General features: G+C 68.6%; 54 protein-coding genes and 1 pseudogene (2 of these 55 only partly in view). 36 read left to right on the top strand and 19 right to left on the bottom strand.

Annotated features, from left to right (window positions below):
* Both P0W64_RS01730 and P0W64_RS01735 read right to left on the bottom strand, forming a co-directional pair.
* Positions 1-335, bottom strand: partial view of a GMC family oxidoreductase N-terminal domain-containing protein gene (locus P0W64_RS01730; RefSeq protein ID WP_275478331.1) — the 5' end (the start) only. 1,243 nt of this gene lie to the left of the window's left edge; 335 of the gene's 1,578 nt are visible here — the first part of the coding sequence; it begins with the start codon at positions 333-335; the stop codon falls past the left edge of the window.
* Positions 336-428: 93 nt separating this feature from the next.
* Complete coding sequence (locus P0W64_RS01735) at positions 429-1,478, bottom strand: hypothetical protein (protein ID WP_275478332.1); 1,050 nt, start codon at positions 1,476-1,478, stop codon at positions 429-431.
* A gap of 127 nt (positions 1,479-1,605) precedes the next feature.
* Here P0W64_RS01735 and P0W64_RS01740 point away from each other — a divergent pair, with 127 nt between their 5' ends.
* The 7 genes from P0W64_RS01740 (at position 1,606) to P0W64_RS01770 (ending at position 7,819) form a co-directional block, all read left to right on the top strand.
* A complete protein-coding gene (locus tag P0W64_RS01740) occupies positions 1,606-1,956 on the top strand; it encodes an MFS transporter (protein ID WP_275478333.1) in 351 nt (116 codons plus the stop codon).
* A complete protein-coding gene (locus P0W64_RS01745; protein ID WP_275478334.1) occupies positions 1,953-2,642 on the top strand; it encodes a hypothetical protein in 690 nt (229 codons plus the stop codon). The genes P0W64_RS01740 and P0W64_RS01745 overlap by 4 nt, the downstream gene beginning before the upstream one ends.
* Positions 2,643-2,675: 33 nt before the next feature.
* Positions 2,676-3,806: an XRE family transcriptional regulator gene (locus P0W64_RS01750; RefSeq protein WP_275478335.1), complete on the top strand. Its 1,131-nt coding sequence runs from the start codon at positions 2,676-2,678 to the stop codon at positions 3,804-3,806.
* Positions 3,807-4,080: 274 nt separating this feature from the next.
* Positions 4,081-4,392, top strand: a complete 312-nt coding sequence (locus P0W64_RS01755) for a hypothetical protein (RefSeq protein ID WP_275478336.1) — start codon at positions 4,081-4,083, stop codon at positions 4,390-4,392.
* A 303-nt stretch (positions 4,393-4,695) separates the two neighbouring features.
* On the top strand, positions 4,696-5,397 hold the full coding sequence (locus P0W64_RS01760) for a hypothetical protein (RefSeq protein ID WP_275478337.1): 702 nt from the start codon (positions 4,696-4,698) through the stop codon (positions 5,395-5,397).
* A gap of 215 nt (positions 5,398-5,612) precedes the next feature.
* Positions 5,613-6,068, top strand: a complete 456-nt coding sequence (locus P0W64_RS01765) for a hypothetical protein (RefSeq protein WP_275478338.1) — start codon at positions 5,613-5,615, stop codon at positions 6,066-6,068.
* 104 nt (positions 6,069-6,172) lie between these two features.
* On the top strand, positions 6,173-7,819 hold the full coding sequence (locus P0W64_RS01770; protein ID WP_275478524.1) for a fatty acid--CoA ligase: 1,647 nt from the start codon (positions 6,173-6,175) through the stop codon (positions 7,817-7,819).
* 12 nt (positions 7,820-7,831) lie between these two features.
* Here P0W64_RS01770 and P0W64_RS01775 read toward each other — a convergent pair whose 3' ends face one another.
* Positions 7,832-8,800 carry an iron-siderophore ABC transporter substrate-binding protein gene (locus P0W64_RS01775; RefSeq protein WP_275478339.1) on the bottom strand — a complete coding sequence of 323 codons (969 nt, stop codon included), beginning with the start codon at positions 8,798-8,800 and terminating at the stop codon, positions 7,832-7,834.
* Positions 8,801-8,919: 119 nt separating this feature from the next.
* On the opposite strand from P0W64_RS01775, the gene uvrC reads away from it, so the two are divergent.
* The gene (gene uvrC / locus P0W64_RS01780; protein WP_275478340.1) at positions 8,920-10,989 is read left to right on the top strand and encodes an excinuclease ABC subunit UvrC; all 2,070 of its coding nucleotides are present in this window, start codon (positions 8,920-8,922) and stop codon (positions 10,987-10,989) included.
* A 52-nt stretch (positions 10,990-11,041) separates the two neighbouring features.
* Here uvrC and P0W64_RS01785 read toward each other — a convergent pair whose 3' ends face one another.
* Both P0W64_RS01785 and P0W64_RS01790 read right to left on the bottom strand, forming a co-directional pair.
* Positions 11,042-11,509, bottom strand: coding sequence for a M15 family metallopeptidase (locus P0W64_RS01785; protein ID WP_275478341.1), 468 nt, complete (start codon positions 11,507-11,509; stop codon positions 11,042-11,044).
* Positions 11,510-11,559: 50 nt separating this feature from the next.
* Positions 11,560-12,135 (bottom strand): hypothetical protein, encoded by a 576-nt coding sequence (locus tag P0W64_RS01790; protein WP_275478342.1) that lies wholly within the window; start codon positions 12,133-12,135, stop codon positions 11,560-11,562.
* Positions 12,136-12,375: 240 nt separating this feature from the next.
* Between P0W64_RS01790 and rapZ the strand changes: the two genes are divergently transcribed.
* The 8 genes from rapZ (at position 12,376) to ppc (ending at position 21,543) form a co-directional block, all read left to right on the top strand.
* Entirely contained in the window at positions 12,376-13,233 is an 858-nt protein-coding gene (gene rapZ / locus P0W64_RS01795; protein WP_275478525.1) for an RNase adapter RapZ, read from the top strand.
* Positions 13,230-14,180: a uridine diphosphate-N-acetylglucosamine-binding protein YvcK gene (gene yvcK, locus P0W64_RS01800; RefSeq protein WP_275478343.1), complete on the top strand. Its 951-nt coding sequence runs from the start codon at positions 13,230-13,232 to the stop codon at positions 14,178-14,180. The genes rapZ and yvcK overlap by 4 nt, the downstream gene beginning before the upstream one ends.
* A gap of 70 nt (positions 14,181-14,250) precedes the next feature.
* Positions 14,251-15,228: a DNA-binding protein WhiA gene (gene whiA, locus P0W64_RS01805; RefSeq protein WP_275478526.1), complete on the top strand. Its 978-nt coding sequence runs from the start codon at positions 14,251-14,253 to the stop codon at positions 15,226-15,228.
* Positions 15,229-15,332: 104 nt separating this feature from the next.
* A complete protein-coding gene (gene gap / locus P0W64_RS01810) occupies positions 15,333-16,352 on the top strand; it encodes a type I glyceraldehyde-3-phosphate dehydrogenase (RefSeq protein ID WP_275478344.1) in 1,020 nt (339 codons plus the stop codon).
* Between the two features lies 1 nt (position 16,353).
* Positions 16,354-17,592, top strand: a complete 1,239-nt coding sequence (locus P0W64_RS01815) for a phosphoglycerate kinase (RefSeq protein ID WP_275478345.1) — start codon at positions 16,354-16,356, stop codon at positions 17,590-17,592.
* Positions 17,593-17,601: 9 nt separating this feature from the next.
* The gene (gene tpiA / locus P0W64_RS01820) at positions 17,602-18,384 is read left to right on the top strand and encodes a triose-phosphate isomerase (RefSeq protein ID WP_275478346.1); all 783 of its coding nucleotides are present in this window, start codon (positions 17,602-17,604) and stop codon (positions 18,382-18,384) included.
* Positions 18,385-18,429: 45 nt separating this feature from the next.
* Positions 18,430-18,663, top strand: coding sequence for a preprotein translocase subunit SecG (secG, locus tag P0W64_RS01825; RefSeq protein WP_275478527.1), 234 nt, complete (start codon positions 18,430-18,432; stop codon positions 18,661-18,663).
* Between the two features lie 120 nt (positions 18,664-18,783).
* Positions 18,784-21,543: a phosphoenolpyruvate carboxylase gene (gene ppc / locus P0W64_RS01830; RefSeq protein ID WP_275478347.1), complete on the top strand. Its 2,760-nt coding sequence runs from the start codon at positions 18,784-18,786 to the stop codon at positions 21,541-21,543.
* A 22-nt stretch (positions 21,544-21,565) separates the two neighbouring features.
* Here ppc and P0W64_RS01835 read toward each other — a convergent pair whose 3' ends face one another.
* The gene (locus P0W64_RS01835) at positions 21,566-23,308 is read right to left on the bottom strand and encodes a serine/threonine-protein kinase (protein ID WP_275478348.1); all 1,743 of its coding nucleotides are present in this window, start codon (positions 23,306-23,308) and stop codon (positions 21,566-21,568) included.
* A 113-nt stretch (positions 23,309-23,421) separates the two neighbouring features.
* Here P0W64_RS01835 and P0W64_RS01840 point away from each other — a divergent pair, with 113 nt between their 5' ends.
* Both P0W64_RS01840 and P0W64_RS01845 read left to right on the top strand, forming a co-directional pair.
* Entirely contained in the window at positions 23,422-23,862 is a 441-nt protein-coding gene (locus P0W64_RS01840) for a limonene-1,2-epoxide hydrolase family protein (RefSeq protein ID WP_275478349.1), read from the top strand.
* A complete protein-coding gene (locus tag P0W64_RS01845) occupies positions 23,859-24,401 on the top strand; it encodes a hypothetical protein (protein ID WP_275478350.1) in 543 nt (180 codons plus the stop codon). The genes P0W64_RS01840 and P0W64_RS01845 overlap by 4 nt, the downstream gene beginning before the upstream one ends.
* A 78-nt stretch (positions 24,402-24,479) precedes the next feature.
* Here P0W64_RS01845 and P0W64_RS01850 read toward each other — a convergent pair whose 3' ends face one another.
* Positions 24,480-25,625: an acyl-CoA dehydrogenase family protein gene (locus tag P0W64_RS01850; RefSeq protein WP_275478351.1), complete on the bottom strand. Its 1,146-nt coding sequence runs from the start codon at positions 25,623-25,625 to the stop codon at positions 24,480-24,482.
* A gap of 311 nt (positions 25,626-25,936) precedes the next feature.
* Between P0W64_RS01850 and P0W64_RS01855 the strand changes: the two genes are divergently transcribed.
* Genes P0W64_RS01855 through P0W64_RS01865 form a run of 3 tightly spaced genes read left to right on the top strand, consistent with a single transcriptional unit; the run spans position 25,937 to position 27,953 of the window.
* Complete coding sequence (locus P0W64_RS01855; RefSeq protein WP_275478352.1) at positions 25,937-26,251, top strand: hypothetical protein; 315 nt, start codon at positions 25,937-25,939, stop codon at positions 26,249-26,251.
* The gene (locus P0W64_RS01860; RefSeq protein WP_275478353.1) at positions 26,248-27,219 is read left to right on the top strand and encodes a hypothetical protein; all 972 of its coding nucleotides are present in this window, start codon (positions 26,248-26,250) and stop codon (positions 27,217-27,219) included. The genes P0W64_RS01855 and P0W64_RS01860 overlap by 4 nt, the downstream gene beginning before the upstream one ends.
* Before the next feature lie 14 nt (positions 27,220-27,233).
* A complete protein-coding gene (locus P0W64_RS01865; RefSeq protein ID WP_275478354.1) occupies positions 27,234-27,953 on the top strand; it encodes a VOC family protein in 720 nt (239 codons plus the stop codon).
* A 64-nt stretch (positions 27,954-28,017) separates the two neighbouring features.
* Here the strand turns inward: P0W64_RS01865 and pgl are convergent, their stop codons facing one another.
* From pgl to tkt, 5 genes are read right to left on the bottom strand one after another with little or no spacing between them, the layout of a single operon-like run.
* Positions 28,018-28,755 carry a 6-phosphogluconolactonase gene (gene pgl, locus P0W64_RS01870; RefSeq protein WP_275478528.1) on the bottom strand — a complete coding sequence of 246 codons (738 nt, stop codon included), beginning with the start codon at positions 28,753-28,755 and terminating at the stop codon, positions 28,018-28,020.
* Positions 28,749-29,672, bottom strand: a complete 924-nt coding sequence (opcA, locus tag P0W64_RS01875; RefSeq protein ID WP_275478529.1) for a glucose-6-phosphate dehydrogenase assembly protein OpcA — start codon at positions 29,670-29,672, stop codon at positions 28,749-28,751. The genes pgl and opcA overlap by 7 nt, the downstream gene beginning before the upstream one ends.
* The gene (gene zwf, locus P0W64_RS01880) at positions 29,669-31,222 is read right to left on the bottom strand and encodes a glucose-6-phosphate dehydrogenase (protein WP_275478355.1); all 1,554 of its coding nucleotides are present in this window, start codon (positions 31,220-31,222) and stop codon (positions 29,669-29,671) included. Before zwf ends, opcA begins: the two co-directional genes overlap by 4 nt.
* Positions 31,222-32,373, bottom strand: a complete 1,152-nt coding sequence (gene tal / locus P0W64_RS01885) for a transaldolase (protein ID WP_275478356.1) — start codon at positions 32,371-32,373, stop codon at positions 31,222-31,224. Before tal ends, zwf begins: the two co-directional genes overlap by 1 nt.
* A 60-nt stretch (positions 32,374-32,433) precedes the next feature.
* A complete protein-coding gene (gene tkt, locus P0W64_RS01890; protein WP_275478357.1) occupies positions 32,434-34,530 on the bottom strand; it encodes a transketolase in 2,097 nt (698 codons plus the stop codon).
* 215 nt (positions 34,531-34,745) lie between these two features.
* Between tkt and P0W64_RS01895 the strand changes: the two genes are divergently transcribed.
* The 3 genes from P0W64_RS01895 to P0W64_RS01905 all read left to right on the top strand — a co-directional run bounded on the left by P0W64_RS01895 (position 34,746) and on the right by P0W64_RS01905 (position 37,716).
* Entirely contained in the window at positions 34,746-35,729 is a 984-nt protein-coding gene (locus P0W64_RS01895) for a heme o synthase (protein ID WP_275478358.1), read from the top strand.
* 84 nt (positions 35,730-35,813) lie between these two features.
* Complete coding sequence (locus P0W64_RS01900; protein ID WP_275478359.1) at positions 35,814-37,058, top strand: sensor histidine kinase; 1,245 nt, start codon at positions 35,814-35,816, stop codon at positions 37,056-37,058.
* A 4-nt stretch (positions 37,059-37,062) separates the two neighbouring features.
* Positions 37,063-37,716, top strand: coding sequence for a response regulator transcription factor (locus P0W64_RS01905; protein ID WP_275478360.1), 654 nt, complete (start codon positions 37,063-37,065; stop codon positions 37,714-37,716).
* An 18-nt stretch (positions 37,717-37,734) separates the two neighbouring features.
* Here P0W64_RS01905 and P0W64_RS01910 read toward each other — a convergent pair whose 3' ends face one another.
* A complete protein-coding gene (locus P0W64_RS01910; protein WP_275478361.1) occupies positions 37,735-38,700 on the bottom strand; it encodes a quinone oxidoreductase in 966 nt (321 codons plus the stop codon).
* A 54-nt stretch (positions 38,701-38,754) separates the two neighbouring features.
* Here P0W64_RS01910 and P0W64_RS01915 point away from each other — a divergent pair, with 54 nt between their 5' ends.
* Positions 38,755-39,084 (top strand): hypothetical protein, encoded by a 330-nt coding sequence (locus P0W64_RS01915; protein ID WP_275478362.1) that lies wholly within the window; start codon positions 38,755-38,757, stop codon positions 39,082-39,084.
* On the opposite strand, the gene P0W64_RS01920 is transcribed toward P0W64_RS01915, so the two are convergent.
* The 5 genes from P0W64_RS01920 to P0W64_RS01940 form a co-directional block, all read right to left on the bottom strand.
* The gene (locus P0W64_RS01920; protein ID WP_275478363.1) at positions 39,023-40,030 is read right to left on the bottom strand and encodes a COX15/CtaA family protein; all 1,008 of its coding nucleotides are present in this window, start codon (positions 40,028-40,030) and stop codon (positions 39,023-39,025) included. The genes P0W64_RS01915 and P0W64_RS01920 overlap by 62 nt on opposite strands.
* 46 nt (positions 40,031-40,076) lie before the next feature.
* On the bottom strand, positions 40,077-40,865 hold the full coding sequence (locus P0W64_RS01925; protein WP_275478364.1) for an ABC transporter permease: 789 nt from the start codon (positions 40,863-40,865) through the stop codon (positions 40,077-40,079).
* A gap of 2 nt (positions 40,866-40,867) precedes the next feature.
* Complete coding sequence (locus P0W64_RS01930) at positions 40,868-41,806, bottom strand: ABC transporter ATP-binding protein (protein WP_275478365.1); 939 nt, start codon at positions 41,804-41,806, stop codon at positions 40,868-40,870.
* 6 nt (positions 41,807-41,812) lie between these two features.
* Entirely contained in the window at positions 41,813-43,534 is a 1,722-nt protein-coding gene (gene mptB / locus P0W64_RS01935; RefSeq protein WP_275478530.1) for a polyprenol phosphomannose-dependent alpha 1,6 mannosyltransferase MptB, read from the bottom strand.
* A gap of 153 nt (positions 43,535-43,687) precedes the next feature.
* Positions 43,688-44,362 (bottom strand): nucleoside/nucleotide kinase family protein, encoded by a 675-nt coding sequence (locus tag P0W64_RS01940; protein ID WP_275478366.1) that lies wholly within the window; start codon positions 44,360-44,362, stop codon positions 43,688-43,690.
* Between the two features lie 107 nt (positions 44,363-44,469).
* Here P0W64_RS01940 and P0W64_RS01945 point away from each other — a divergent pair, with 107 nt between their 5' ends.
* From P0W64_RS01945 to P0W64_RS01975, 7 genes are read left to right on the top strand one after another with little or no spacing between them, the layout of a single operon-like run.
* Complete coding sequence (locus P0W64_RS01945) at positions 44,470-45,165, top strand: helix-turn-helix domain-containing protein (protein WP_275478367.1); 696 nt, start codon at positions 44,470-44,472, stop codon at positions 45,163-45,165.
* Complete coding sequence (gene sufB / locus P0W64_RS01950) at positions 45,162-46,634, top strand: Fe-S cluster assembly protein SufB (RefSeq protein ID WP_275478368.1); 1,473 nt, start codon at positions 45,162-45,164, stop codon at positions 46,632-46,634. Before P0W64_RS01945 ends, sufB begins: the two co-directional genes overlap by 4 nt.
* Before the next feature lie 57 nt (positions 46,635-46,691).
* The gene (gene sufD / locus P0W64_RS01955) at positions 46,692-47,858 is read left to right on the top strand and encodes a Fe-S cluster assembly protein SufD (RefSeq protein WP_275478531.1); all 1,167 of its coding nucleotides are present in this window, start codon (positions 46,692-46,694) and stop codon (positions 47,856-47,858) included.
* 35 nt (positions 47,859-47,893) lie between these two features.
* Complete coding sequence (sufC, locus tag P0W64_RS01960) at positions 47,894-48,664, top strand: Fe-S cluster assembly ATPase SufC (RefSeq protein ID WP_275478369.1); 771 nt, start codon at positions 47,894-47,896, stop codon at positions 48,662-48,664.
* A 28-nt stretch (positions 48,665-48,692) separates the two neighbouring features.
* The gene (locus tag P0W64_RS01965; protein ID WP_275478370.1) at positions 48,693-50,003 is read left to right on the top strand and encodes a cysteine desulfurase; all 1,311 of its coding nucleotides are present in this window, start codon (positions 48,693-48,695) and stop codon (positions 50,001-50,003) included.
* Complete coding sequence (gene sufU, locus P0W64_RS01970) at positions 50,003-50,485, top strand: Fe-S cluster assembly sulfur transfer protein SufU (protein WP_275478371.1); 483 nt, start codon at positions 50,003-50,005, stop codon at positions 50,483-50,485. The genes P0W64_RS01965 and sufU overlap by 1 nt, the downstream gene beginning before the upstream one ends.
* A complete protein-coding gene (locus tag P0W64_RS01975) occupies positions 50,482-50,823 on the top strand; it encodes a metal-sulfur cluster assembly factor (protein ID WP_275478372.1) in 342 nt (113 codons plus the stop codon). The genes sufU and P0W64_RS01975 overlap by 4 nt, the downstream gene beginning before the upstream one ends.
* Positions 50,824-51,882: 1,059 nt before the next feature.
* On the opposite strand, the gene P0W64_RS01980 is transcribed toward P0W64_RS01975, so the two are convergent.
* Positions 51,883-52,290 carry a hypothetical protein gene (locus P0W64_RS01980; RefSeq protein WP_275478373.1) on the bottom strand — a complete coding sequence of 136 codons (408 nt, stop codon included), beginning with the start codon at positions 52,288-52,290 and terminating at the stop codon, positions 51,883-51,885.
* A gap of 202 nt (positions 52,291-52,492) precedes the next feature.
* On the opposite strand from P0W64_RS01980, the pseudogene P0W64_RS01985 reads away from it, so the two are divergent.
* The 4 genes and pseudogenes from P0W64_RS01985 to P0W64_RS02000 all read left to right on the top strand — a co-directional run.
* Positions 52,493-52,621, top strand: a pseudogene (locus P0W64_RS01985) (helix-turn-helix domain-containing protein); the annotation flags it as partial.
* Entirely contained in the window at positions 52,564-53,424 is an 861-nt protein-coding gene (locus tag P0W64_RS01990) for an IS481 family transposase (protein ID WP_275478532.1), read from the top strand. The pseudogene P0W64_RS01985 and the gene P0W64_RS01990, both read left to right, overlap by 58 nt.
* A gap of 444 nt (positions 53,425-53,868) precedes the next feature.
* Complete coding sequence (locus P0W64_RS01995) at positions 53,869-54,081, top strand: hypothetical protein (protein WP_275478374.1); 213 nt, start codon at positions 53,869-53,871, stop codon at positions 54,079-54,081.
* A 430-nt stretch (positions 54,082-54,511) separates the two neighbouring features.
* On the top strand, positions 54,512-57,099 hold the 5' portion of the coding sequence (locus P0W64_RS02000) for a type ISP restriction/modification enzyme (protein WP_275478375.1). The gene runs 2,197 nt beyond the window's last position; the window shows 2,588 of its 4,785 coding nt (coding positions 1-2,588); the start codon lies at positions 54,512-54,514; its stop codon lies off the right edge, out of view.

The raw sequence follows: 57,099 nt of genomic DNA on the forward strand, positions 1-57,099 counted from the left end.
GCGCCCTGTGCAGCCCAGTCGTCGTAGTCGGCGTGGTTGCCGCGGATGTAGATCATCGCATTCATCGAGGAGCAGCCGCCGAGTGCTTTCATCCGCGGCCAGTAGGCGGTGCGGTCGTCGAGGTGCTTCTGCGGTGTCGTGGTGTAGTTCCAGTCCCATTTCGTCTTGAACAGCGAGGCGAAGGCGAGCGGGATCTCGATCTCCTCCGCGTCGGTCTCGCCTCCCGCCTCCAGGAGCAGCACCGATGTTCCGGGATCCTCGGACAGGCGTGCGGCCATCACCGCTCCCGCGCTCCCGGCACCCACCACGATGTAGTCGAACTCCTCGGCTGGCATCCCTCTCCCTACTCACATGAGACGTACACGGTGCACGTATCTCTGTGATGAAAGTTACCCGCGGCTCCGGGCAGGGGGAAGAGGTCTGGCGCGCTACAGGAGGTAGCGGCTGCGGTGGACCTGCTCGCGGAGGTAGTGGAACTGCGCGTCGAGGTTCGCCGAGAGATCGCGGAGTTGTGTGGCGTGGTCGCGAACGCGCACGGCGTCGGCGCGTCCGCCGGTGGCGTCGACGTGGAGTTGGCGCAGCAGATCGTCGTTGCCGTGGCCCGATGCGCGGTTGAGCAGTTCCAGATCGTGAAGCATGCGCTCGAGCGGCCGGAGCTCGCCGAGGTACTCGGCCAGGGCGGTGACGTGGTCGCGGAGAGCGTGTTCCGCCGCCCGGGCGGCCTCGGAGTACTCCTCGAACTGCTGGTGCAGCGCCGCCGAGTATATCGAATCTCCCTGCGGCACACCGGCTTCCGTGCGGATCCGCCACACACGGTATGCGCGCTGTGAGATGTCGGTGAGCGTCGCATCGAGATCGATGCGTACGGCGTGTCGATCGAGTACCGGGTCGTTCCACGCCGGGGAACGACGGATCTCCTCCGTGATGAGGACGGCGAGACCCAGTAGCCGGGTCTCGACCCGGGTGGAACCGTGCTCGGCGTGCGGGTTGTGTGCGGGGACGTGCTCGGCGCCCCACGGCCAGGGATTCGCTTCCAGGAGGGCCTCCTCCTGGCGTCGGTAGCGTTCTTTCTTCGACGTCCGCTGCTTGTACTTGAGTGCGCCGAGCCCCGCGGCGATCAGGACCCAGAAGGCCAGCGCCGCAACGGCGCTGCTCACCACCGCCCCTGCTATCAGGGCGACGAAGCCGCCGCCCAGAAGGACCCAAGCGAGATAGCTCCACGTCGGCCGGTCGAGCTGACGCGCCCGCAACGCCTGCGCAGCCGGATTGTTACTGGCGGTGAAGCGCAGGTATGCGTCCTGCACCGCGAGATCGGCGACGTTCCCGAGGTAGTTCCGCGCGTCGCGGGCGGCCACGAGCGCGCGATCCCGTGCGAACGGGTCCGACTCGGCCTTCGTGGTCACGCGCGTTGCGATGTCCTCCGGCACCGATGCGCTCATCGCATACCCTCCCAGTGTCTTGCGCGCTCCGCCGCGCATGCATTCGAAGGTACCTGCATGCGGCAAGTGCCCCGCTTGTGTCCGGGTTGGACGAGTGGTTCGGCCGTCGCAGCCTCGTCCGCGCTGCGCTGGTTTGGGGCCCGCAGCCCGCGTAAGGAGTCCGTCGATGCAGTCCGCGTCCCGCACCGTCCGGCCCGCCGCGCCGGCCACGGCGCTGTCGCTGCCGTTCGCGACAGGCTGGGCAGCCAACCACTTCACCGCGTTGCTGCCGGCACTACGCGCCACTCAGCACCTGTCGACCGCGGTGCTGGACGGGGCCTTCGGCGTATATGCATTGGGCCTGCTGCCCGGCCTGCTCGGAGGCGGTGGGCTGTCGGACCGGATCGGCCGCCGCCCGGTCGTGCTGACGGGAACCGTGACTGCGGCTACGGGCAACCTCGTGATGCTGTTCGCGCACGGGCGGCGGGCGTCTTCGCGGGTCGCACCGTCGTCGGCGCAGGCGTGGGGCTCGCGGTGAGTGCGGGCACGGCGTGGGCGGCGGACCTCGGAGGCAAGCGGGGCACGACGCTGTCCGGCGCGATCCTCACCGGCGGGTTCGCCGTGGGCCCCGTCGCCTCGGGCCTGCTCGCGCAGTTCCTCCCCGCGGCGGCCGGCCTGACGGTTCCGTTCGCGGTCACCGTCGCCGCGTCACTCGCGGTCGCCGCGTCAGCAGCACGCGGGGGAGAGATCGTGCCGGTCATAGAACCGCAGCCGGAGCCCGGTCACGACGTCGAGGGCCGCCCGGGCCTCGTGATCGGCCGGACCGGCGAGGCGCGCAGGGGATTCGGCGTCGCGCTCGCCGCATCCGTACCGATGGCCCTGTGGGTCTTCGCGAGCGTGACGGTCCACGGTGGCCGGTGCATGCGTGGCGACACGCGCGTGGCATCTCGCCGCGACGGACCATTTGGACCGCTGAGGCTCGCGCGAAGTGCGGAAACCCGTTGGGTTCGAGATGGTTTCGTCTCAGACGAGCGACGGCCCCTGCTCCGAAACGAACAAAAACGTCATTTTGCTAATTCTTTACTAACTCTTGTGCTAAAGAACACGCTGCTTGTAGCATCAGCAATCGACTTCGGGTCTGCCGCCGCTGAGGCGTCACGCCGAGAGGGGCGACCAGCGACTGGTCGGCACTCGGGTGATCCGGTGTCACCGGTATCGAAGTAGGGCTCGCCGAGCCGATATGCAGCAGGAGGTCACGTGTCGGCTTCCTTGTCGTCGACGGTGCTCGAAACGTCTCGTCCGCTCGGGGAGCGGGTCAGATTGGCGCGCGCCCGGTGTGGGCTCACCCGTGCGGAACTCGGTGCTCGCGTCGGTGTCTCTGCGCGCACCGTGGCCGCCTACGAGACCGGGGACGTCCCATGGGGCGCGGGCCCGGTCCTGGCGGACGCTCTGGACGTTCCCGAGCAGTACCTGGCCCGTCCCTCCGTACCCCACGTGGATCCCGACCGTCTGTGTTTCCGGGCCGGTCACCGCGTCACCCGCCGACAGCGCGGTATCGCCGCATCGTGTGCGGCCACTGCGATCGAGATCGACCGCTGGATCGACGCGCGCTTCGACGGGCCCGACCTGGACCTGCCTTCGTACTCGGGCGAAGGGCCGGAGCTCGCCGCATTGCTGCTGCGTGATCACTGGCAGCTCGGCGCCGCACCGCTGCCGAATCTGGTTCAGCTCGCTGAGGCACGCGGTGTCCGCGTCTTCAGCCTCCCGACGTCGGCGGAAGCCGCTCGCGCCTTCTCGCTGTGGACCGACGAGATCCCGCTGGTGTTCGTGTCGCGGCGCCAGACGCCCGAGGAGACCCGGTTCGACCTCGCACACGAGCTGGGGCATCTCGTCTTGCACGACGCCTGCGTCGACGGGCACGCGATGCTCGAGCGCGAGGCGGATCGTTTCGCCCGCGAGTTCTTGGTGCCGCGGGACGCGGTCGAGTACGAATTCGATCCTCGGCCGTCGGTCGACTCTGTCGTTTCCACCGCTGCGCGATTAGGTGTGGCGCCGGAGCTGCTGGCATCCGTCGCATTCGAGGCGGGACGGATGGGCGAACGCGACTATCTGGACCTGCGGCGCGGGCTCACGGCCCGCGGGCGGGGTGGTGATGGCCGCGTGACACGCCATGAGACGTCGTGGACCTTCGCACACGTGCTCTCCGGTCGGCAGGGGTTCGGCACCGATGCCGCCGCCATCGCCGCCGATCTCGCGGTGCCCGTGGCGGACGTCCATGCACTGACATTCGGTGTCGAGCTGCGCGCCGTGCGGAACGGCGAGCCCGTGGTCGGATGCGCGCCGTATCGCCGGGCGCCGCTCGCGTTGGTGCCGAACACGGTGCGCTGAAGTCCATGCTTCCGCCTTTCGGCGGACCGGTCTCACCTTCTCGGGAGTTCGCCGCGTGCGAGGTCTCGGAAACGGTCTGCGCCGGGACTCGTTGCCGCCGCTGAAGATTCGCGTGGGCAACAGGTGAGGACGGGCTGTTCCCTCCTGTGTTGCGGCGGTAGCCTTGGACGATCGGCCGGGCAGCAGCGAGGGGGAGCGGACGATGATGTCGTATTCGGGAGGGCGATACGCACCGGTCGTTCCGGGTTCGGGGAAGGCGTCTGCCGGTACTCGCGTGAAGCAGACCCTGTGGGTGCTGTGCGGCGTGTTCAGCTGCGGGTTCCTCGGCTTCGTGGGATACGTGATAGTCGCGCTGCAGACCAAGGTGGACCGGTGGTGGGCTGCCGCATCGTTCTTCGCGGTGGTCGCGGTCGCGACGCTCGTCGCCGTGCTCGTAACTCCGAGCAACGAGCGGGGCGAGATCACCGACACCGCGCCCGGCACGGTCTCGCTCATCCTGATGCTCGTTCTGTGGTTCGGTGGCGGACTCGCGACCGTCGTCAGCGTTCCGCTGATCTGGAAGGACTACGACGCGGCGGGGGTGTGAGTGGTGAGTGGCTGCCGAAGCGCGCGATGAGTGTGGATCGGGTAGCACTGCCGCCGCCCCAGGAGAGGTCGCGGCAAGTGCGCCAGGTCCGCAGCGTCTTCGGCGTCGATCGGCATCCGCACCCTGGCGCGTACGGAAACGAGTAGTCGACTACGCGGGTGTAGGGGCGCTCACCCACCTAGCGTCGATACCGGCGGTGCAGCCCGGGGAGCTACCTCGAAGGGGACGAGGAGCAAGCCGGACTGCCGCCGCTCTGACCTGCCGTGCAGACCACGCGGCCCCGACCCGAGAAGGATTCGAGCCATGACCGGCGGACGCAGCGTGGTGGTCGCGGCAGACCCCGCAGATATCGCAGCGGCTGCTCTGGTCGAGGTGCTCCATCGACGGGGCCGGGTGCCGGTGCTGCGGCTCGGACCTGCGCAGCTCGCGGCGGCGACGGTGCTGCCGTCACCCGCGAGCGGGCGTGTAGGGGGACGTACGCGGACCCTGTCGGACGATGCCCTGGTGCTGCCCGACGGGGTCCGCGTCGACCGTGCGTCCTGTCTGGTCCTCTGGCGTCTCGAACCTCTGCCGCGCGGCCGCCACGACGAACTGCTGTTGTGGCTCAACGCCTTAGGGGAGTCGGCGGTCAACGCTCCTGACCCCGCTTTCCCGGCGGGCAGGCACGCGCGCCTGCTGCACCTCGCTCCCGCGGGCGAGGATGCGGCACCGTCGTACTGCGTCTACGGCACCGCCGTCGACGACTCGGTGACAGCCGAACCGGTCGAGCTCCGCCCGCCGGCGCTGGTGTTGGACGGGCACACCGTCGGGGGCCCGGCGTGGGCCGGGGTCCTCGCGTCCGCGCTCGGGCTGCACGTGGCCGAGGTGCGATATGGGACGGTGCGCGGTGACACCGTCGTCGTAGGCGTGTCGGCTGTGCCGGGGCTGACGGGTGCAGGTCAACTCGGGGCGCTCGCCGGGTATCTCGAACGCCGGGCAGCCGAAGGGGTGGCGAGCGCTGCCTAGCGAGTCCGGCTGTCGGCCGGCTGGTGGACCGCAGATGCGAAGGCAGGCCTCGGCGGCCGTGAAGGCGTGATTACAACCAGGGTGAAGTCGTCTCAGGCTGGTCTCAGAGAGTGTCGGGCAGATTCCCAGTCGTGCCCATGTCGTCCTAGACCCGTGTCGTCGAAGACTCGCAGGGCCGAACCGACCGAACACCCGACAGGAAAGCGAGTACGACCATGACCTTCGCACCCCGCCGCCTCATCGCCGCCGCAGGAATCGCCGCTGCGCTCGCCGTGCCCGCCGCCGCGGTCGCGAACGCTGCGCCCGCCGCCCCGAGCAGCCCGGCCGCGTCCACCACCCAGGCGAAGCCTGCTGCCAAGCCCCAGGCGAAGCCTGCCGCCAAGCCCGCCCAGAAGCAGGCCAAGGTGACGCTCACGGACGTCAAGACAACGCTGAAGTCCATCGAGACCGCGAAGAAGCCTGCCGACCTGGCCAAGTCGCTCGCCGCCGACGTCACGACCCTGACCAAGGGCGAGAGCACCGTCTCCAAGAAGGCGAGCAAGCAGTACACCGCCTTCGTGAAGGAGCTGCAGACCGCGTCCACGAAGAAGTCACTGACCGGCAAGGACGCGGCGAAGACCCTGACGAAGATCCAGGCCGACGCCAAGAAGCTGGGCTCCGGGCTCGAGTGACCCGTTGCGGGCGGGTTCTTCTCGGCTCGTGCGAGCCTGGCGGAACCCGCCCGTCACCGTCGGGCTTGCGGTAGCAAGGACGCATGCCCGACCGCATCCTCCCCATGCACTCCACCATGCAGGACGAGCAGCTGTCGCTCGCCACCCTGCTCGAGTACGGCACCGGCTGGCACGGCGACGCCACCGTCTCCACGTGGACCGACGCCGGTACCCGCCGCATCACGTTCGCCGAACTGGGCCGCGAGGCCGCTCGGCTCGCGAACGGTCTGCGGTCCCTGGGTATCAAGCCCGGCGACCGCGTGGGCACCTTCTCGTGGAACAACATCGAACACATGACGGCGTACGCCGCCATTCCCGCTATGGGCGCGGTGCTACACACCGTCAACATCCGGCTCTTCGCGGAACAGGTCGCGTTCATCGCCGATCACGCGGCAGACCGGGTCATGCTCGTCGACGGCAGCCTGTTATCGCAGCTGAGCGCGGCGCTTCCGGGCATCCGCACGCTCCGTCACGTCGTCGTCGTGAACGGCGACGCCTCGGCCCTCGAAGCGCCGATCGGCGTCGAGGTGCACGACTACCGCGAGTTGCTCGACGCGCAGTCGGACTCCTACCCGTGGCCCGACATCGACGAGCGCGCAGCGGCGGCGATCTGCTACACGTCGGGAACGACGGGCGACCCGAAGGGCGTCGTCTACTCTCATCGCTCCATCTGGCTGCATTCGCAGCAGGTCACCGCCAGCTACGGCATGGACGTCTCACCTGAGGACACGGTCCTACCGATCGTGCCCATGTTCCACGCGATGTCGTGGGGGATCCCGTACGGCGCGCTGATGGCCGGGTCGTCGGTGGTGATGCCGGATCGGTTCCTGCAGCCGAATCATCTTGTGCGCCTTCTCGCCGAGGAGCGGCCGACCTTCGCCGCAGCTGTGCCCGCGGTGTGGATCGGTGTGCTGCAACAGCTCGACGCACACCCACAGGACATCACCCACCTGCGGCACGTGGTGGTCGGTGGATCGGCGGTGCCGCCGTCTCTGTCGCGCGCGTTCTCCGAACGGCACGGTGTCGAGATAGTCCAGGCGTGGGGCATGACCGAGATCTCGCCGTTGGCGTCGCTCGCGTGGGCGCCCCGGGACACATCCGGCGACGAGGCCTGGAACTACCGCTATACGCAGGGCCGCTTCCTGCCGGGCATCCGGGCACGCCTCGTCGACGACGAGGGCCGACTGGTACCTCCCGACGGGGAGTCGTTGGGAGAGGTGGAGATCCGCAGCCCGTGGACGACCGCGTCGTACTACTCGCCGGGGTCGACTCCGGTCGGCGACGACAAGTTCGACGACGGCTGGCTACGCACCGGTGATATCGGCAAGGTGACGCCCAACGGGTACCTCACGCTCGTAGACCGTTCCAAGGACGTGATCAAGTCCGGCGGCGAGTGGATCTCGTCGGTGGACCTCGAGAACGAGGTCATGGCGCACCCGGACGTGCTCGAGGCCGCGGCGATAGGCATACCCGACGAGAAGTGGGACGAGCGTCCCCTCCTCGCCGTCGTACTCCGTGAGGGTGCGACGGTGACACCCGATCAGCTCCGCGGGCATCTCGCGGCGAAGTTCGCGAAATGGCAGCTGCCGGAACGCTGGTCGTTCATCAGCGAGGTCCCCAAGACCAGCGTCGGGAAGTTCGATAAGAAGGTGCTGCGAGCCCGCTACGCCGATGGCGAGTTGGACGTCGTCGCGTCGGTGCGCGGCGACTGACCGGCGAGCGGGTCACCTCACGATCCGCTCCAGATCGTCGAGGATCTGCCGCGCGCCGGTCACGCCGATCCCGGTGATCCACAGACGGTAGTCCACCTGGTGGACGCCGTTGGTCCTGGCGGCGGGGAACTGCGACAGCGTCGGTCCGGGGATTCCGAAGTCGCCCTTGGGAAGCGTGTTGGGGATGAACACGAGCTCCGAATCCACGGTCGCGGCCTGCTCGAACGAGATCTCCGCCATGTCGTTGGAGTTCCACGCCCGCTGCGGGATCCGCAGGCCGCTGTCGGTGAGTACGGACCCGGAGAACGACTTCGGGCCGTGCAGGCGCAATGTGCTCGTCATGACGCGCAGGATGTCGGCCGTATGCGTGCCACCCCGTGCGCGGAGCGCCGCGGTGCGGCCGCGGTACTCGGCGAGCAGCCTGTCCGCCTCGGCCGTGCGGCCCATCGCGTCGGCGTAGAGCTGCACCGAGCCCTGCCAGTCGACCGCCGGAGACGCGGCGAACACCGTAGGCGCGATCTGCGACAGTTTCTCGTACAGGGCGCCGTGACGGAGCTCGTTGGAAAGGATGAGGTCCGGCTTCAGCGCCGCGATCTTCTCGAGGTCCGGTTCGGCGATCTTGCCCACGACCTCGGTGTTCTCGAGACCCGCGGCGAGGTACTCGGGAAGCGACGACGCCGACCCCGCCTCTGCCGCACCGACCGGGTGGACGCCCAGGCTCACGACGGTGTCGATCGCGAGGCTGTCGAGTGCGATCACGCGCTTCGCCTCTGCGGGGACCCGCACGGCTCCGTGTACGTCGGTGACGGTGCGCTGCGCCGGCTGCTCGGTCTCGGTCGACGACGAGCCGCACGCCGTCATCACGGCGGCCAGCGCGAGAGCGCCGACCGTGGCGCCGAACCGACGGCGCGTGCGGGTGGTAGTCGGGGTCGTGGACGTCGTCCGCAACGGGCTCGGCGGGACGGCGAAGGTCGTGGGCATTCGGTCTCCTATGGGTAGGTTTGCCTAAAGTTTCTAGCACGCGCCGGATTGTGACCTGCGTCGTTGCGACGTTCGGTGCGTCGGAGAAAGGTGTCGGTGCCCGGGCCTACGCTGGATACGTGGCAGACCCGTCGACCTACCGGCCCGCGACCGGCACCATCCCCACCGAGCCGGGGGTCTATAAATTCCGGGACCCGCACGGACGGGTCGTGTACGTCGGCAAGGCGAAATCGTTGCGCAGCCGGCTCAACTCGTACTTCGCGGATGTGTACTCGCTGCATCCGCGCACCTATCAGATGGTGCACACCGCAGCGTCGGTCGAGTGGACGGTGGTCGGGACCGAGGTCGAGGCGCTGCAGCTCGAGTACAACTGGATCAAAGAGTTCGATCCGCAGTTCAACGTGCGTTATCGCGACGACAAGACGTACCCGATGCTCGCGGTCACTCTGAACGAGGAGTTCCCTCGGCTCTACGTCTACCGCGGACCGCGGCGCAAGGGTGTGCGCTACTTCGGGCCGTACTCTCATGCGTGGGCGATCCGCGAGACCCTCGACCTGCTGCTGCGTGTCTTCCCGGCGCGAACGTGTTCTGCGGGGGTGTTCAAGCGGCACAGTCAGATCGGGCGGCCGTGCCTGCTCGGGTACATCGACAAGTGCTCGGCACCGTGCGTGGGCAAGGTGACTGCGGACGAGCACCGCGTGATCGTCGAGGACTTCTGCGACTTCCTCGCCGGCAAGACCGAGGTACTGATCAAACACCTCGAGACAGACATGCTGGAGGCTTCGGAGGAACTCGACTTCGAGCGGGCGGCCCGCCTACGGGACGATGTGGCGGCGCTGCGGAAAGCTGTCGAGAAGCAGGCTGTGGTGCTCGGCGACGGCACGGACGCCGACCTCGTCGCTTTCGCCTCGGACGAGCTCGAGGCAGCCGTGCAGATATTCCATGTGCGCGGCGGGCGCGTGCGCGGCCAGCGCGGGTGGGTCGTCGAGAAGGCAGGCACCGAGACGCTGGACGCAGCTGAGGACAGCTCGTCCGAGACCGCCGAGATGGTGGGTCAGTTCCTCACCCAGTTCTACGGCGGCGAGGTGGACCAGGCGGCCACCTCGCCGGACGGTGGCACCCCCGTTCCACGTGAGGTGCTCGTGCCCGAGCTGCCGGAGGATGCCGACGAACTTCAGAAGTGGCTCAGTGCGTTACGCGGATCGCATGTCTCGCTGCGGGTTCCGCAGCGCGGAGACAAGAAGGCCCTGGCCGAGACCGTTGCGCGTAACGCCGACGAGGCGCTGCACCAACACAAGCTCAAGCGCTCGGGCGACCTCACGGCGAGATCCGCAGCGCTGCAGGGACTTCAGGATGCGCTCGAACTCGACTCGGCGCCGCTGCGGATCGAGTGCGTCGACATCAGCCATGTACAGGGCACCGACGTGGTCGCGTCGCTCGTCGTGTTCGAGGACGGGCTGCCACGCAAGTCCGACTACCGCCACTACGCGATCAAGGAGGCTGCGGGCGACGGCCGCAGCGATGACGTCGCGTCCATCGCCGAAGTGACCCGGCGCAGGTTCCTGCGCCACCGGGCCGACGCTGCCGGGATGGCAGGGGAGGCCGCTGAGGAGGCGCCCGGCGCGGCCGCGCCGGCAGGGGCACCCGGTGTCGCGCCGGACGGCAGGCCCGCCGACGCAGACGGGGGAGACCTCGCTCCCGATGCGGGTGTCGACCCCACCACGGGGCGCCCGCGTAGGTTCGCGTACCCGCCGAACCTCTTCGTAGTCGACGGCGGCGCGCCCCAGGCCGCGGCGGCGCAGGCGGTGCTGGACGAACTCGGCGTCACCGATGTCGCGGTCGTCGGTCTCGCGAAGCGCCTCGAGGAGGTGTGGGTGCCCGGCGACGAGGATCCGGTGATCCTGCCGCGTAGCTCGGACGCGCTCTTCCTGCTTCAGCGGGTGCGCGACGAGGCACACCGGTTCGCCATCACCTTCCATCGAAGCAAACGCGGCAAGCGCATGACGGCGAGCGCGCTCGACGAGATCCCGGGGCTCGGCCCGACGCGAAAGAACGCGCTCGTCAAGCACTTCGGCTCAGTCGCGAAGTTGCGCGATGCAACGGTCGACGAGATCACCGCGGTGCCAGGGATCGGCCGCGCGACCGCGGAGACCATCGCGGCGGCGCTTGCCCCCGTCGAAGCGAGCTGACGGATCCCGTTGTGGTCGTTCACCCGCGGGAAACGCGGCACCCGACCGGGGCTCAGCGGTCCGAGGCGTCCGTGAGTGGCGCCGGGCACGTGCCGCCGGGAGCGGTCAACACCTCGAAATGCCACCACTCATTGGCGTAGGCGCGGCACAGGCCGTAGCGGGATCCGTTAGCGCGCAACCAGTTCGCGCCCGTGGCAGGGCCGACGTCGATGGCCTTGCCGGTCACGTGCGTCGACTCGGAGGGTGGCAGCACCCACCTGCGCGCGGCCGCGGGGCTGCCGTACTGGGCGATGCCCTGCTCCCACAGTCGTTCCTGCTCGGACCAGGAGCGCTTGCCGGAGGTGATCCACGTGGTCACGCCGTCTCGGGCCGCAGCCGCATGGGCTTCGCTGTATGCCTCGGCGAGCGCTGGTGTGAGGCCTCCAGTCCCTGGGGCGTAGGCGTGCGCTGAGGGCGCAGCGCCCAGACCACCGATCAGCAGAGCGGCGGACGAGGCGAGAACACGGCGGGGAATACTCATGGCATTGCCACCGTAGCTCCGACCGGCGCTCGGCGGTACGCATGCGGTGCTCAGCGATACACGCGCAGCGGTATCTCGCGCGGTTCCGGCCCATTCGGCACGACCGCGCCCTCGAAGCGGAATCCGAGGCGCGACGCGAGGGCTTCCTCGACGATGTACTCCAGGTCGAGGAAGTCCGGATCGACCTGGTCCTCGCCGTGTTCGGCCCGCTCGAACGTCAGCGGTTCGCCCACGTCCTCCTGTACCTCCCCGTCGGCGCCCGCGATCGCGCGGACCAGGTTGCCGCCGTCCCAGTGTCCATAGATTCCCAGTGCGGATACAGAGTGCAGGGCGAACTGGTCGACCGTGCCGCCCCGTGCAGCCGCGATCAGCCCCGGTGGGATCTTGGTCGGCTCGGTGACGAAGCCCTCGTAGGCGACGATCGCCACGTCGTGGAACACTCCGGCCGCGATGTGCCCGTCGCGCGGATCGGCGTCGGTGAAGAGGTCGCCCGGACGCCTGAACCGTCGCCGTCCGAACAGGTCGTCCACCAGAGCGTCCGTCGCCGCGATGTCGATTCGAGGGCGGCGCAGCACGTCCGCCGGAGCCGAGTGTGCGAGGACGACGAACCATGCCTTCATTCCCATGGCCGGGAAGCTAGGGCGCGTTACTTGCCTCCGGGTGAACGAACGCCTGGCATGCACGAGCTGCACTACCGGACGAACCGCCCGGACCCGAGTGCGGTCCCGGACTACTGTGGAGCGCAGTGCGCCGGGAGAGAGGGAGTGCAAGTGGTCGGAGGCCGCGGGACACACGGCGAGGAGATGCAGAGTCGCGAGACGCACGGCGAGGAGCGGACCGTCGGCGCGAACAGCAGCGACGGCCCGATGGACGTACTGCTGGTGACCGGCCTGTCGGGTGCCGGGCGCGGTACGGCCGCGAAGGTACTCGAGGATCTGGGCTGGTACGTCGCGGACAACCTGCCGCCCGCCCTGATCCGCAACATGGTGGATATGGGGCTCTCGGACGAGTCCCGCATCCCCCGCCTGGTCATCGTTACGGATGTGCGCTCCAAGACGTTCACCGGCGATTTCGCCAGCATCCGCCGAGAGCTGGCCGAGAAGGACATCGAGCCGCGCGTCCTGTTCCTCGACGCCTCCGACCAGACCCTGATCCGTCGCTTCGAGGCGGTCCGGCGCCGTCACCCACTCCAAGGCGACGGCACGCTCGCCGAGGGGATAGCCGCCGAACGCCGGATCCTGCAGCCGATCCGGTCCACCGCGGACCTGGTCGTCGACACCACTGCCCTCTCGGTCTCGAAGCTGCGCGGAACCATCGAGAGCGCGTTCTCGAGCGCACGCTCCGGCATCGTCACGGTGACTGTGCAGTCCTTCGGCTTCAAGAACGGCATCCTGCTCGATGCCGACATGGTGCTCGACGTGCGTTTCCTGCCGAACCCGTACTGGGTCCCGGAGCTCCGCCCGCACAACGGCCGGGATCGCGAGGTCGCGGACTACGTGCTGGGCCAGCCGGGCGCGAGCGACTTCCTCGACACCTATATCGATCTGCTCGATCCCGTCATCGCGGGCTATCGCCGCGAGGGCAAGCTGTATCTGACGGTCGGGATCGGCTGCACGGGCGGCAAGCACCGCAGCGTCGCGATGACCGAGGAACTAGCGCGGCGCCTATCGTCCCGCGCAGATCTGCAGGTTCGCGCGACCCACCGGGACCTGGGGCTCGAATGACGGGCCGGGACTTCGCCGTCGCCTCACTCGGCGGCGGTCACGGGTTGTTCGCGACACTGCAGGCCGTCCGCACGCTGACGCGAGACATCACGGCGATCGTCACGGTCGCCGACGACGGCGGCTCCTCCGGCCGGTTACGCACCGAGCTGGGCATCATCCCGCCCGGCGACCTGCGAATGGCGCTCGCGGCGCTGCTGCCGGACACCGAGCAGGGCCGGTTCTGGGCGGGCGTTCTGCAGCACCGGTTCGGGGGCGGAGGTGCGATGGCCGGGCACCCCGTCGGCAATCTGGTGCTGGCCGGCCTGTGCGAGGTGCTGGGGGATCCGGTGAGCGCCCTAGACGAGTTCGGCCGGAGGTTCGAGGTCCAGGGCCGGGTGCTGCCGATGGTGTCCGGGCCGCTGCGCATCGAGGCGGATGTTGCCGGACTGGAGGACGACCCGCGGCTGACCAGGGTGATTCGCGGCCAGGTAGCGGTGGCGGCGACGCCGGGCAAGGTGCGTCGGGTGCGGCTGGAACCGCCGGAACCGGGCGCCACGGAAGAAGCCGTGCATGCCATCCGGAATGCCGACGTGGTGACCGTCGGGCCCGGATCGTGGTTCAGCTCGGTGATACCGCACGTCCTCGTCCCGGCTCAACTCGAGGCTCTGCGGACGACGAATGCCCGCCGGATCCTGATCCTGAATCTGGCGCCGGAACCGGGTGAGACCAGCGGATTCTCGGCAGAGCGACATCTTCATGTTCTCGCGGCGCATGCGGAGGGACTACAGTTCGACGACATCCTGATCGACGCGGACACTGCGCCGTCGGGGGCGGACCGGGCGCACCTGGTGCGTGCGGCGTCGGTGTTCGGCGCGAAGGCGCACTTCGTACCCGTATCACTGCCTGGAACGCACCGGCACGACGTCGCGGCGCTCGCGTCCGCGATCAGGCGGTGTCACGTACAGTGAATCAAGTACAGTGAATCGCTTGCAGGACTATTCTGAACGATAGTGAAACGGAGGACACCCCGTCGTGGCATTGACTGCCGAGGTGAAGGACGAACTGAGCCGGCTGGCGATCACCCAGGTCAGTTGCCGCCGCGCGGAAGTCGCCTCCCTACTCCGATTCGCGGGTGGGCTGCACATCCAGGGCGGCCGGGTCGTCGTCGAGGCCGAGGTCGACATGGGGATCATCGCCCGTCGGCTCCGCAAGGAGATTCTGGACCTGTACGGCTATAACGCGGACGTGCATGTGCTCGGCGCAGGTGGCCTGCGGAAGGCCGCTCGATACATCATCCGCGTCGCGAAGGACGGCGAGGCGCTGGCGCGCCAGACCGGTCTGCTCGATCAGCGTGGCCGCCCCGTTCGGGGGCTTCCGCCCCAGGTCGTGGGTGGTTCCGTGGGTGACGCCGAGGCCGCGTGGCGGGGCGCCTTCCTCGCCCACGGCTCCCTGACCGAGCCCGGCCGCAGCAGCGCGCTCGAGGTCTCGTGCCCCGGCAACGAGCTCGCGCTCGCGCTCGTAGGGTGCGCGCGCCGCCTCGGCGTGACGGCCAAGGCGCGCGAGGTCCGCGGCGGGGATCGCGTCGTCGTTCGGGACGGCGAGGCGATTGGCGCACTGCTCACGCGCATGGGCGCCAATGACACCCGCCTCGTATGGGAGGAGCGGCGCATGCGCCGCGAGGTCCGGGCGACTGCCAACCGGCTCGCCAACTTCGACGACGCAAACCTCCGCAGGTCCGCCCGCGCGGCGGTCGCAGCCGCCGCGCGTGTCGAGCGGGCCCTCGAGATCCTCGGCGACGACGTGCCCGACCACCTCGCCAAGGCGGGCGCGCTCCGCGTGGAGCATCGGCAGGCGTCTCTGGAGGAGCTGGGCGCGCTGGCCGACCCGCCGATGACCAAGGACGCGGTCGCGGGAAGGATCCGGCGACTGCTCTCGATGGCCGACAAACGCGCAACTCAGGACGGCGTTCCCGACACCGAGTCCGCCGTCACGGCGGATATGCTCGAGGACGGCTGAGCCGCTCCCCGGGGCGGTGCCGAAGAACCTTTCGCCCGGCGGAAAGCGGTGATCGCCGATAGGGTGATTCCGCACACAATCACCTACACCAAGGAGCACTCGAAGTGACTGTTCGAGTTGGCGTCAACGGGTTCGGCCGGATCGGCCGCAACTTCTTCCGCGCGGTCGCGGCCCAGAAGAAGCTGGGTACCACCGACATCGAGATCGTGGCGGTCAACGACCTGACCGACAACGCGACTCTGGCCCAGCTGCTGAAGTACGACTCGATCCTCGGCCGCCTGGATCAGGAAGTGAGCCTGGAGGCCGACGACACCATCGTCGTCGGCGACCAGAAGATCAAGGCCCTCGAAGTCCGCGAGGGCCCGTCGGCGCTGCCGTGGGGTGATCTGGGCGTGGATGTCGTCGTCGAGTCGACCGGCATCTTCACCGACGGTGCCAAGGCGAAGGGGCACCTCGACGCGGGCGCCAAGAAGGTGATCATCTCCGCGCCGGCGAAGAACGAGGACATCACCGTCGTCATCGGTGTGAACGACGACAAGTACGACGGCAGCCAGAACATCATCTCCAACGCCTCATGCACCACCAACGGCCTTGCGCCCGTGGCGAAAGTGCTCAATGACGAGTTCGGTATCGCCCGTGGCCTGATGACCACGATCCACGCGTACACGCAGGACCAGAACCTCCAGGACGGCCCGCACAAGGATCTACGGCGTGCCCGCGCCGCGGCGCTGAACGTAGTGCCCACGTCGACCGGTGCCGCCAAGGCGATCGGGCTCGTGCTGCCCGAGTTGCAGGGCCGACTCGACGGCTACTCGCTGCGTGTTCCGGTGCCTACGGGCTCGATCATCGACCTGACCGTCGACCTCGCGAAGACAGCCTCTGTCGATGAGGTCAACGCCGCGCTGAAGGCTGCTGCGGACGGACCGCTGAAGGGCATCCTGAAGTACTCGACGGACCCGATCGTCTCGAGCGACATCGTCACCGATCCGCACTCGTCGATCTTCGACGCGCCGCTCACCAAGGTGATCGACGACCAGGTCAAGGTATTCGCGTGGTACGACAACGAGTGGGGATACTCGAACCGACTGGTGGACCTCGCCGGGCTGGTGGGCAAGTCTCTCTAGTATGTCCTCTGTGCCTACCCTTACCGATCTGATCGAAGCCGGTGTAGCCGGCCGCACGGTGCTCGTCCGTTCGGACCTGAACGTCCCGCTCGACGGCGACGTGATCACCGACGCGGGCCGCATCGCCGCCTCCGTCCCCACCTTGAAAGCTCTCGTCGAGGCGGGTGCGAAGGTGATCGTCACCGCGCACCTCGGCCGCCCCAAGGGTGAGCCGGACCCGAAGTTCTCGCTCGCGCCGGTGGCCGTCGAGCTCGCGAACAGGCTGGGGCGCAACGTCCAGCTCGCGACCGACGTCGTCGGGCAGGACGCTCTCGCGCGCGCGGAGGGGCTCACCGACGGCGACGTCCTACTGCTGGAGAACGTGCGCTTCGACCCGCGGGAGACCAGCAAGGACGACGCGGAGCGTGAGGCCCTCGCGCGCGACCTCGCGGAGCTCGTCGACGTGTCCTCGCACGTCGGGCCGGGCGCGTTCGTCTCCGATGGCTTCGGTGTCGTGCACCGCAAGCAGGCCTCCGTCTACGACATCGCCAAGCTGCTGCCGCACTACGCCGGCAACCTGGTCGACTCGGAGGTCCGCGTTCTCGGGCGGCTCACCGAGAGTCCCTCGCGGCCATATGCCGTGGTGCTGGGCGGGTCGAAGGTATCCGACAAGCTCGGAGTGATCCGGGCCCTCGCACCTAAGGTCGACACCCTGGTGATCGGCGGCGGCATGGCGTTCACCTTCCTTGCCGCGCAAGGGTATTCGGTCGGAACCTCGCTCCTGCAGGAGGATCAGATCGAGGTCTGCAAGCAACTGCTCGATGAGTTCGCCGATGTGCTGCACCTGCCGACCGATGTCGTGGTCGCGGACGCGTTCTCTGCGGACGCGAACTCGCAGACCGTTGCGGCATCCGAGATCCCCGACGGCTGGATGGGGCTCGACATCGGCCCCGAGTCGGTCAAGCGGTTCGCGCAGGTCCTCACCCAGGCGAAGACGGTGTTCTGGAACGGCCCCGCGGGTGTGTTCGAGTTCCCGGCGTTCGCGGCGGGCACGAAGGGGGTCGCCGAGGCCGTCATCAAGGCCACGGGTGGTGGCGCGTTCACCGTCGTCGGCGGCGGAGACTCGGCCGCAGCCGTGCGCACGCTCGGCCTCGACGAGGACGGCTTCAGCCACATCTCGACCGGTGGCGGCGCGTCGCTCGAGTACCTGGAGGGCAAGGAGCTGCCCGGCCTCGCCGTACTGTCCGAGCCCAACGCATAAGGAGTACGCATGAGCCGCAAGCCGCTGATCGCCGGCAACTGGAAGATGAACCTGAACCACCTCGAGGCGATCGCGGTGGTTCAGAAGCTCTCGTTCTCGCTCCCTGAGAAGTACTTCGCCCACGTCGACGTGACGGTGATCCCGCCGTTCACGGACCTGCGTTCGGTGCAGACCGCCGTCGACGGTGACGACCTCCTCATCACCTACGGCGCACAGGACCTGTCGCCGCACGACTCCGGCGCGTACACGGGGGACATCAGCGGGGCCTTCCTCGCGAAGCTCGGGTGCACGTACGTCGTGGTCGGGCACAGTGAGCGCCGCACCATCCACGGCGAGACCGACGAGGTCGTTCTCGCCAAGGCCAAGGCGGCGCTGCGCAACGGGCTCACGCCGATCGTCTGCATCGGCGAGGGGCTCGACGTGCGCGAGCGAGGCGAGCAGGTGGCCTACAACGTCGCGCAGCTGAAGGGCTCGCTCGCGGGACTCACCGCCGAGGAACTGGCGAAGACCGTGATCGCCTACGAGCCGGTCTGGGCGATCGGGACCGGCAAGGTCGCGACCCCCGCCGACGCGCAGGAGGTGTGCGCCGCGGTACGTGGCACGATCGCGGAGCTCGCGAACGACGAGGTCGCCGCAGGCATCCGCATCCTCTACGGCGGCTCGGTGAGCAGCAAGAACGTGGGAGACATCGTCGCCGAGACCGACGTCGACGGTGCGCTCGTCGGAGGTGCGTCGCTGAAGCCCGAGGAGTTCGCCTCACTCAGCGCCATCGCCGCCGGTGGGCCGCTCTGACGGCGTCCGACGACTGATCGCGTAGACTGGCCGACCGTGGAAACGTTGCGGACCGTGCTGAATATCGCACTCATCGTGCTGAGCCTGCTGCTCGTCATGCTCGTGCTCCTGCACAAGGGCAAGGGCGGCGGCCTGTCGTCGATGTTCGGCGGCGGCGTGCAGTCGTCGCTGTCGGGCTCATCGGTGGTGGAGAAGAACCTGGACCGGCTGACGATCTTCGTCGGCATCGTGTGGGTCGTCTGCATCGTCGGCGTGACGCTGAGCATCAAGCTGGCTTAGCATCTGACGAAGAGAACGCCGCGAGTCCTTTTGGGCTCGCGGCGTTCTCGCGTGTCGGGATGTCGCAGCGCACGTTGCTCGCACTGAGAGATCGGGGCAGCGGCGGCATAATGCTCTCTCATGACGACAGCCCCCGATCGTGGCGCGACCGAACCCCTGCGGGACGACATCCGTCTGCTCGGCGGGATCCTGGGGGAGACCGTGCGCGAGCACGCCGGGGAGGAGACCTTCGACCTGGTCGAGAAGGCTCGCGTCGAATCCTTCGCGGTGCGCCGCTCCGAGCTCGACCGCGCCGAGCTGGCGGCGATGCTGGCGCCCATCCCCACGGCGCAGGCGCTGCCCGTCATCCGGGCGTTCAGCCACTTCGCCCTGCTCGCCAACCTCGCCGAGGACCTGCACCGCGAGCGGCGTCGAGCGATCCACGTGCGTGCGGGGGAGCCGCCCCAGGCGTCGTCGCTGGCGGCGACATACGCCGTGATCGACGACGCCGGCCTGGCGCCGTCGGACGTGGCGGCGGCGCTTCGTCATGCATTGGTGGCTCCTGTGATCACCGCGCACCCGACGGAGACCCGCCGACGCACCGTGTTCGAGACGCAGCATCGGATCACCGAGCTCATGCGGTACCGCGACCGTACCGAGCTCGATGCCGGGGAGGAGGCGCGCATCGAGCTCGCGCTGCGGCGGCAGGTCCTCACGCTGTGGGATACGGCCCTTGTGCGGCTCGAGCGGCTGCGCATCCAGGACGAGATCGAGTCGGGCCTGCGCTACTTCGAGGCGTCGTTCCTCGAGGTGATGCCCGAGCTCAACCGCGAGTTGCGTACCCGGCTGCGCGAGATGTATCCGGGTGTCGACCTGCTCGCGGAGCCGATGCTCCGGCCGGGTTCGTGGATCGGGGGCGACCGCGACGGCAATCCGAACGTCACGGCGGAGGTCGTCGCCATGGCGACGCAACGCGCGTCGGCGACGGTCCTGCAGCACTACCTGCGGCAGCTCGCCGAGCTCGAGCGTGAGCTGGCCCTGTCGGTCCGCCTCACGACGGTGTCCGACGAGTTGCTCGCGCTCGGTTCGTTCGACGAGTCGCCCCGCCGAGCCGACGAGCCGTACCGCCGCGCGCTCAACTGGATCCACGGGCGGCTGTCCGCGACCGCGGATGCGCTGCTGTCGGGTGAGTTCGATGGGCGCCTCGACATCGGTGCGCCGCGCTATACCGACCCAGCCGAGTTTCGGGCGGATCTGGACGTCGTGGACGATTCGCTGCGCGGAGGCGGCGACGGCCTGCTCGCCGATGACCGCCTGCAGGACCTACGCGAGGCGGCCGCCACGTTCGGCTTCCACCTCTCGTCGCTGGACATGCGGCAGAACTCGGACGTGCATGAGGAGACGATCGCCGAGATCTTCGCGTGGGCGGGCGTGCACGACGACTACGTGTCGCTCGATGAAGACGATCGGGTCGCTCTGCTGTCCGCGGAGCTTCGTACCCGGCGGCCGTTGACAGGGCCCGGTGCCGAGTTCTCCGAGCAGACCACCAAGGAGCTCGGGATCCTCCGTGCCGCTGAGCACGCGGTCCGCACGCTGGGCTCGGCCGCGGTGCCCAACTACATCATCTCGATGTGCACGTCGGTATCCGACATGCTCGAGGCCGCCGTATTGCTCAAGGAGGCCGGTCTGCTGAGGCCCGGCGACGGTGCAGCGGGCGGCCCCGCCTGCCCTCTCAACATCGTGCCCCTGTTCGAGACCATCGAGGACCTGCAACAGGGGGCGCCGACGATACGCGCCGTGCTCGGCGTGCCCGAGTACCGCGCCCTGGTCGATGGCAAGGGTGGGCTGCAGGAGGTGATGCTCGGCTACTCGGACTCCAACAAGGACGGCGGCTACCTGGCAGCGAACTGGGCGCTTTACCGCGCCGAGCTCGACCTCGTGCAGGCGGCGCGCGACACCTGCATCACGTTGCGGCTGTTCCATGGGCGCGGGGGCACCGTCGGACGCGGCGGCGGTCCGTCGTACGAGGCCATCCTCGCGCAGCCGCCGGGGGCGGTCCGGGGTTCGCTGCGGCTTACCGAGCAGGGTGAGATCATCGCCGCCAAGTACGCCGAGCCGACCCTCGCGCGGCGCAACCTGGAGTCCCTCGTCGCGGCGACACTCGAGTCCTCCCTACTCGATACCGAGGGGCTGGGCGACGACGCCGGGGACGCCTACGCGATCCTCGACGAGCTCGCGGCGCTGGCGCGAGAGGCCTACAGCGACCTGGTCCACCGCACCGAGGGGTTCGTCGAGTACTTCACCACCTCGACGCCGGTCGCCGAGATCGGTTCGCTCAACATCGGGTCGCGGCCGAGCTCGCGCAAGCAGACGTCGAAGATCTCGGATCTGCGGGCGATCCCGTGGGTGATGTCTTGGTCGCTCTCGCGCGTGATGCTGCCCGGCTTCTACGGTACGGGCGCTGCCTTCGAGCAGTGGGTGGGCGGAGATCCGGAGCGCCTGGAGAAGCTGCGGGACCTGTACCGGCGGTGGCCGTTCTTCCAGACCGTGTTGTCCAACATGGCGCAGGTGCTCTCGAAATCGGATCTCGGTCTCGCGTCCCGCTACGCGGATCTCGTTCCGGATAAGACGTTGCGGGACAAGGTCTTCGGGATGATCTCCACGGAGCACACACGCACTATAGATATGTACTTCCAGATCACGGAGACCGATGACCTGCTCGCTGACAACCCGGCTCTGAAGCGCTCCGTATTCAACCGGTTCCCGTACCTGGAACCCCTGAACCACCTGCAGGTGGAGTTGCTGCGCCGGTATCGAGCCGGCGACGCCGACCCGCAGGTGCAGCGCGGGATCCTGCTCACCATGAACGGCCTCGCCACCGCCCTGCGCAACTCGGGCTAGCTCGCAACGAGTGCAGACGGTCCTAGAACGTCCGGGTGGTGCCGCTGGGGCCCGCGGTGTCGGAGATGAACTTGGCGAGGCAGTGCTCGTTATCGAACCCGCTGGTCTTGCACCAGTTGACGGCCGAATCGGGATCGGGGAACGAGAACGCGGTGACGGTGACCCACGCGTCCTGCATGTCGAAGACGGTCCAGTCGGTGCTGTAGAGCAGGCGCGCGCCGCCGTATCGCTGGCTCAGCGAGTTCTCCTCGTCCAGGATCGCCGCGGCGTCCCAGACCTTGCCGTCGACGTTCCACCCCGGCTGCTTCGTCGACAGCTGCGCGACCCAGCGGTTGTTCAAGGACGCCAGCACGTACGGCCGATCTCCCGCGGCACGGGCCTGTAGGTCCGCGACGGTGACCGCAGGCGCCGCGGAGGTCCCGGTCTGCGTCGGCGGTGCCGCGATCACGGTGGTGGCCTGTCCCTGTGCCGTCACCGTCTGTGTCGCCGTCTGGGTCGCGGTCGGTGGAGCCGCGGCCGAACCCCCGGCCGCGGTAGTCTCGGGACGCGAATCGCGGTTCCCCAGAAGCACATACGCCAGCACGCCCACGATCGCCACGAGCGCGAGCGCCGCCGTGGCCAGGACGGGGACCGCGATGCCGCGCCGCGGCGCGGGGGCGGGGTACGGGTGGCCCAGGGCTCCCGGATATCCGGCCTGCGGGTACGACCCCTCCGCCCGCGGATACGAAGCACCGCGATAGCCCCCGGGATGCGAGACGCCCGGATATGAGGCCGCCGGATACGAAGCCGCGGGCGGGAGGCCGGGCTGCGAGACGTGCGTAGGTGCGTCCACCGACCGTGAGGCTCCGGTCTCGCCGCCGGCGGCGACAGCGGGACGGATCACCGTCTCGTCGTACCCGGTTCCCGGGTCGGGGAGGCGGACCGTCGGGGCGGAGGCACCGTCGAGGGCGGCCCGCGCGGCGGCACTGAGCTCGCCGCAGCTGCCGTACCGATCGCCCGGCTCCTTGGCCATGCCGCGCTCGATCACACCGTCCATCGCGGTGGGGACAGCAGCTGTATCGGACACCCGCGGGATCTCGGCGGTCGCATGCAGGCGCAGCATGGCTCCCAGCGAATCGGCATGGAATGGCGGCCTGCCCGTGAGGGCCTCGAACAGAACGCAGGTCAGCGCGTACTCGTCGCCGGCCGCCGTCGGCGTCGTGCCGTCGAACCGCTCGGGCGCTGCGTACGCCTGCGATCCGACGAACATCCCCGCCGACGTCATCCGGGACTGGCTGTCCGCGACCGCGAGCCCGAAGTCGACGAGGTACGGGAACCCGCTCGCGGTGAGTCGGATGTTGGCGGGCTTGACGTCGCGGTGCACCAACCCCTTGGCGTGTGCGGCGTCGAGGGCGCCGGCGACCTGCGCGACCACGTCGACGGCCTCTGCCGCATCGAGTGGGCCGTCGCGCAGTACATCCGCGAGGTCCCGGCCCTCGACGAGGCGCATGTCGATGTAGAGCACGCCGTCGATCTCGCCGAAGTCGTGGATCGGGATGACATGCGGGTCGGCGAGCCCCGCGGCGGCATGCGACTCCCGGTCGAATCGCGCTCGGAACGCCTCGTCCTCGGCGACGGAGGAGTGCAGCACCTTGAGTGCCACGTCGCGGTCGCGGCGCTCATCGTGCGCGCGATAGACCTCTCCCATGCCGCCTCGCCCGAGCAACCGGCCGATGCTGTACGGCCCGAGCGTCGTACCTGTGCGGGCCCCGTCGGTGTTCGACATCCCCGTCCCCCTCCTGAGGCTCCGCGTGCTTGGGGAACCGCTGGAAACGATGGTATTCCGGCGGTGCGACAAGTTTTGCGAGACGGACGGGAAATCGTCTCTACTCTTGGGTCATGACTACTCGGATCCAGGCAGATCAGGACGTCGTGACCCGCTTCCTCGCCGATATGGCGGCAGGCCGCGTGGACGCGGCGATCGCGGCCTTCGACGACGACGTCGTATATACCAACGTCGGGCTCGCGACGCTACGTGGCCGCCGCAGGGCCGGGCGCGTCATCGCGTTGCTCGATCGCCCGGCTCTCGGGTTCGACGTGCAGTTGACGTCGATAGCGGCCGACGGTGGCACCGTCCTCACAGAGCGGATCGACGAGCTGCGCATCGGGCCGATGCGCATCCGGTTCTGGGTGTGTGGGCGATTCGACGTGTCGGACGGTCGGATCACGTTGTGGCGCGACTACTTCGACAACGTCGACGTCCTCAAGGGGCTCGCCCGGGGCGTCGTCGCCCTCGCGATCCCGGCTGTGCAGCGGCCGCTTGCACCGATCGAGAGATGACGGGCTACGGTCACCCGCCGCAGCGCGGGGGGAGTGTGGTGACCGCGGTCGTCGTCGGGGCGATGGTGGTCGCTCTGGCGGCCGCGGCGACGTTCGTGTACGTCGGCGTGCAGATCGGTTCGCGCGCCGTGGTCGGCCGAGCTGTGGCCATCACGCCCGACTACGGCCGCGCCGACCAGGTGGCCGTGCGCTATGCGCGAGGTGCCGCAGCGATCGACTACCGGCGGATCGATGCGTGGAAGTCCGCGGTGGTGTGGCATACCTCGCCCGAGTTGAAGGCCAGGCTGGAGGGCACATTCGGCGCGATGACCAGCCTCGTCACCGGAATGCAGTGGGTGTCGACGGTGACCGGCGAGCCGGACGCCGTGCGCAGGCAGGCCAAGGGGCTCACCGCGGTCGTCGACGTGTTCATGCACATTCGGACCGTGTCATCGGCTGCTGCGCAGGGGTCTTCGTCTACCGTCCAATACGTCATCACGCTGGACGGGGCGCGGGACTGGCTGATCACCGACGTGGGCGCACCCGGCACACCCAGGTAGTGACCACGGACGCCGATTCCAGACGAGAGCGCCGGCCGCCCCACTCGGGGACGGCCGGCGCTCTCGCGTGAGATCGCGCTAGAGGGTGCGCGCGATGATCTCCTTCATGATCTCGTTGGTGCCTGCGTAGATCATCTGCACGCGGTTGTCGACCCAGAAGCGGGCCGCGGGGTACTCGGCCATGTACCCGTAGCCGCCGAACAACTGCAAGCACTCGCTCGCGACCTGCTGCGCACGGTCGGACGTCCACCACTTGGCCATCGCGACCGTCGGGATGTCGAGCTCGCCCTTGACGTGCTTCTCGATGCAGTCGTCCACGAAGACCCGGGCCACGGTCGTCTCGGTGATCGCCTCGGCGAGCTTGAACTTGGTGTTCTGGAAGCCGAAGATGGGCCGGCCGAACGCCTCGCGCTCCTTGGTGTAGCGCAGGGTCTCCTCGAAGATGACCTCCATGCCGGCGGTACACGCCTGCGCGATGATCAGTCGCTCCTGGGGCAGCTGCTGCATCAACTGGTAGAAGCCCTGACCCTCGTCGGTCCCCAGGAGATTCGAGGCAGGGATACGGACGTCGTCGAAGAACAGCTCGGACGTGTCCTGACCCTTCTGACCGATCTTGTTGAGCACGTTGCCGCGGCGGAAACCCTCGCGGTCGCCCTCGACGAGCACCAACGAGATGCCGGAGGCACCCTGGCTGGGGTCGGTCTTGGCGACCACGATGATGAGGTCGGCCTGCTGGCCGTTGGTGATGAACGTCTTGGACCCGTTGACGACGTACTCGTCGCCCTGCTTGATGGCGCGGGTCTTGACGTTCTGCAGGTCCGAGCCGGTGCCGGGCTCGGTCATCGCGATCGCGCCGACCACCTCGCCGGACGCCATCTTGGGCAGCCACTTCTTCTTCTGCTCCTCGCTGCCGTAGGACAGGAGGTAGTGCGCGACGATCCCGTTGTGCAGCGAGACGCCCCAGGAGGTGTCGAACGCCTGGGCCTGCGCGGCGATGAGCACGGCCTCGTGGCGGAAGTCACCGCCGCCGCCCCCGTACTCCTCGGGGATCGAGAGGCACAGCAGCCCGAGCTCGCCGGCCTTGTTCCACAGGTCGCGGTCGACGTGGTGCTGCTCGGCGTACTTCTCGATGTTGGGCGTCAGCTCCTTGGCGAGGAAGGCGTCAGCCATCTCGCGGAGCTGGTCCATCTCCTCGTTCATCCAGCTCGAACGGCGTCGGGCCATAGCGGTCACCTCTCTGCGAAGGAATCGGCGAAAAACAATCACCAGTGCATGTATTTGCGATGGTAGCGCGTCCCGGATTCTTCCCGAAACCGAGGGGAACCGAACAGCGCGCCCGCGCGTCTAATTGTTGCGGGACACACAGGGGCCGCAAGCGCGTCGGCCGATCAGGTGGGGCTGTGTGTTCTCGCAGATCCGCGACGCAGGCCAGCCGGTCCGAGGGCCCCGGGCTGGGAGCGCGTCGAGGAGGCATGCGGGGCCGTGGGCGAGAGGGGAGCGTCCACGGCCCCACTCGTCGGCACGGAGGGGGATTCATGGACTTCACACTCGACTCGGACGCCATGCGTGAGCGCCAGGGCCGTCTGGACGGCGTGGCGGTCCTGGCGGAGGGGGCCGCGACCGCGGCACACTCCAGGCTGGACTCGACCGCGATGGGGACGCTCTTCGGGGCGTTGACAGAAGCGGTAAACGGGGGCCTGGGGGCGATCGACGGTGCCGTATCGCGTCAGGTGGCCGACCTCATCGAGTATTCGGGTGGTCTGGAGCGGACGTTGGCCCTGCTGTCCGCCGCCGACGGTGCCGGGGCCGACGGCCTGACTCGCGCGGCGGCGGGCTCGGGGGCGCCGTGAGCGGCGCGGTGGGGCTCGCCGACGGCATCCCGGTGGTAGAGGCGGTCGAGGGCGCCGCCGGCGCGGTCGCCAGCGGCGACTGGACGGGCGGAGTGTCCGCGGGCATGGCGTTGTCCACGGCCGGTTCCGCCGCGGTGGCCGATCCGGTCGGGACGATCGTGGCGGGCGGTTGGGGCTGGGTGTTCGAGCACGTCCCGGTCCTGCGGGATGCGCTCGACTGGCTGGCGGGTGACGCGCAGGCGATCGAGGCGACCTGTGCCGCGTGGTCCGAGCAGGTCGCCGTTCCGCTCGGGCGTGCGGGGGAGTCGCTGGCCGATACGGTCGAGGGAACGAGGGGGATCTGGACCGGTGACGCGGCGGACGCCTATCGCGACGCGGGCCGCCGGCTCGCCGAACGGCTCGGATCCGTCGCGATCGCGGCCAGGGCTGCTGCGGTCGGGATCCGGATCGCCGGCACTCTGGTACTGGAGACACGAAACCTCATTCGCGACATGCTCGCTGAGTTCGCAGCGTGGCTCAGCGTCACATGCGCGGCCGCGGTGGCGTCGTCCGTTCCGACCGCGGGCTCGTCGGTCGCGACCTGGATGCAGATCGCGACCGCTCGGGCCGCCGCCCTCGGGGAGAAGGTCACGTCGAAGCTGGCCGCGCTGGCGCCGAGACTCGAGGCCTTCACCTCGCATGTGGGCACACTCGCCCGGGTCACGGAGAGACTCGGGCGGGTAGCGGCGGGCCTCGAGGGTGCGTCCGGATTCGCCCGGCGCGTCGCCGCCGCGCCTTCGCCGAGCGCTGAACTCGCAACTCGGTTGAGCCGCGCCGCATCGGCGGTGCCCACGGGCGCCGCGGCCCGGGAGGCCGTCGCGGGGGCAGCCCCCACGGCGGTCGTCAAGGCCGTCGGCGACGGATGGAAGGCGGCGTCGCAGTCCGGCCCGCCTGAAGCCGCCGGTGCAGACGCGGGTAGCGGTACGTAGTGCAGGATGGGCGCGTGACCGAACCGCCAGTAGATGCCGTCCCGGCCCGCGACGCCGTCATCCTCGATGTGCCCGAGACCTCTCGCGAAGCGCACGCCCGGCTGCTGGGCAAGCCGCCGGGGCCCGCGATCACGGTGGGCGGCGTGGAACTCGTTGTGGGGCTGCCCGAATGGGCGTCGTCATCGGGACTGCTGATCGGTGAGGCGGACGATACAGGCGGTGCCGTCCGCCTCACCCGTCGGCGGGGGCTCGCGGTCGCCGACGGCGGCCGGTACCACCCGGCGGCTGTGCACGGGCTGACACTCGGCGTCGTCGGGCCGGAATCCCGAGAATGCGAGCAGGACCGAGCATCGGACGGGGAGTCGGACGTCGTGGGTCTCGACCATCTGGTCCTGCTGTCCCCGAATGCCGACCGCACGATCGCCACGATGTGTGGCCGGCTCGGGTTCGACCTGCGCCTGGACCGCGTGCAGGACTGGGGCGTGCATCAGCTGTTTCTCCGCCGCGCCGCGCTGTTGGTGGAGGTCGTGATCCAGGACGGCGATCCGTACGGCGACGACGCCCTGTGGGGAACCGCTTGGCGCACGGCCGATATCGACGCGACTCACGCCCGCCTCACAGCGGAGGGCGTAACGGTGAGCGAGGTGCGCACCGGCCGCAAGCCGGGCACTCGCGTCGCCACCGTGAAGGACCCCGCGCTGGGGATCCCGACCATCGTCATCGAGCAGCGATGACCACATCCGCCGCTGATGCCGTCGGCCCCGTTCGTGTGGGCGGGCGATGGATGCGTCGGAACGGTCAGGACTGCAACTCGGCCGCCGCGGCCTTGTCGATGTACCAGACGGTGTCGTCGATACCGTGGGCACCGGCGCACGGCCAGTCGTCGGGATCCGCGTCGCCGACGCCCGCGGCGACGGCCTGAGCCTTCGCCTCACCGGACACCAGGAACCACACCTGCCGCGCGTAGGCGACGGCCGGCAGGGTGAGTGTCAGGCGCTTCGGCGGGGGCTTCGGTGAGTCGGTCACTGGAACCACGAGTCGTGATTTCTCGCGCACCGCGTCGGTGTGCGGGAACAGCGAGTTGATGTGACCCTCGGGGCCCATGCCCAGCAGGTGCACATCGAAGGTGGGCAGTGGTCCGGCGAAGCCGCGCTCGGATGCGTTGTCCGACAGCCGCTTAGCGTATACCTGGGCGGCCAGCGCGATGTCGCCGCCGAACTCGTCGGATGTTGGATATCGGAACAGTCGCGGGCCCTGCACATGCGAGAACAGGGCCTCGTCGGCCTGGACATCGTTGCGGTCGCGGTGGCCGTCGGCCACGAACCGCTCGTCGCCGTAGAACACGTCGACGCGCGACCAGTCCACCGCGGCCCGCCGCAGTTCGCGCAGGATCGCGATGCCGTTCGAGCCGCCGGTCACCACGATGGACGCGAAGCCGCGTGCCTCTTGCGCGGCGGCGATGAGCGCCGCCAGGTCGTCCGCGGACGCCGCTGCCAGGGCGGGGGAGTCCGGGAAGATCTTCACGGTGGTCACGATGCGGCCTCCTCGACCTCGGGCACGCCCGCGAGGGCGAGCTGATAGATCACGTCGTCCTCGAGGCGGCGCAGCTCCTCGGCGACGCAGTCGCTGATGTCGCGGCGCGCGATCGCGACCCGGCCGTCGGGTTGGCCCGGACGGCTGATCACGGCGGTGTTGTTCTGGTCGACGGCGAGCGTCAGCGTGCGTTCCCCGCGGGACAGGCGCACCTCGAAGCTGCCGACCAGGCGCTGGACGGGCACCCCGAGCTGAGCGCGCAGCCATCCCGCGAGCAGGTCGATCTCGGGGTTGCCTGCCGGTCCGGACACCCGCGCAGCCGTGATCGGACCGTGGGGCGGCTGGTCGAGGGCGGACGCCAGGAGCGCGCGCCACGGCGTGATACGCGACCAGCACAGGTCAGAGTCGCCGGGCCGGTAGCCGTCGCGCCGTGCCGTCAGCGCTGAGCGGGAACCTTCTCCCGCGGCGACGCTCTTGCCCGCATCGGTGATCCGTCGGGAAGCGAGGCGGCCCAGCCCGTCGTCCGCGGGCACGGCAGGGGCCCGCCCCGGCCACCAGGCCACCACCGGGGTGTCGGGCAGCAGGAACGGAACGACCACGGAGTCGGCATGGTCGGCGAGTGGTCCGTACAGGCGCAGAACGACCACCTCGGACGCACCGGCGTCGCCGCCGACGCGGATCTGCCCGTCCAGCCGGGAGCGCTCGGAGCGTGAGCCGCGCGCGATCACGATCACGCGGCACGGGTGCTCGCGCGACGCATCGTTCGCGGCCTCTATCGCCGTCTCGGTCGGTTCGCCCTCCTCCGCGGACACGATGAGCGTCAGGACGCGGCCGATGGTGACCGCGCCGCCGGATTCGCGGAGGCTGATCAGCTTCTTGCTGACCGCCGCAGTGCTGCTGTCGGGAAGGTCCACGATCATGGTCGCCGCCACGTCCTTCCTGTGCGGGCGAGCATCTCGTCCGCGCTTTCGGGTCCCCAGGTACCTGACTCGTACTCCTCCGGACGACCGCCGGCCGCCCAGTGCCCGATGACCGGGTCGAGGATCCGCCAGGACAGCTCCACCTCGTCGTTCACGGGAAACAGCGAAGGCACCCCGAGCAGCACGTCCAGGATGAGGCGCTCGTATGCCTCGGGAGAGCTTACGGTGAACGCGGTGCCGTACGAGAAGTCCATGTTGACGTCGCGGACCTCCATCGACGAGCCCGGCACCTTGGAACCGAACCGCAGGGTGACGCCCTCGTCGGGCTGGACGCGGATGACCAGGGCGTTCTGACCGAGCTCCTCGGTCATCGTGTCGTCGAACGGCAGATGAGGCGCGCGCTTGAACACGAGCGCGATCTCGGTGACCCTGCGCCCCAGGCGTTTTCCCGTGCGCAGGTAGAAGGGCACCCCGGCCCACCGCCGCGAGTCCACCTCGACGGTGATGGCCGCATAGGTCTCGGTGGTGGAGTCCTTCGAGAAGCCCTCCTCATCGAGCAGCCCGACGACCTCCTCGCTGCCCTGCCAGCCCGGCCCGTACTGCCCGCGTGCGGTCGTCTCATCGAGGGGCTCGGCGAGCTTCGCGGCCGACAGCACCTTGATCTTCTCGGCCTGCAGCTCCGACGGGTGGAAGCTCGTGGGTTCCTCCATCGCCACCAGCGCCATCAGCTGGATCAGGTGGTTCTGGATGACGTCCCGCGCGGCGCCGATGCCGTCGTAGTAGCCCGCGCGCCCGCCCAGGCCGATGTCCTCGGCCATCGTGATCTGCACGTGGTCCACGTAGTGACTGCTCCACACGGGGTCGAACAACTGGTTCGCGAAGCGCAGGGCGAGGATGTTCTGCACCGTCTCCTTGCCGAGGTAGTGGTCGATGCGGAACACCGACTGCTCGGGGAAGACGTCGTTGACGATCCTGTTGAGCTGCTTCGCGGATTCGAGGTCGTGACCGAACGGCTTCTCGATCACGACGCGGCGCCAGGACGACTCGCTCTGGTCGGCCAGCCCCGAGCGCTTCAGCTGTTGCAGCACCGTCGGGAACGCGCCCGGCGGGATGGAGAAGTAGAACGCGTGATTGCCGCCGGTGCCGCGCTCGGTGTCCAGTTGCTTGAGCGTGGCCGCGAGCTTATCGAAGGCGTCGTCGTCGTCGAAGCTGCCCTGTACGAAGCGAAAGCCCTCGGAGAGCCTGTCCCACACGTCCTTTCGGAATGGTGTGCGGGAGTGCTCCTTCGCGGCGTCGCGGACGATGGCGGCGAAGTCCTCGTGGTCCCAATCCCGGCGCGCGAAACCGACGAGTGCGAAGCTCGGCGGCAGCAGGCCGCGATTCGCGAGGTCGTACACGGCCGGCATGAGCTTCTTGCGGGCCAGATCGCCGGTGACGCCGAAGATCACGAGCGACGACGGTCCCGCGATGAGCGGGAGGCGCCGGTCGCGCGGCTCCCGGAGTGGGTTACTCCACGAGTCTTCCGGCGCCCCGTCGGGGGAGTCCGCCATCAGGCCTGTGCCTTCAACTGCTCCGCAGTGGCGTCGAGGAGCTCCTTCCACGCCTTCTCGAACTTGTCGACGCCTTCGTCCTCGAGCACCCGGAACACGTCGGCCAGGTCGACGCCGACCTGCTCCAGCGCGCCGAACACGGCCTCGGACTCGTCGCCCCGCCCGACGATGGAGTCGGTCTTCGGCGTGCCGTGGTCGGCGAACGCGTCCATCGTCTTGCCGGGCATGGTGTTGACCGTGTTGGGTGCGACGAGGTCGGCCACGTAGAGCGTGTCGGGGTAGTCGGGGTTCTTCACGCCGGTGGACGCCCACAGCGGTCGCTGCTTGGTGGCGCCCGAGCCGATAGCCTTGAACCGCGCCGCCGAATCGGAGGCGCCGTCCTCGGGGCGTACTCCGTCGGTGCCGTTGAAGGACTCCTCGTAGGCCACGTACGCCAGGCGCGCGTTCGCCAGGCCGGCCTTGCCGCGCAACGCCTTCGCCTCGTCGGAACCGAGGGCCTCCAGGCGCTTGTCGATCTCGGTGTCCACGCGGGAGACGAAGAACGACGCGACGGAGTGGATCCGCGACAGGTCGTGGCCCGCCTTCTTCGCCTCCTCGATGCCCGCGAGATAGGCGTCGATGACCTCCCGGTAGCGCGCCACCGAGAAGATCAGCGTCACATTCACGGATATGCCCTCGGCGAGCACACGGGTGATCGCGGGCAGGCCCTCGACTGTGGCGGGGATCTTGATCAGCAGGTTCGGCCGATCGACGATCTTCCACAGCTCGACGGCCTGCACGACGGTCTGGTCGGTGTCGTGCGCCAGGCGGGGGTCGACCTCGATGGAAACGCGGCCGTCGACGCCGCCGGTCTGCTCGTACACCGGGGCGAGGACGTCGCACGCCTCGCGGACGTCGTCGGTGGTGACGGTGCGGACGGTCGCGTCGACATCGGCTCCGCGCTGCGCGAGCTCTGCGACCTGCCCGTCGTACGCGGTGCCCTTCGACAGCGCGGCCTGGAAGATCGACGGGTTCGTGGTGACGCCGGTGACCGACTTCGTCTGGGTCAGTTCGGCGAGCCCGCCCGACTTGATCAGGTCACGGGACAGGTCGTCCAGCCACACGGAGACTCCGGCGGCATGCAGGGCGGCGAGATTGGGGTTCTGCGACATGTTCGGTCTTCTTCCCTGTCGGTTCTCTATGGACGTAACTGGGGGGTGGCGTACTGGGTTTCAGCCGCGCGCAGAAGCGATCGACTCCTCGGCCTTCGCGGCGACGTTGTCCGCCGTGAAGCCGTACTTGGCGAACAGCACCTTGTCGGAGGCCGACTCCCCGTAGTGCTCGAGCGCCACAGCGCGGCCGTGGCTGCCGAGGATCTTCCACCAGGGCATCGAGATCCCGGCCTCGACCGAGACGCGGGCGGTCACGGCAGGTGGGAGCACCGAGTCCCGGTAGGCCTGATCCTGTGCGTCGAACCACTCGAAACAGGGCAGGGAGACCACGCGGGCCTTGATGCCCTTCTCGGCGAGCAACCCGGCCGCGCCTACCGCGTACTGCACCTCGGATCCCGTGCCGATGAGCAGCACGTCAGGGGTGCCATCGGTGTCGACGAGGACGTAGCCGCCGCGCGCGACCCCCTCGGCGGACGTGCCCTCGAGGATGGGAACGCCCTGACGGGTCAGGGCGAGGCCGACGGGCCCCGTCGACGACGTGCCCTCGAGTGTCGTCTTCCATGCGTAGACGGTCTCGTTGGCGTCGGCGGGACGCACGAGCGACAGGTTGGGGATGGCGCGGAGTGCCGCGTAGTGCTCGACCGGCTGATGCGTCGGGCCGTCCTCGCCGAGGCCGATCGAGTCGTGCGTCCACACATAGATCGGATGGATGTCCATGAGTGAGGCGAGCCGCACGGCGCCGCGCATGTAGTCGGAGAACTGCAGGAATGTACCGCCGTACGCACGGGTCGGGCCGTGCAGCACGATGCCGGACAGGATCGCGCCCATCGCGTGCTCGCGGACGCCGAAGTGCAGCGTGCGGCCGTACGGCTGAGCGTTCCAGGTGGACGTCGCGATCGAGGTGGGCCCGAACGACTCCGCGCCCTTGATGGTCGTGTTGTTGGAGCCCGCCAGGTCGGCCGAGCCGCCCCACAGTTCGGGGAGGGTCTGGCCCGCGGCGGCGAGGAAGGCGCCCGACGCTGCGCGCGTCGCAAGCGGCTTGTCGCCGGTCGACCAGCTGGGCAGATCCGCGTCCCAGCCGTCGGGCAGCTCGCCGGCGGTGAGGCGGTCCAGCAGGGCCTTGCGCTCGGGATTCGCCGCCGCCCACGCGTCGAACCGCGTGTCCCACTCGGCGTGGGCCTTGCGGCCGCGCTCGACGAGCCCGCGCGTGTGCTCGATGACCTCGTTCGGAACCTCGAACTTCTTGTCGGGATCGAAGCCGAGGATCTTCTTCGTGGCGGCCACCTCCTCGTCGCCCAGGGCGGACCCGTGCGCGGCGCCGGTGTTCATCTTCTTCGGCGCGGGGAAGCCGATGATGGTGCGCAGCACGATGATGGAGGGCTTGTCGGTGACGGCCTTGGCCGCGGCGATGGCCTCCTCGATGCCGGTGACGTTCTCGCCGCTCTCGACGTACTGCACATGCCAGCCGTACGACTCGTAGCGCTTGCCCACGTCCTCACCCAGTGCGATCGACGTGTCGTCCTCGATCGAGATGTGGTTGTCGTCGTAGAACAGGATCAGGTTGCCGAGCTCCTGGACCCCGGCCAGCGACGACGCCTCGCCCGTCACGCCCTCCTCGATATCGCCGTCCGAGGCGATCACGTAGATGAAGTGGTCGAAGGGGCTCTCCCCGGGGGCGGCGTCGGGGTCGAACAGGCCGCGCTCGTAGCGCGACGCGAACGCCATGCCGACGGCCGACGAGAGCCCCTGGCCGAGCGGCCCGGTGGTGATCTCGACGCCTCTGGTGTGGTGGTACTCGGGGTGGCCCGGCGTCAGCGAGCCCTCGGTGCGCAGGGCCTCGATGTCGGAGAGCTCGAGGCCGAAGCCGCCCAGGAACAACTGCAGGTAGAGGGTGAGGCTCGAGTGGCCGCACGACAGGACGAACCGGTCGCGGCCGATCCAGTGCGTGTCGGACGGGTCGTGGACCATCGTCCGCTGGAACAGGGTGTAGGCGAGCGGCGCCAGGCTCATCGCGGTGCCGGGGTGGCCGCTGCCCACCTTCTGCACGGCGTCGGCCGCAAGGACACGGACGGTGTCCACTGCTCGCGAGTCGATGTCGGTCCAGTCCGCGGGGTGTGCGGAGGCGGTGAGGGCTTCGATCTCGGGGGTGGCAGTCACGGGTTGCAGACTCTCCTGTTCGCAGTGGCGATTCCAACCAGTGAGCCTACTCGGCACAGACGTGCCGCACAGTGCGCGTGCGACCACTGGATTCATGAATCCTGACGGCGAGGGTCTACCATGCTCTGTAGTAGACCGAAGGTCTGTCGATCGGGTGCGCCGCGAGGCGTGCAGGCGCGCCGAGAGTCGGCGCGCGTCAAGAGAAGCGGGTACGGATGGTGGAGAAGCTCGGGCACGGTTTCGACGCGCCCGGGACAGGTGGATCCGCCGCGGCTCCGGCACCGTCGGGCTCGGTCGGCCGTATCCGGCAGACCGTCCTCGCATACATCGGCCTCACCAAGCCCAAGGTGATCGAGCTGTTGCTGGTCGCCACCATCCCGGTGATGCTCCTGGCGGATCGCGGCCACGTAGACCTCCCACTGATCCTGTCGACCCTGTTCGGGGGCTGGCTCGGGGCGGCGGCGGCCAACACGCTCAACATGGTCGCGGACGCGGACATCGACAAGAAGATGAAGCGCACCGAGCAGCGGCCCCTCGCGCGTCAGGCGGTGCCGACGCGGCACGCCCTGATCTTCGGGCTCGTGCTCACCGCCGCGTCCTTCGCCTGGCTCGCATGGCGCGCGAACGTGCTCTCGGCCGTGCTGGTCCTGGTGACCATCGCGTTCTACCTGTTCGTCTACACGATGCTGCTGAAGCGGCGTACCTCGCAGAACGTGGTGTGGGGCGGCGCCGCCGGTTGTATGCCTACGCTGGTCGGCTGGTCCGCGGCGACGGGCCACATCGGGTGGCCCGCGGTCGTGCTGTTCCTCGTCATCTTCTTCTGGACGCCGCCGCACACGTGGGCCCTCGCCATGCGCTATCGCGAGGACTACAAGGCCGCCGGGGTCCCGATGCTGCCGGTGGTTGCGCCGGAGACCACCGTCGCTCGGCAGATGGTCTGGTACACGTGGGCGACCGTGATCACGACGCTCGCCGTAGTGCCCGCGGCCGGCGCGGTGTACGCGGTCGCCGCCCTCGCATGTGGCGGTTGGTTCCTGTTCGCGGTGCACCGCCTGTACAGCCGGACCAAGGCCGGTCAGGAGATCAAGCCGCTCAAGGTCTTCCTACAGTCGAACAACTACCTAGCGGTGCTGTTTCTAGCCCTGTCGGTCGACTCGATCCTCAACACTCCCACCATCGGCCACCTACTCGGCTGGTGACGCGGCGGGGTAGACCTGGCTCCACCTCGGAGTCTCGCACGCACCCCACCGACGCGGCCGCCGCGCGCACCTAGCGTCTTCGGTATGGACACCACCACCGATCCCGAGCCGGATCTCGGCGCAGTCTGGCGCCCGCTCGCGCACCCCATCGACTACCTCGACTCGTCGCGTCCCTGGCGCGCGGTCGCCTACAGCCTCGTCACGGCCGTCCTGGCCGCGATCACAGCGGGCCTGGTGCTGTCGATACTGCTCATCCCGCTGCTGCCGCTGTGGGCGTACATCCTCGGCAGACTGGACCGAGTGCGTGTCACGCTGCTCGGGACCGAGCGCATCGCCGATCCACACAGGCCCGTCGCGGGGCCGTTGATCGAGCGGTGCGGAGCGCGGCTGGGTGAGGGTGCTACCTGGCGCGAGACGGTGTATGTCGTCGCCATCGCGACCCTGTCCGGCGCGGCGGCCCTGGCGGCGATGCTGTTCTGGGCGATGGCCGGCGCCCTGGTCGTATCGCCGCTGCTCGTCCGCTCGGAGCCGATCGACGTCTGGCGGGTCACCGTCACGACGTCCCAGCAGGCCGTGCCGCTCGCCGTGGCCGGGCTCCTGTTGGTGCCCGTGGGACTCTGGCTGCACGGTCTGCTCGCGGCCGTCGAGTCGAGCCTCGCGGTGTGGCTGCTGGGACCGACGCAGGGGGAGCTGGCACGCCGCGTCGCGGGCCTGGAGACCTCGCGCAGTGTGCTGGTGGACTCGTTCGAGGGCGAGCGCCAGCGGATCGAGCGAGACCTGCACGACGGACCCCAACAGGATCTCGTCGGACTGGCCATGACGCTGGGTGAGATGGAGGCCGAGCTGGGGGAGCGACCCGAGCCGCGCGCCCAGCTGGCGACCGCGCAGGCGCAGCTCGACCGTGCCCTCGCCTCCCTGCGGGCTGCGGTGCGCGGGGTACATCCGGCTGTGCTCACCGACCGCGGCGTCGCGGCTGCCGTAGCCGAGCTGGGCGGCCCGTCGCTGCCCGTGACCGTCGTATGCGGGGAGGGCTGGTCGCCCGGGTTACGGCTGCCGCCGGCCGTCGAGGCGACGATGTACTTCACCGCGAGCGAGGCGGTCACCAACGCCGCCAAGCACGGCGCGGCCACGGCGGTGTCCGTCGCGCTCGACGCGGACCGCGACGGTATCCGGATGACGATCACCGACGACGGCGCCGGCGGGGCCGACCCGGACGCGGGATCCGGTTTGGCGGGCCTGGTGGAGCGGGCCGCGACCGTCGGTGCCGAACTGCACGTCTTCAGCCCGCAGGGCGGCCCCACGACGCTGGCGTGGCGGATGGCAGGCTGACCTGGTGCGAATCGTGCTGGCGGAGGACTCGGTACTGCTGCGCGAGGGGCTCGTCCGCATCCTGGAGCGCGCGGGACACGACGTGGTCGCTGCCGTCGGAGATGCGGCCGCACTGGCTGATTCGGTTGCGGCGGACGCCCCGGACCTGGTCGTGACCGATGTTCGTATGCCCGCCCGGGCCGGTGCCGACGAGGGCGCTCTGGACGAGGGGCTTCGGGCGGCGCTCGCGCTGCGTAGGGGCACCGCGGGTGTGCCCGTGCTGGTCCTGTCTCAGTACGTCGCCGGCGCGTACGCGCGGGAGCTGGTCGAATCGGGCGGGGGTGTCGGCTATCTGCTCAAGGAGCGGGTCGGCCGGGTCGCCGACTTCCTCCGCGCCGCAGACACCGTCGCGTCCGGCGGCGTGGTCGTCGACCCCGAGGTGGTGACCCAGATGTTCCGGTCGTCACCCCTCGACCGGTTCACGCCCCGCGAGCGCGAGGTGATGGAGCGGATGGCGCGCGGCGACGGTAACGCGCAGATCGCCGCGGACCTCGTCGTGTCGGATGCGGCGGTGTCGAAGCACGTCGCGTCCGTGTTCGCGAAGCTCGACCTGCCGCCCGAGGAGGGGAATCGTCGAGTGCGCGCCGTGCTCGCGTACCTGGCCGAGCACCCGACGTGAGCGGTCCGGGCGCTGCGCTCAGGGGATGAGCACCACGGAGCCCGTGGTCTTGCGCGCCTGCAGATCCGTGTGCGCCCGGGCGGCGTCCGCGAGCGGGTACGAAGCGCCCACCAGGAATCGCAGGGTGCCGTCCGCCAGCCCGTCGAAGACGAACGACGACCGGCGCTCGAAGTCCTGCGGCGTGGCGACGTACGAGCCCAGCGACGGCCGCTGGATGTACAACGAGCCGTGGCTGTTGAGCTGCTGCAGGTCGAACGGCGGGATCGGCCCCGACGCCGCGCCGAACGCGATGATGTACCCGTGCGGCCGGGCCGAAGCGAGCGACGCCTGGATCGTGTCCTTCCCGACGCCGTCGTAGACCGCGGCCACGCCCGCCCCGTCCGTCAGCTCGCGGACCCGACCGGCGACGTCGTCGGTGTATCGGAGCGTCGCGGCGGCACCCGCGCCGCGCGAGAGCTCGGCCTTGGCGTCCGATGACACAGTGCTGATGACGCGCGCCCCCAGCCCCTTCGCCATCTGCGTGACCAGCAGGCCCGTGCCGCCCGCACCCGCGTGCACGAGGACGGTGTCGCCGGGCTGCACAGGGTATGAATCGTGGGTGAGATAGTGCGCGGTCATGCCCTGCAGGAGCACCGAAGCGGCGACGTCGGATCCGACCGCGTCGGGAACCCGGACGGTCCGGTCGGCGGGCACGGTCGCCAGCTCGGCGTAGGTGCCGGTGCCGTCGGCGAACGCGACGCGGTCCCCGACCGAGCGGGAGGTCACGCCGTCACCCAGCGCGACAACGGTGCCGGCCCCCTCGGTGCCGGGTGTGTAGGGCGGCTTGGACGGGTAGATGCCCTGGCGGAAGTAGGTGTCGATGAAGTTCACGCCGACCGCCTCGACGCGGACCAGCACCTGGCCCGGCGCGGGAGTCGGATCGTGTGCCTGCCCGTACTCGAGTACCTCTGGGCCGCCGTTCCGCTGGACCGTGATTGCACGCATGGCAGGTACTACCTCGGCGTCCGGGACGTTATTCCGCCTCGGTAGGCTGCCGGCATGAGCGATGAGGCTACATCCGCTGCTGAGCAGGCTGCCCCGGCCGCGCCCGCCGGCGTCGTGAAGATCGTCAAGGCGTTCGCATCACGTCACGGCGGCGCGAACGCGGTGCTGCAGGACATGGGGGAGCAGGGCGTGCGTATCACCCTCGTAGGCGAGGACGGGATCCTCGGGGACCAGGTCGTCGCGGACCGGCCCACGGCGGAGGCCGTCGCCGCCGAAGCCGGGATCGAGACCTCGGAGTGGGTGCGCGATCTGGTCTCGAAGGTCACGCCCGAGGAGCCGAAGCACTTCCGGCTGATGGCCGGCTACCGGGCTCGGTCGCTGTAACGGAGCTCCGCACCGTTCGAGGCGCCATGGCCTGGTACAGGATCGCGGTCTCGGCGATCACGGAGCACGCGCCGGCGACGTGCAGCACGACCAGCACCGCCGGCACGTTGGTGAAGTACTGCACCACACCGATCAGCGCCTGTGCGCACACGACGGCGAACACGATCCGCAGGCGGCGGCGCACCGCGTCGGACGCTCCGCCGCGCACGGCCACGAAGGCCGCGGTGATCAGCAGCACGAGATAGACCACGAGCAGCCCGCCGTGCACCGAGGTCAGCGCCGGGATGGACCAGTGAAGCCGGTCGATGGCCTCCGGATTGGTGCGATCGCCCGCGTGCGGACCGGCCCCGGTCACCATGACCCCCGCGGCGAGCACGAACGCCATGACGGCTGCCGACAACGCGACGATGCGGCGGGCGACGGGCGGTGCGGCGGCGCTCCGCGCGCCGTCGTCGGGCTGCGCGATCTTGATGTACAGGGTCGCTGCAAGCCACACCATCGCGCACGATGCGAGCATGTGCGCGCCGACGACCCACCACTTGAGCCCCGTCAGCACGGTGATACCGCCGAGGACGCCCTGCACGAGAGTGGACGCCGGCATGATCCACGCGTAGACCAGGACCTCGCGTCGGCGGCGAGCGCGCGTGACGGCGAGCACGACGGCGGCGGACAGCGTCACCACGATCCAGACCGCGATCTGCCGGTTCGAGAACTCGATGGCCTGATGCCACCACGGAACGTCCTCGTGCCGGATCGGGACGAGGCTGTCGTCGAAGCACTTCGGCCACGTCGGACAACCCAGGCCGGACGCGGTGACGCGCACGACCGAACCGGTCACGGCGATGAGCGCCTGGCTCAGGATTACCCAGAGGGCGATGATCCGCTGCGCCCTCGCGCCCGGGAGCGGGAGGAGATCGACGAGACGGAGGAACCCTCGGTACAGCACGCGCCCATACTACGGGCTGTCGTTGACCGTTCCGAATCCAGTCGGGTCAGCCGGTGAAGCGGAAGTACCGGACGGCGGCCGCCGTCCCCACCATGCCCCACACCAGCAGCGTCGCGATCCCGAACCAGTCGAACGAGCCGCGGTCGGTCGCCCGTGTGAGGGCCTCGGTCAGGGCGCCCGACGGCACCAACCGCGCGACCCAGTTCAGCGCCGTGGGCACGTGCTGGTGTACGAGCACCACGGAGCCGACGGCCGCCAGCACGAACCACAGCAGATTTGCGAGTGCGAGCACGACCTCGGCTTTGAGCGTGCCACCCAACAGCAGGCCCAGCGATGCGAACGCGAACACGCCGAGCGCGAGCACACCTGCGCCGATCACGAGGCCCAGCGGCTGCGGGCGCCACCCGAGCGCGAGCCCGATGGCGCCGAGGATCGCCGACTGCAGCGCGACCACTATGACCACCGCGAGCGTCTTCCCGACGATGATCGCCCAGCGTGGCAGCGGCGTCGCACCCAGCCGTTTGAGCGCCCCGTAGCGGCGGTCGAAGCCGACGGCGATGGCCTGGCCGGTGAACGCGGTGGACATCACGGCCACGGCCATGATCGCCGGCACGAATACGTCCGCGCGGGTCTCCGCGTAATGGCCGATCGGCAGCAGTGACAGCCCCACGAGGAGGGCGATCGGGATGAACATCGTCAGTAGCAACTGCTCGCCGTTGCGTAGCAGCAGCGTGAGCTCCATCCGGGTCTGCGCCGCGACCATCGGCCCGGGCGCCGCAGCCTCAGGCTGGGGTGAGAACGTGCCGGGCCGGAAGCGGTGCGCTGGTGCGGTCATGGTCATCCCCTCAGATCGCGCCCGGTCAGGTCGAGGAACACGTCCTCGAGGCTCTTGGCGCCCACGTGCAGGTTGCTGATCAGGGCGTTCTCGCCCGCACACCACGCGGCGACGCCCGCCACCTCACGCGGCGTGACCGCGCGCCCACGCACGACGTAGACGGACTGGCCGTCCGCGCCGCCGCGCTGCGTCTCGTCGACGGCGAAACCCGCGCCGAGCCGGGTCGCGAGCCCGGCGGCGTCCAGGCCGCGGACGGCGGTGAAGCGCAGTTCGTTCTGGGACCCGGCGTGCGTCAGCTCGGTGGGCGTGCCGGCGGCGACGGTGCGGCCGTGGTCGATGATGACGACGCGGTCCGCCAGCTCCTCGGCCTCGTCGAGCAGGTGCGTGGTGAGCAGCACGGTGACGCCGTCGCGGCGCAGGGAGTCGACGAGGTCCCATACGAGCAGGCGGGCCTGCGCGTCCAGGCCCGCGGTCGGCTCGTCGAGGAAGACGAGCTCGGGACGTCCGACGATGGCGCATGCCAGCGCGAGCCGCTGCTGTTGCCCGCCCGACAGACGCCGGTAGCCGACCGTCGCTGCGTCGGCGAGGCCGAGCGTCTTCAGCAGCCAGTCGGGGTCGAGCGGGTTCGCGGAGTAGGCGGCGACGAGCCGGAGCATCTCTCCGGCTTTAGCGCCGGGATACGCGCCTCCGCCCTGCAACATCACGCCGATGCGCGGCCGCAGCCGCGCCGCGTCGGCGACCGGATCGAGGCCGAGGACTTCGATAGTGCCCTCGTCGGGAGAGGCGAAGCCCTCACACATCTCGACGGTCGTGGTCTTACCGGCGCCGTTCGGGCCGAGAAGGGCGAGGACCGTGCCGTCGTCGATCTCGAGATCGAGGCCGTCGACGGCGGTGAGGTCGCGATACCGCTTGGTGACGGCTTTCGCGGACAGGGCAACCACGGGTGCTCAGCGTACAGCCCGGTCCGACGGACCCCGTCGGCGCACGCGTGCCACGACGGCCGAGGTCAGCGCCCGCCCGCCGCCGAACGTCAGGTAGAGATACAGCGCCACCACGATCGCCGTGGTGATCGCCGACCGCGCGATCACGTACGGCTCGATCTCGCCGCCGTTCGGCATGAGCATGAGCGACACGACGCACGACGCGATCACCGCGGACAACCGGAACGCGGGCGCCGTCGCCCAGGCCGCCAGCGGGATGATGGCCCACAGCAGGTACCAGGGCTGGACGACGGGGAACAGCAGGACGATGGCGGCCATCGAGACGCCGATCGCACCGACGGGGTGGATCCGCCCGGAGAGCGTGCCGAGGAGCATGCGGCACACGATGACGGCCGCGATCGCGGCGGCGAGCGGGCGGGTGAGGGCGAGGATCGCGGTGGTGTGGTCGCCGAGCCCGAGTAGGACACCGATCTGTCCGGTCCCGAGCCCGAGGATCGTCGGGATCGACATCCACGACCGCACCTTGTTCGCAGTGCCCAGCGTGCTGGCGTCGAGCCAGCCGTAGCCGAGGCCCGTCACCTGGCACACCAGCACGACCACGGCGACGAGGACGACGGCCAGCAGGCAGGCGGACGTGGCGAGTGCCAGCGTCGTGCGGCGCCACGTTGGCCGCATGCCCGTCAGTGCGAGGCGCCAGTTCCCGGCACGCCCCCCGATGTTCGGGAAGACCGCGCCGAGGCGCCGCGCCAGGGCCATCCCGACGAACCCCATCGCGAGCACGGACGTGATCTTGATCAGGCTCGACGCCGCGATCGTCGCGGCTCCGGCGACGAGCAGCCAGCCCGTGCGGGATGGCAGCCACGGCCTTTCGAGCCTCGCGGTTCCGCCGAGGAACGATCGGCCGGAGTCGATCGCGCGCAGTGCCCACTCGATGCCGACCAGCATCAGCCCGAGCATGAGGGCCTCGTTGTGGATGCCGGCGATCAGGTGGAAGATCAGTAGCGGGTTCGCGGCGCCGAGCCACAGCGCGGCGACCTCGTTGACCCCGCAGCGCCGCGCGAGCCGCGGCAGCGCCCAGACGATGAAGGCCACGCCTGCGAGAGCGAGGAGCCGGTGCAGGACCACCGCCTCGACGATGTTCTCACCGGTCAGGGCCGTGATACCGCGGCCGAGGTAGAGGAACAGCGGTCCGTAGGGCGCGGGGGTGTCGCGCCAGATGTTCGGCACCGAACGGGTGAACACGTGGTCGATGCCCAGCGCCGCGGCGGGGCCGATCCGGTAGGGATCCATGCCGCGCGCGGTGATCTCGCTCTGCGCGAGGTAGGAGTACACGTCCTTGCTGAACATCGGAGGCGCGAACACGAACGGCAGGCACCAGAGTGCGAGGATCCGGTCGAACGCCCTGCGCTGCAGCCGCCGGGGCGGGGCGGGCGGACGGTGTGCGTTGGGTGCGAGGTATCCGACCGTGTACCGGCGCAGCAGTACCCACGCGAGCATCAGCATCGCCGTGCCGGTCATCGCGACCGTCAGCGCGGTCGACGGCATGCGGAACATGAGACCGAACAGTCGGACACCCGCGATCGGATTCTGCACGACCGGGAACGACCCGACCCCCAGTGCGCCGAACGCTATGAGGACCGCGCCGACGCCGCCGAACATCGCTATCCTGCGCGCCTGACGCTTCTCGGCAGGCAGGAGGTCGGGATATTCGCCCTCGTCGCCGTGCAGGCTCGTTACGGTGGCCGACGACGACGCCTCCGTGCGCGTAATGCCCAGGTAGCGGCCCACGGCCTTCGCGGCTGCGGGACTACGGACCGTGGGCGACACGGATGCAGCGTACTCGGGGCGGCTCGGGGCGCCGTGGCGTGCGCGGCCGCGACCTCAGCGCACGGGGTGCGATGCCGCCGCGGCGGCCGCGACGACGCGATCAGCTCGCATTGCGGCGGCGGCCACACGGCGGGCGTTCGGCTCGTCCACCTCGCGCACCCAGGCCCACGCCGCGTCTGGGGTCTTACCGAACCGGATGTGCCTGCGCACCAGTCGTTCCCGGCGTATCGCATCGTCGACGACTACGAACCACACCTCGTCGAGCGCAGCGCGCACCGGAGCCCACACCTCGTCGTCGAGCAGCAGGTAGTTGCCCTCGGTGACGACGATGCGGCATGCGGGTTCGATGGGGATCGCTCCCGCGAGGGGTTGCTCGAGCGTCCGCTCGAACGCGGGCGCATAGGCGGTGCGACTCCTGTCGGGATCGACGAGTCGGCGCAGCAGGGCGGCATAGCCGTCGGCGTCGAACGTGTCCGGAGCGCCCTTGCGGCCGAGCCGACCCAGTCGTAGGAGCTCGGCGTCGGCCAGGTGGAAGCCGTCCATCGGCACGTGTACCGCTCGATCGGGGCCTATACCGGCGGGCGGCTCCGCGGCCAGCGCGCCCACCAGTGCCTCGGCGAGGGTCGTCTTCCCGGCTCCGGGTGCCCCGCATATCCCGAGTACGACCGGGCGGTCCGGCAGCACCAGCGCACGCGCCGCCGCGACGGCGTCGGGGAGCGTGTCGAGCATCCCGCCATTCTGCCGGGTGATATGCGACACGGGGATTTCGGCCAAGCGCTGGCGAGCTTAGCCTGCCCTTGCTAGCATGCGCGGCGGATTTACGAAACAATCGTGTTGTGAAAAACCACGAGACGACTGTGCGCGAGGGTGGTGTCCGCCCATTGGAGGGCGACACCCGCCACGCCATCGTGTCTCTGCTCGTGGCGAAGGGGGCCTGCACCGCGGCGGACATCGGTGAGGAACTCGACATCACACCCACGGCCGTCCGTCGCCATCTCGACATCCTCATCGATGCAGGTGAGGTGACCTCAGCGCCACCGTCGACTCGTAGCGACCATCGTCGCCGCGGGCGTCCGGCCCGGCAGTTCCTGCTGACGCAGGCCGGCCGCCGGCAACTGTCCCAGGGCTACGACGTCCTGGCCGGTGACGCGCTCCGCGCCCTCCGTGAGGTAGGCGGGGAGGAGGCGGTACGGGCGTTCGCCCGCCGCCGGGCGGAGGCCGCTGTGGCCTCGGCCGACACCAGCGCCACGGCGGACACGGGCACCAACGCCCGGAGGATCGCCGTCGCACTGTCGGATGCCGGCTTCTCGGCCGACACCCGCATCGTCGGGTCCGGCGTCCAGATCTGCCAACACCACTGCCCGGTGTCGGAGGTCGCCAGCGAGTTCCCCGAACTCTGCGAAGCAGAAATAGAGGTCATCGGGGAATTGTTGGGAACACACGTCCAGCGTTTGGCGACGATCGCCAACGGGGACCGCGCATGCACCACACACGTGCCCCTGACCACGGGGCAGCCGAAGGAGCTTCGATGACTACCACCGAGAACGAGATCGTGTCCCCGGGCACGATCGCCCAGCCGGCGAGCTCGGGGCCGCTCACCCAGGAACAGACCATCGAGTCGCTCGGCAAGTACGGCTACGGTTGGCACGACGCCGACGCCGCGGGGGCTTCCGCCCAGCGCGGGCTGTCGCCCGCCGTCGTGGCGGACATCTCTGCGAAGAAGGACGAGCCGCAGTGGATGCTGGAGAGCCGGTTGAAGGCCCTCGGCATCTTCGACAAGAAGCCGATGCCCACGTGGGGCAGCAACCTGGACGGTATCGACTTCGACAACATCAAGTACTTCGTGCGCTCCACGGAGAAGCAGGCCGCCAGCTGGGAGGATCTGCCCGAGGACATCAAGAACACCTACGACAAGCTCGGCATCCCCGAGGCGGAGAAGCAGCGCCTCGTCGCCGGTGTGGCCGCGCAGTACGAGTCCGAGGTCGTCTACCACCAGATCCGTGAGGATCTGGAGGAGCAGGGCGTCATCTTCCTGGACACCGACACCGGCCTGCGGGAGCACCCGGAACTGTTCCGCCAGTACTTCGGCTCGGTGATCCCCGCGGGAGACAACAAGTTCTCCGCGCTGAACACCGCCGTGTGGTCCGGTGGCTCGTTCATCTACGTGCCGCCGGGCGTGCACGTCGACATCCCGCTGCAGGCCTACTTCCGTATCAACACGGAGAACATGGGCCAGTTCGAACGCACGCTGATCATCGTGGACGAGGGTGCGTACGTGCACTACGTCGAGGGCTGCACCGCGCCGATCTACCAGTCGGACTCGCTGCATTCCGCGGTCGTCGAGATCATCGTCAAGAAGGGCGGCCGCTGCCGTTACACGACCATCCAGAACTGGTCGAACAACGTCTACAACCTGGTCACCAAGCGCGCCAAGGCCGAAGCCGGTGCCACGATGGAATGGATCGACGGCAACATCGGCTCCAAGGTCACGATGAAGTACCCGGCCGTGTGGATGACCGGTGAGCACGCCAAGGGCGAGGTGCTCTCGGTGGCGTTCGCGGGCGAGGGACAGCACCAGGACACGGGTTCCAAGATGGTGCATCTCGCGCCCAACACGTCGAGCAACATCGTCAGCAAGTCCGTCGCACGCGGCGGCGGTCGGGCGTCCTATCGCGGCCTCGTGCAGGTGAACAAGGGTGCGCACGGTTCGCGCTCGACGGTGAAGTGCGATGCGCTACTTGTGGATACGATCTCGCGCTCGGACACGTATCCGTACGTCGACATCCGCGAGGACGACGTCACGATGGGGCATGAGGCGACCGTATCCAAGGTGAGTGACGACCAGCTCTTCTATCTGATGAGCCGCGGCCTGACCGAGGATGAGGCCATGGCCATGGTGGTGCGCGGCTTCGTCGAGCCCATCGCCAAGGAGTTGCCGATGGAGTACGCCCTAGAGCTGAACCGACTGATCGAGCTGCAGATGGAAGGGGCCGTGGGCTAAGTGACAGAGTCTGATTCGCGCCTCGCCGGGCCGTCGGTTGCGACGCCCGGGAACAACGTGGCGGCGGCCGCAGAGTCCGCACAACCGGTCACCAACAAGGGCGAACTCTTCACGTCGTACGACGTCGACGCCTTCGAGATCCCCAGTCACCGCGACGAGGCGTGGCGGTTCACGCCGCTGCGCCGACTGCGCGGCCTGCACGACGGCAAGGCGACCGTCGACGGCGTCGTGTCCTTCACGACGGGCGATGTCCCGGCCGGCATCACCGTCGAGACCGTGGGGCGGGACGACTCCCGCCTCGGCGCCGCCGGTGTCCCGTTCGATCGCGTTGCCGCGCAGGCGTGGTCGTCGTTCAGCGAGGCGACCGTCGTCACCGTCGGGCGCGAGGTCGAGGCGGATGGCGCGCTCATCGTCACCGTCGAGGGCCCGGGCGAGGGTCGGACCGCGTTCGCGCACCTGCAGATCCGCGTCGAGCGTTTCGGGCGAGCGGTCGTGGTGCTGGACCATCGTGGCTCCGGAACCGTCTCGGAGAACATCGAATTCGTCATCGATGACGGCGCCCTGCTGTCCGTCGTGGACGTGCAGGATTTCGCCGACGACGCCGTGTGGGCGACGCAGCATCACGTCACCGTGGGGCGCGACGCGACGGTCAAGCACTTCGCTGTGCAGCTCGGCGGCGACACGGTACGTATGACACCGCACGTGCGGTTCACCCAGCCGGGCGGCCATGCCGAGATGTACGGCCTGTACTTCGCCGACGCGGGCCAGCACCTGGAGCAGCGTCTGCTGGTAGATCATGCTGTACCGCACTGCAAGTCGAATGTCGTGTACAAGGGTGCGCTACAGGGCGACCCGGCTTCGAGGAAGGGTGACGCCCATACCGTCTGGGTCGGGGACGTGCTCATCCGTGCCGAGGCCGAGGGCACGGACACGTTCGAGCTGAACCGCAACCTGGTGCTCACCGACGGTGCGCGGGCAGACTCGGTGCCCAATCTGGAGATCGAGACCGGCGAGATCGAGGGTGCGGGCCACGCGTCGGCGACCGGACGGTTCGACGACGAGCAGCTGTTCTATCTGCGCTCACGCGGAATCCCGGAGGACCAGGCCCGCCGCCTCGTGGTGCGTGGCTTCTTCCAGGAGCTGATCGAGCGCATCACGGTGCCCGAGATCCGCGCCCGGCTCGAGGCAGCCATCGAGACCGAACTCGCCACAGCCGGCGTCTGAGACCACTAGAAGCGAAAGCCCAAGGAAAGCAACTGATGTCTACTCTCGAGATCCGCGACCTGCACGTCAATGTGGTGCAGTCGGACGAGAACGCCGAGCCGATCAACATCCTCAAGGGTGTCGACCTCACCATCAAGTCCGGTGAGACGCACGCGATCATGGGACCGAACGGCTCCGGTAAGTCCACCCTGAGCTACGCGATCGCAGGCCACCCCAAGTACGAGATCACCCGCGGGACGATCACTCTCGACGGCGAGAACGTCCTGGACATGACGGTCGACGAGCGTGCCCGCGCCGGCCTCTTTCTCGCGATGCAGTACCCCGTCGAGGTACCCGGTGTCTCCATGTCCAATTTCCTGCGCACCGCCGCCAGTGCCGTCCGCGGCGAGGCGCCCAAGCTCCGGACCTGGGTCAAAGAGGTCAAGGAGGCGATGGGCGACCTGGACATCGACGCGCAGTTCGGCGAGCGCTCGGTGAACGAGGGCTTCTCGGGCGGTGAGAAGAAGCGCCACGAGATCCTGCAGCTGGGCCTGCTCAAGCCGAAGTTCGCGATCCTCGACGAGACCGACTCGGGTCTCGACGTCGATGCGCTGCGGGTCGTGTCGGAGGGCGTCAACAGGTACGCAGAACGAGAGCACGGCGGCATCCTGCTCATCACCCACTACACCCGGATCCTGCGGTACATCCACCCGCAGTTCGTGCACGTCTTCGTGAACGGCCGCGTCGTGGAGTCCGGGGGACCGGAGCTCGCCGACGAGCTCGAAGAGAACGGCTACGTCCGGTTCACCCAGGCCGTCGGGGCCTGATCTCACGAACAGCGAAGGGAGAGAAGCGATGACGGTCGACACACACCGGACCGACCGCGAGGTACCCGAACCGACCGTCTTCACGGATGCGATCGATGTGGCGGCCGTCCGCGCCGACTTCCCGATCCTGGCCCGCACGGTGCGCGACGACAAGCCGCTGGTGTACCTGGACTCGGGCGCGACGTCGCAGCGGCCGCTGCAGGTGCTCGACGCCGAGCGCGAGTTCCTCACGCATCACAACGCGGCCGTGCACCGGGGGGCGCACCAGCTCGCCGAGGAGGCCACCGACGCCTACGAGGACGCCCGCGCTGCGATCGCGTCGTTCGTGGGGGCGTACGACGACGAGATCGTGTTCACCAAGAACGCCACCGAGGCGCTGAACCTCGTGGCATACACCCTCGGTGACGACCGGAGTGCCGCGCTGTTCGGTGGAAAGCAGCTGGGGGAGGGCGACACCGTCGTCGTCACCGAGTTGGAGCATCACGCGAACCTCGTTCCGTGGCAGGAACTCTGTCGCCGCAGCGGCGCGACGCTGAAATGGTACGGGCTGACCGACGACGGCCGCATCGACCTCGACTCGCTCGAGCTCGACGATAGCGTGAAGGTGCTCGCGTTCACGCATGTGTCCAATGTGACCGGAGCGGTCGCGCCCGTAGACGAGCTCGTCCGCCGGGCACGTGCTGTGGGCGCCCTCGTCGTTCTCGACGCGTGTCAGTCCGTTCCTCATACGAAGGTCGACTTCCATGCGTTGGACGTGGATTTCGCGGCGTTCTCGGGGCACAAGATGTTCGGCCCGTCGGGTGTCGGCGTCGCCTACGGGAAGCGCGAGTTGCTCGCCCAGCTGCCGCCGTTCCTCACCGGCGGCTCGATGATCGAGACGGTCACCATGGAGGCCACGACCTACGCCGCGCCGCCGCAGCGCTTCGAGGCCGGCGTGCCCATGACGTCGCAGGTCGTCGGGCTCGGTGCCGCGGTGGACTACCTGGACAAGCTCGGCATGGACGCCGTCGCCGCTCAGGAGCACGCTCTGGTCGACGCGGCGCTCGCGCGGCTCGGGGCGATCGAGGGCGTGCGAATCATCGGTCCCGAGGTGAACGCCGACCGAGGGTCCGCCGTGTCGTTCGTCGTAGACGGGATCCACGCGCACGACGTAGGTCAGGTGCTCGACGACGAGGGCGTGGCGATCCGCGTAGGACACCACTGCGCGTGGCCGATGCATCGCCGGTTCGGCGTCGCCGCCACCGCCCGCGCGTCGTTCGCGGCGTACAACACCGTTGCCGAGGTCGATGCTCTGGCCGACGCGATCGTCAAGGCACAGAAGTTCTTCGGGGCCGCCTGATGCGAATGGAACAGATGTACCAGGACGTGATCCTGGACCACTACAAGCACCCGCACCATCGGGGGCTGCGTGAGCCGTTCGGCGCCGAGGTGCATCACGTCAACCCGACGTGCGGCGACGAGGTCACGTTGCGCGTGCAGTTGTCGGACGACCGCGAGATTGTGGTCGACGTCTCGTACGACGGGCAGGGCTGCTCCATCTCGCAGGCCTCGACCTCGGTCCTCACCGATCAGGTGATCGGCGAGCCCGTGGGCGAGGCGCTGAAGATGCTGCAGAGCTATACCGAGATGCTGTCCTCGCGTGGCACCGTCCCGGGTGATGAGGACCTGATAGGCGACGGCATCGCCTTCGCCGGGGTCTCGAAGTACCCGGCGCGCGTGAAGTGCGCCCTGCTGGGATGGATGGCGTTCAAGGATGCGTTGGCACAGATCGTCGACGGCGATCGCGACACCGCCGACGACAGCAAGGAGAAGACGGCATGACGGATACCGAGCAGACGCCCAATCTGCCGACGCTGGACGACGTCGAGGAGGCGATGCGCGACGTCGTCGACCCGGAGCTGGGGATCAACGTCGTCGACCTCGGCCTGGTCTACGACATCAGGGTCGACGACGATGCGGCGGCGCTGCTGGACATGACCCTGACGTCCGCGGCCTGCCCCCTCACCGACGTGATCGAGGACCAGACGCGTTCCGCGCTGGTCTCGAGCGGACTGTGCACCGACGCCAAGATCAACTGGGTCTGGATGCCCCCGTGGGGCCCGGACAAGATCACCGACGACGGTCGTGAGCAGCTGCGGGCTCTGGGCTTCACCGTCTGACGTATAGGCTCCTGTCGCTGGGGCAGTATCTGCAGGTCACCGTCGGTATCTGTGCCGATTGACCGGCCGTGCTTGCGGCAGCTTCTTGGTGTATCGCACGGCTTGGGCGTTCGGTGGGTGCGGATTGAGCAAGGGCTCAGATTTGCCGATTTTTCTATCACTGTGTGTCGTTTTGTGTGTTGCTGGCGCTACGGCGGTGTGGCTCGCTGGTGATACAGGGTGGTCATGGACCGCACAGGTGTTGAACGTGCGGGATAAAGGTGTTCTGGATGCTGCCGTAGGTATGGACTAGCCGCCTAACGCCTAAGGTTCACTTTGCACCGCGCTGCTGTAGCTGCTGCCCGACAACGGGGCGTGGCCTTGACTCATCGGGCCGACTGCCGAACCTGGTGGTCAAGCATTTGTTCTCGCGACCTGAGTACATCCGGAAAGTGGTCCAAGAAGCCGGCGAGCTCGACCGCGACGACCGCGTCCAGGGGCTACCTCGGCGTGCTCTTCACGCCGGACTACGCCGGGTTCGGCACGCGGTTGTAGCTCCTCTAAGAGCAGGCCTGGCGGAGGGATCAGGTGTTCGATGCTGCGCACCGCGCCGACGTGGCCTCATCGCAGGCGGGAAGGACCACTCGTCGCGGCGCTGGCGGCCTGACCGAGTCGAGGTGTGCCGCGCGTACCGGGCCCCGCGTACCGAGCCTCGCAGCCGGGGGCCCGAGGCGAAGTACGCTCTCGAGGTGGCTGTCGCAGGGCGCATCACATCACGATGACGGGGCCACCGGGCACCTAATGCGGCTCCAAGTGACCTGTGCCCTTATGTGAGCACGTGAGTGACCTCTACAAACGTCAGTGACTTCACCGAACTTGGCGAGATTTTGTCGGTGTACGTCCTTAACTGAGCATGCAACGGGCTTAGTGGCGACTATTGGAATGTCGATTGGCGGACGGGCACAGGTGTCGTGTCAGTGTTCAACGTGGGGCGCACCTGCTGAAGACGACGACTGGCAACACGCGCTCATGACGCTATATGCCCAGGCTATCGCCGGTAGGCGACAGTCGGCGTTTCTGTCAGTCGCCGTGAAAGAACAGGGTCTCGAACAATGCTGCAGCGTCAAGACGCTCGTCGGTCGACACCTGGATCTCGCCTGCGGTCACTTCGTCGTTGGCGTCTTCGGTCAGCATCCAGGAGACCTGCACCTCGGTGGCTTCGGGGGCCCGTGCGACAACCACATAGTCGTCCACGTCAGTGGTCCAAGGCACATTCGGGCGAAAAGACTCTGGAGTGAGGACGACCTCGGCGTTGTCGTCGCGGTTGTTCCAGGTAACGGGATAGCCGCGAGGAGTGAACTGCAGAGTCGACGGATCGAACGAAGGTCCATACGGCTCCTGGGTGCGCACGACCGGCTCGACGGCCTTCTCGAAATCGGCGTTGCCCGGGTCCAGATGATCGAGGACTTCGCAGCCGTGGAAGGTCACGATCAAGTGAGGTTTTGCGACGAATCGGTCTCGGCTAGTTGTTCTGACCACGGACGTTAGGGGCACGGCGTGGTGAGGTGACAAGACGAAGACCTCCGGGTGAAGTGCGAACTGTCGAGGAAACGCACACACCCTGGAGGTCTTCGTGGTCCACCGTAACGCGTCGTTGTCGGAAACCGGGCGGCTGCGGCTCGCTCGGTGTGTGGTCGATGAAGGGTGGCCGGTGCGTCGTGCTGCGGAGCGGTTCCAGGTTTCGCCGACGACCGCAGCGCGCTGGGCCGGCCGGTACCGCGCTGGTGGCGCCGCGGCGATGGCCGATCGACCGAGTCGCCCGCATCACAGCCCCATGCGCACACCGACGCGGACCGAACGCCGCATCGTCAAGGTCAGGGTTCTGCGTCGCTGGGGCCGGCACGAATCGGTTACCTACTGGGTTTGCATCCGTCGACGGTGCACAGGGTGCTCACCCGCTACGGCCTGGCACGGTTGCGCTGGCTCGACCGTCCCACCGGCCGAGTGGTGCGGCGGATCGAGACCACCGCCTGCGGTGAGTTGGTGCACGTTGATGTCAAGAAGCTCGGCAAGATCCCTGCCGGCGGCGGCTGGCGGATGCTCGGGCGCGAGGTCGGCGGCCGCAACTCCCAGGCCGACCGCAGCAGCGGCCGGTTCAACAAGTCCCGCCAACCGCTGCGCGGGCATCATTTCCTGCACACCGCCCTCGATGGGCACTCCCGGATGGCCTACAGCGAGATCCTGACCGATGAACGGAAAGAGACTGCGGCAGCGTTCTGGATCCGCGCCAACACATGGTTCGCAGAGCGCGGGATCCTTGTTCGGAAAGTGTTGACCGACAACGGATCATGCTACCGCTCACATGCCTTCCGGGATGCGCTCGGCGTCATTGAGCACCGCCGGACCCGCCCCTACCGACCCCAAACCAACGGCAAGGTCGAACGTTTCCACCGCACACTCGCCGACGAATGGGCCTACGCCCAGCTCTACCGCACCGACGCCGAACGCAACCAGCGATACCCGGCCTGGCTACACACCTACAACTACCATCGAGGCCACACGGCACTCGGAGGAAAGCCGCCCGCGAGCCGCGTCCCTAACCTCACAGGGCAGAACAGCTAGTGATGCGGATACCCATCCCGGTTAGCCCGACACCGAGAACGTGCTCGCGTCCTTTCATGATGTGTTCGTCCTTGTCGGCGCGCCAGGTGGCCAGGGCGTCAGCGCGTTCCTGGCGCGATAGCGGCTCGGCGCGACCGTAGAGGCTTGCTGCGAACTGATGTGCTCCTGGCGGGAAAGCGGTCGCTGCCCCGCGCTGTGCCTTCTTACTGAACTGCTCTTCCCGGTAGTCCCGTAGCTTCTCCAGGACCTCTTTCACACGATCGACGCGGTGGACCCGGCCGAGCGTTCGACATCAAGGGTGATCGGCGGCTTCCCAGCACCCCGCGCGCGTTCGACAAGTGCTAGGACCTCCCCGGCGCGTGCAGGTCGGGTATTGCTGGTTCCTCGCACATAGATTGCGCCGTCCTCGAGGCTGTCACGGCGGTCGTCGCCCTGGTAGCTCTTGTGGCAGGGGTACATCGCCTGGCCGTCCTCGGGTGGCTGAGCGATGACGAACAGAACCTCGTTGCCGGAGTCGATGCCGATCCTGCCGAATTCGAACGCGGGGAACTGCGGTCCGAGGTATGGACGGAGACGGTCTTCGAGCTCATGAGCCTCGGTTCCGCGCGGGACTCCGGGGCACTGTTCTGTTGTGCACCGATCACCAAGACCGCGTAGCCACGGAAGTATCGGACCGCATCTTGTGGCCGGCGGTTCGCCGCTCCGAGAAGGAACTTCGCAATCTTGGCCGTGGTCGCCTTGCTTGGCATGTCGAGTGAGCCCTTGACCTCAAGGTAGTTCGTCTCCGCTTCATCACCGACCGCGATTACATGATCGAGGATGCTCTGGAGCGCTCGCGCGCCGAGCGGGATGATGTTGGTGTCGAACTTGGTTGGCGCAGGCTCAGCGCCGGGAAAGCGACGGATCGGGCATGGTGGGATTCTCCCATTCGGGACGACCGCGATATCGCGGAACTTGGATCCACTGTCGCTGTCTTGGAGGACTCTGGCCCATATGTCCAGAGCGCCCTCCGATCCGACGCTCGTGACATGCTGCGATAGCGGAGTTGCGCGCGGACGGAGCGATCAGACCTGGAAGACTGCTAGGCATGCCGGTGACGATCCATGACCTCCTCGATGACCTCCGCTCTCGCGCTATCGATGAGCGCGACAAGGGCGACAAGTTCGAGCGGCTGATCAAGGCCTACTTGTCGAACGAGCCCGAGTGGACCGCGCGCTTCGAGAACGTCTGGCTGTGGTCCGAGTGGGCGGGCCGAGGCACGCGCACCGACACCGGCATCGATCTAGTCGCCCAGCGCCGCGACGGTCAAGGCCTGGCGGCGATCCAGTGCAAGTTCTACGCCGCCGACCACAAGGTCGCGAAGTCCGACATCGACTCGTTCATTTCTGCCTCGGCCAAGAGCGAGTGGACGGAGCGCTACGTCTTCGACACCGCCGCTGGATGGAGCGGAAACGCCGAGGAAACCCTCGAAGGGGTCGCCCAACGAATCGACATCGGATTCTTCGACGACGCACGCGTCGACTGGTCGCAATACTCCTGGTCCAAACCGGATGCCGTTGCATTGGCGACCGCCCATAAGCCGCGCCGACATCAGCGTGCTGCCCTGGACGCTGTGCGGACTGGACTGGCCGAACACGACCGCGGCAAACTGATCATGGCCTGCGGCACGGGCAAGACCTTCACGGCGCTCAAGATCGCTGAGGACCTCGTCGGCGCGGGTGGCCGCGTGTTGTTCCTGGTGCCCTCGATTCAGCTGCTCTCGCAGACGCTGCGGGAGTGGATGGCCCAGTCGGAGGTCGACATTCGGCCATTCGCGGTGTGCTCGGACGTGCGCGTTGGACGCCGCACCAGCACGGCCGACACGGGCGACATCTCGACGATCGACCTCACCGAGCCCGCGACCACGGACGCTCCGACACTGGTGAAGCGCGTGAACGCCGGAACGGACGCCGCGGACCGGATGACGGTGGTGTTCTCCACCTATCAGTCGATCGACGTCATCTCGCAGGCGCAGCTGCTCGGCCTTGGCGACTTCGACTTGGTGATCTGCGATGAGGCGCACCGCACCACGGGGGTGACGCTCGCCGGGCAGGACGAGTCGCACTTCGTCAAGGTCCACGACAATCGGTTCATCCAAGCGGCCAAGCGGCTGTACATGACCGCGACGCCGAAGGTCTTCGACGACGCGGTGACGAAGAAGGCGATCGAGAACGACGCCGTGCTCGCGGACATGAATCGGGAAGACCAGTTCGGACCGGAGTTGCACCGCCTCGGATTTGGTGAGGCTGTCGAGAAGGGCCTGCTGACCGACTACAAGGTGCTCGTGCTGAGTGTCGAGGAGGAGTACGTCGCCGCCCACTTCCAGAAGGCGATGGCAGAGTCCGGCGAGATCCAGCTCGGCGACGCGTCGAAGCTCCTCGGCTGCTGGAACGGCCTCGCGAAGAACTTCGGCTCCGAGATCGGGACCGCCGGCGACCGCACGCCGATGCGGCGCGCGGTGGCGTTCGCGAAGGACATCCGGTCGTCGAAGGCGGCTTCGGCCGCGTTCCCTACCCTTATTGACCGAGCACTGCAGGACGATGTCCGCGCCGGCTCAAACAGCCTGCGCGTGGAAGCGGCCCACGTCGACGGCGGAATGGGCATCCACGAGCGAAACAAGCACCTCGACTGGCTCAAAGCCGAAGCTGACCCCGATGTGTGCCGGGTGCTGACAAACGCGCGCTGCCTGTCCGAGGGCGTCGACGTTCCGGCGCTCGACGCGGTGATGTTCTTGACGCCGCGCGGGTCTCAGGTCGACGTCGTCCAGTCGGTCGGCCGCGTGATGCGGCTCGATCCGACGGGCCGCAAGAAGCTCGGCTACATCATTCTGCCGGTCGTCGTACCGTCCGGGATCCCGCCGGAGGAAGCGCTGAAGGACAACCAGCGTTATAAGGTCGTCTGGCAAGTGCTGCAGGCGCTGCGGTCCCACGACGACCGGTTCCACGCGATGGTGAACTCCATCGAGCTCAACAAGCGGCGGCCCGACCAACTGCCCATCATCGACGCCACGCCCCGCCCTCCAAGTGACGATTCGGACTCGAGTGGGGGCGGTCAGAATCAGTCCGGCGACGAGCAACTCACTCTCGACTACGGCTTCGAGGGCTTCCGCGACGCGATGTATGCCCGGATTGTCAAGAAGGTCGGGGAGCGCAAGTACTGGGACACGTGGGCGAAAGAGGTCGCCGACATCGCCCACCAGCACGTCACCCGCATCAACGGCCTACTGAATGATCCAGAGTCACCGCAAGCGGTCGAGTTCGACAAGTTCCTGACTGGATTGCGCGACTCGTTGAACGGCTCGATCACCGAGACTGACGCGGTGGACATGCTCGCGCAGCACCTGGTCACCCGGCCGATCTTCGAGGCGCTGTTCGAGGGCTACGCCTTCGCCGAGACCAACCCCGTGGCTCAGATCATGGAGCGGATGCTCGCGAGCTTAGACGAGCACCCGCTGAGCGCCGAGAACGCACCGTTGGAGAACTTCTACGACTCCGTCCGCAGGCGCGTCGCTGGCGTCGACAACGCCGAGGGCAAGCAGAAGATCCTCATCGAGCTGTACGACAAGTTCTTCACTGTCGCGTTCAAGAAGACCGTCGACAAGCTCGGCATCGTGTACACCCCGGTGGAGATCGTCGA

Origin of the sequence: Tsukamurella sp. 8F (genome assembly GCF_029167375.1) — a bacterium.
Lineage (GTDB): Bacteria > Actinomycetota > Actinomycetes > Mycobacteriales > Mycobacteriaceae > Tsukamurella.

Excerpts from the sequence above, each read along its gene's own strand:
- P0W64_RS01735 (WP_275478332.1), bottom strand. The coding sequence starts at position 1,478 with ATGCGCGGCGGAGCGCGCAAGACACTGGGAGGGTATGCGATGAGCGCA.
- P0W64_RS01740 (WP_275478333.1), top strand. The coding sequence starts at position 1,606 with ATGCAGTCCGCGTCCCGCACCGTCCGGCCCGCCGCGCCGGCCACGGCG.
- P0W64_RS01760 (WP_275478337.1), top strand. The coding sequence starts at position 4,696 with ATGACCGGCGGACGCAGCGTGGTGGTCGCGGCAGACCCCGCAGATATC.
- P0W64_RS01765 (WP_275478338.1), top strand. The coding sequence starts at position 5,613 with ATGACCTTCGCACCCCGCCGCCTCATCGCCGCCGCAGGAATCGCCGCT.
- P0W64_RS01770 (WP_275478524.1), top strand. The coding sequence starts at position 6,173 with ATGCACTCCACCATGCAGGACGAGCAGCTGTCGCTCGCCACCCTGCTC.
- P0W64_RS01775 (WP_275478339.1), bottom strand. The coding sequence starts at position 8,800 with ATGCCCACGACCTTCGCCGTCCCGCCGAGCCCGTTGCGGACGACGTCC.
- P0W64_RS01785 (WP_275478341.1), bottom strand. The coding sequence starts at position 11,509 with ATGAGTATTCCCCGCCGTGTTCTCGCCTCGTCCGCCGCTCTGCTGATC.
- P0W64_RS01790 (WP_275478342.1), bottom strand. The coding sequence starts at position 12,135 with ATGGGAATGAAGGCATGGTTCGTCGTCCTCGCACACTCGGCTCCGGCG.
- rapZ (WP_275478525.1), top strand. The coding sequence starts at position 12,376 with ATGGACGTACTGCTGGTGACCGGCCTGTCGGGTGCCGGGCGCGGTACG.
- yvcK (WP_275478343.1), top strand. The coding sequence starts at position 13,230 with ATGACGGGCCGGGACTTCGCCGTCGCCTCACTCGGCGGCGGTCACGGG.
- P0W64_RS01815 (WP_275478345.1), top strand. The coding sequence starts at position 16,354 with ATGTCCTCTGTGCCTACCCTTACCGATCTGATCGAAGCCGGTGTAGCC.
- tpiA (WP_275478346.1), top strand. The coding sequence starts at position 17,602 with ATGAGCCGCAAGCCGCTGATCGCCGGCAACTGGAAGATGAACCTGAAC.
- ppc (WP_275478347.1), top strand. The coding sequence starts at position 18,784 with ATGACGACAGCCCCCGATCGTGGCGCGACCGAACCCCTGCGGGACGAC.
- P0W64_RS01835 (WP_275478348.1), bottom strand. The coding sequence starts at position 23,308 with ATGTCGAACACCGACGGGGCCCGCACAGGTACGACGCTCGGGCCGTAC.
- P0W64_RS01840 (WP_275478349.1), top strand. The coding sequence starts at position 23,422 with ATGACTACTCGGATCCAGGCAGATCAGGACGTCGTGACCCGCTTCCTC.
- P0W64_RS01845 (WP_275478350.1), top strand. The coding sequence starts at position 23,859 with ATGACGGGCTACGGTCACCCGCCGCAGCGCGGGGGGAGTGTGGTGACC.
- P0W64_RS01850 (WP_275478351.1), bottom strand. The coding sequence starts at position 25,625 with ATGGCCCGACGCCGTTCGAGCTGGATGAACGAGGAGATGGACCAGCTC.
- P0W64_RS01855 (WP_275478352.1), top strand. The coding sequence starts at position 25,937 with ATGGACTTCACACTCGACTCGGACGCCATGCGTGAGCGCCAGGGCCGT.
- opcA (WP_275478529.1), bottom strand. The coding sequence starts at position 29,672 with ATGATCGTGGACCTTCCCGACAGCAGCACTGCGGCGGTCAGCAAGAAG.
- zwf (WP_275478355.1), bottom strand. The coding sequence starts at position 31,222 with ATGGCGGACTCCCCCGACGGGGCGCCGGAAGACTCGTGGAGTAACCCA.
- tal (WP_275478356.1), bottom strand. The coding sequence starts at position 32,373 with ATGTCGCAGAACCCCAATCTCGCCGCCCTGCATGCCGCCGGAGTCTCC.
- P0W64_RS01895 (WP_275478358.1), top strand. The coding sequence starts at position 34,746 with ATGGTGGAGAAGCTCGGGCACGGTTTCGACGCGCCCGGGACAGGTGGA.
- P0W64_RS01900 (WP_275478359.1), top strand. The coding sequence starts at position 35,814 with ATGGACACCACCACCGATCCCGAGCCGGATCTCGGCGCAGTCTGGCGC.
- P0W64_RS01910 (WP_275478361.1), bottom strand. The coding sequence starts at position 38,700 with ATGCGTGCAATCACGGTCCAGCGGAACGGCGGCCCAGAGGTACTCGAG.
- P0W64_RS01915 (WP_275478362.1), top strand. The coding sequence starts at position 38,755 with ATGAGCGATGAGGCTACATCCGCTGCTGAGCAGGCTGCCCCGGCCGCG.
- P0W64_RS01925 (WP_275478364.1), bottom strand. The coding sequence starts at position 40,865 with ATGACCGCACCAGCGCACCGCTTCCGGCCCGGCACGTTCTCACCCCAG.
- P0W64_RS01940 (WP_275478366.1), bottom strand. The coding sequence starts at position 44,362 with ATGCTCGACACGCTCCCCGACGCCGTCGCGGCGGCGCGTGCGCTGGTG.
- sufB (WP_275478368.1), top strand. The coding sequence starts at position 45,162 with ATGACTACCACCGAGAACGAGATCGTGTCCCCGGGCACGATCGCCCAG.
- sufC (WP_275478369.1), top strand. The coding sequence starts at position 47,894 with ATGTCTACTCTCGAGATCCGCGACCTGCACGTCAATGTGGTGCAGTCG.
- P0W64_RS01965 (WP_275478370.1), top strand. The coding sequence starts at position 48,693 with ATGACGGTCGACACACACCGGACCGACCGCGAGGTACCCGAACCGACC.
- sufU (WP_275478371.1), top strand. The coding sequence starts at position 50,003 with ATGCGAATGGAACAGATGTACCAGGACGTGATCCTGGACCACTACAAG.
- P0W64_RS01975 (WP_275478372.1), top strand. The coding sequence starts at position 50,482 with ATGACGGATACCGAGCAGACGCCCAATCTGCCGACGCTGGACGACGTC.